30 protein-coding genes and 2 pseudogenes (1 of these 32 only partly in view) are annotated in these 57671 nt (G+C 43.1%); 30 read left to right on the top strand and 2 right to left on the bottom strand.

Annotated features, from left to right (window positions below):
- The first annotated feature begins 339 nt into the window (after nt 1-339).
- Nucleotides 340-1155 (top strand): DUF2785 domain-containing protein, encoded by an 816-nt coding sequence (locus tag AB4114_RS04390; protein WP_441987318.1) that lies wholly within the window; start codon nt 340-342, stop codon nt 1153-1155.
- A gap of 517 nt (nt 1156-1672) precedes the next feature.
- Nucleotides 1673-1924: a hypothetical protein gene (locus AB4114_RS04385; RefSeq protein ID WP_441987475.1), complete on the top strand. Its 252-nt coding sequence runs from the start codon at nt 1673-1675 to the stop codon at nt 1922-1924.
- Nucleotides 1925-2184: 260 nt separating this feature from the next.
- Here AB4114_RS04385 and AB4114_RS04380 read toward each other — a convergent pair whose 3' ends face one another.
- Nucleotides 2185-2295, bottom strand: a complete 111-nt coding sequence (locus AB4114_RS04380; protein ID WP_082595659.1) for a YjcZ family sporulation protein — start codon at nt 2293-2295, stop codon at nt 2185-2187.
- A gap of 197 nt (nt 2296-2492) precedes the next feature.
- Nucleotides 2493-3155 (bottom strand): cysteine hydrolase, encoded by a 663-nt coding sequence (locus tag AB4114_RS04375; protein WP_441987317.1) that lies wholly within the window; start codon nt 3153-3155, stop codon nt 2493-2495.
- 160 nt (nt 3156-3315) lie between these two features.
- Here AB4114_RS04375 and AB4114_RS04370 point away from each other — a divergent pair.
- The 28 genes and pseudogenes from AB4114_RS04370 to AB4114_RS04235 all read left to right on the top strand — a co-directional run.
- Nucleotides 3316-4729: pseudogene (locus AB4114_RS04370) on the top strand (multicopper oxidase family protein).
- A 276-nt stretch (nt 4730-5005) separates the two neighbouring features.
- Nucleotides 5006-5914, top strand: coding sequence for an SDR family oxidoreductase (locus AB4114_RS04365; RefSeq protein ID WP_441987316.1), 909 nt, complete (start codon nt 5006-5008; stop codon nt 5912-5914).
- Nucleotides 5915-6193: 279 nt separating this feature from the next.
- A complete protein-coding gene (locus AB4114_RS04360; RefSeq protein WP_441987315.1) occupies nt 6194-7060 on the top strand; it encodes an NAD-dependent epimerase/dehydratase family protein in 867 nt (288 codons plus the stop codon).
- A 231-nt stretch (nt 7061-7291) separates the two neighbouring features.
- A complete protein-coding gene (locus AB4114_RS04355; RefSeq protein WP_441987314.1) occupies nt 7292-8176 on the top strand; it encodes a carbohydrate ABC transporter permease in 885 nt (294 codons plus the stop codon).
- Nucleotides 8173-9054, top strand: coding sequence for a carbohydrate ABC transporter permease (locus AB4114_RS04350; protein WP_441987313.1), 882 nt, complete (start codon nt 8173-8175; stop codon nt 9052-9054). Before AB4114_RS04355 ends, AB4114_RS04350 begins: the two co-directional genes overlap by 4 nt.
- 169 nt (nt 9055-9223) lie before the next feature.
- Nucleotides 9224-11032, top strand: a complete 1809-nt coding sequence (locus tag AB4114_RS04345; protein ID WP_441987312.1) for a sensor histidine kinase — start codon at nt 9224-9226, stop codon at nt 11030-11032.
- A gap of 24 nt (nt 11033-11056) precedes the next feature.
- A complete protein-coding gene (locus AB4114_RS04340; protein WP_441987311.1) occupies nt 11057-11311 on the top strand; it encodes a hypothetical protein in 255 nt (84 codons plus the stop codon).
- 35 nt (nt 11312-11346) lie between these two features.
- Nucleotides 11347-12987 (top strand): helix-turn-helix domain-containing protein, encoded by a 1641-nt coding sequence (locus tag AB4114_RS04335; RefSeq protein ID WP_441987310.1) that lies wholly within the window; start codon nt 11347-11349, stop codon nt 12985-12987.
- 114 nt (nt 12988-13101) lie between these two features.
- Nucleotides 13102-14409: an ABC transporter substrate-binding protein gene (locus AB4114_RS04330; RefSeq protein ID WP_441987309.1), complete on the top strand. Its 1308-nt coding sequence runs from the start codon at nt 13102-13104 to the stop codon at nt 14407-14409.
- A gap of 147 nt (nt 14410-14556) precedes the next feature.
- Complete coding sequence (locus tag AB4114_RS04325) at nt 14557-20871, top strand: discoidin domain-containing protein (protein WP_441987308.1); 6315 nt, start codon at nt 14557-14559, stop codon at nt 20869-20871.
- Nucleotides 20872-20952: 81 nt separating this feature from the next.
- Nucleotides 20953-22737: an S-layer homology domain-containing protein gene (locus AB4114_RS04320; RefSeq protein WP_441987307.1), complete on the top strand. Its 1785-nt coding sequence runs from the start codon at nt 20953-20955 to the stop codon at nt 22735-22737.
- Between the two features lie 36 nt (nt 22738-22773).
- Entirely contained in the window at nt 22774-27237 is a 4464-nt protein-coding gene (locus AB4114_RS04315) for an NPCBM/NEW2 domain-containing protein (protein ID WP_441987306.1), read from the top strand.
- 269 nt (nt 27238-27506) lie between these two features.
- Nucleotides 27507-29300 carry a cache domain-containing sensor histidine kinase gene (locus AB4114_RS04310; protein ID WP_441987305.1) on the top strand — a complete coding sequence of 598 codons (1794 nt, stop codon included), beginning with the start codon at nt 27507-27509 and terminating at the stop codon, nt 29298-29300.
- A 17-nt stretch (nt 29301-29317) separates the two neighbouring features.
- Nucleotides 29318-30910, top strand: a complete 1593-nt coding sequence (locus tag AB4114_RS04305) for a response regulator (RefSeq protein ID WP_441987304.1) — start codon at nt 29318-29320, stop codon at nt 30908-30910.
- A 182-nt stretch (nt 30911-31092) separates the two neighbouring features.
- A complete protein-coding gene (locus tag AB4114_RS04300) occupies nt 31093-32475 on the top strand; it encodes an ABC transporter substrate-binding protein (RefSeq protein ID WP_441987474.1) in 1383 nt (460 codons plus the stop codon).
- A 66-nt stretch (nt 32476-32541) separates the two neighbouring features.
- The gene (locus AB4114_RS04295) at nt 32542-33456 is read left to right on the top strand and encodes a carbohydrate ABC transporter permease (RefSeq protein ID WP_441987303.1); all 915 of its coding nucleotides are present in this window, start codon (nt 32542-32544) and stop codon (nt 33454-33456) included.
- Complete coding sequence (locus AB4114_RS04290) at nt 33441-34316, top strand: carbohydrate ABC transporter permease (protein ID WP_441987302.1); 876 nt, start codon at nt 33441-33443, stop codon at nt 34314-34316. The genes AB4114_RS04295 and AB4114_RS04290 overlap by 16 nt, the downstream gene beginning before the upstream one ends.
- 363 nt (nt 34317-34679) lie before the next feature.
- Nucleotides 34680-36449: a sensor histidine kinase gene (locus AB4114_RS04285; protein WP_441987301.1), complete on the top strand. Its 1770-nt coding sequence runs from the start codon at nt 34680-34682 to the stop codon at nt 36447-36449.
- Entirely contained in the window at nt 36442-37947 is a 1506-nt protein-coding gene (locus tag AB4114_RS04280) for a response regulator (RefSeq protein WP_441987300.1), read from the top strand. Before AB4114_RS04285 ends, AB4114_RS04280 begins: the two co-directional genes overlap by 8 nt.
- A 142-nt stretch (nt 37948-38089) precedes the next feature.
- A complete protein-coding gene (locus AB4114_RS04275) occupies nt 38090-39439 on the top strand; it encodes an ABC transporter substrate-binding protein (protein WP_441987299.1) in 1350 nt (449 codons plus the stop codon).
- Nucleotides 39440-39522: 83 nt separating this feature from the next.
- Nucleotides 39523-40389: a carbohydrate ABC transporter permease gene (locus AB4114_RS04270; RefSeq protein WP_441987298.1), complete on the top strand. Its 867-nt coding sequence runs from the start codon at nt 39523-39525 to the stop codon at nt 40387-40389.
- Nucleotides 40386-41216 (top strand): carbohydrate ABC transporter permease, encoded by an 831-nt coding sequence (locus AB4114_RS04265; protein ID WP_441987297.1) that lies wholly within the window; start codon nt 40386-40388, stop codon nt 41214-41216. Before AB4114_RS04270 ends, AB4114_RS04265 begins: the two co-directional genes overlap by 4 nt.
- 29 nt (nt 41217-41245) lie before the next feature.
- Nucleotides 41246-44143, top strand: a pseudogene (locus AB4114_RS04260) (family 78 glycoside hydrolase catalytic domain).
- Between the two features lie 37 nt (nt 44144-44180).
- Nucleotides 44181-45725 carry an alpha-L-rhamnosidase-related protein gene (locus tag AB4114_RS04255; protein ID WP_441987296.1) on the top strand — a complete coding sequence of 515 codons (1545 nt, stop codon included), beginning with the start codon at nt 44181-44183 and terminating at the stop codon, nt 45723-45725.
- An 18-nt stretch (nt 45726-45743) separates the two neighbouring features.
- On the top strand, nt 45744-47408 hold the full coding sequence (locus AB4114_RS04250; RefSeq protein WP_441987295.1) for a glycoside hydrolase family 3 protein: 1665 nt from the start codon (nt 45744-45746) through the stop codon (nt 47406-47408).
- A gap of 572 nt (nt 47409-47980) precedes the next feature.
- Nucleotides 47981-49141, top strand: coding sequence for a HupE/UreJ family protein (locus AB4114_RS04245; RefSeq protein WP_441987294.1), 1161 nt, complete (start codon nt 47981-47983; stop codon nt 49139-49141).
- A 54-nt stretch (nt 49142-49195) separates the two neighbouring features.
- Nucleotides 49196-53902 (top strand): LamG-like jellyroll fold domain-containing protein, encoded by a 4707-nt coding sequence (locus AB4114_RS04240; protein ID WP_441987293.1) that lies wholly within the window; start codon nt 49196-49198, stop codon nt 53900-53902.
- A gap of 39 nt (nt 53903-53941) precedes the next feature.
- On the top strand, nt 53942-57671 hold the 5' portion of the coding sequence (locus AB4114_RS04235) for a DUF2341 domain-containing protein (protein WP_441987473.1). The gene runs 1430 nt beyond the window's last position; the window shows 3730 of its 5160 coding nt (coding positions 1-3730); it begins with the start codon at nt 53942-53944; its stop codon lies off the right edge, out of view.

The following is a 57671-nucleotide window of genomic DNA, read 5'->3' as shown; positions in this document are numbered from 1 at the left end:
GGATGGTAAACTTCTAGGGTATTCGTGGAATATGCGTGCAGTAGAGTAAGAAGTAGAGGAAGGCCGGTAGGGTTCCTCTGTTCCCGCGCGCTCAATAAAAGGATACCTCATCACAAAAGTTTATTTTCCAGGTAACCGTAATTTATCCAGGTGATGAAATCCTGCGAATGAGTGAGTAAACGAAAGATAAACCGTTAAAATCGAGGGACGGGCAGTAATGTTCAAAACATTTAAAGAGATTTTTGTAAAAATAAGGTACTATACTAGTAGAGTTTTTCTATATGGTAGTTATATAGTATTTATGTTTGGAAGAATGAATGGGAAATTGGAGTTGAGAAAGTGCTCAAAGAAGAATTAAGAATAATCGTGGGAAATAATTTTTCTCTACCACAAGGAATAGATGAATATTCAATGGTTCAGCAAGTAGTCGATTTACTTTCTTCTACAGATCCAGAGTTACGTGATAAGTTAGCGTATAGGATACTAAATAATTGGCTACTGGAAAAAAAGTTGCTTCCAGATGAACAATTAGTGAAATTGCTCGATAATGCTATTTCTCATAATATGTTATTCAATAGGATTGGAGAAGTAGGTACAGATAGTATCTTTTTGCGTTCCTTTTCCTCATTATTAATTGCATTGTTGCTAATCCGTGATAATAGGGATCAATACTTAACCGAAAATAACGTTCATAAAATAATGAATAAGCTAATCACCTATTGTAAGAGTGAAAAGGATTATCGTGGCTATGTAGAAGGAAAAGGTTGGGCACATGCAGCAGCCCATATTTCTGATGCCCTTGATGAATGTGTCCGCAACAGGTACGTAGGGTTAGAAGGGTGCAAGTTGGTGTGGAGTGGACTAAACTCAATACTTGAAAGTGCTCCAGAGGTGTTTAGTTCAGAAGAGGATGAGCGTATAGCTACTACTGTAACTGCAATGGTGGAGTTGGGGAAAGTACCTCTCTCGGTATTATGTGAGTGGCTTATGGATGTAAAATTACCTACAGTGAATGAATTAACTAGAAGACATAGTCGAATTAATTTCAAGCATTTTACACGATGTCTTATGATACGATTATCTGAAAAAGGATTGCTGGGTGCGGGAAATGATCTGATAAGGGTTGAGAGGAGATTTAATCCGTACATCGAATAAATTATTTCCGAAGCAACAATTGATAATCGACAGCGTCTATATTTTGACAACAATAAATGGAATTGAGTGAGGGAGATAATGCGTAAATTCAGTGTTTTTGTAATGGTCTCCAGTATACTTTTGGCAATTTACTTTATTGGTCTCACTGCACAAATAACTAGTGGCGACCGAATTTGGTGGGGATTATCTAAAGATAGTTCGGAGTATTTTTATTTACCATGTATTGTACTGGCATTCATTAGTTTGATTGTTTATTTAAAATCTAAAGATTAAATAAAAATCGCGTTTTTTTATCCCTTAATAGGAATATGGTTCGTGCGATGATCTTGGAATGCAGCACCTTATGACTGGAAAAGAGGCGTATTTTGTAGGTGAACGACTGTTTTTTACTCATGTGTGGACGTGTATCCAATCGATGTCATCAACACAGGAGTATATTGTATAGCAATGTATCTCTGGTGGCAGAAGGAGGTGGACGTTCGTGACATCCCAAATTCGGAAAGAGGACGTTCGTAAAATGGTCGGGAAACAAATTATGGCACTGAAAAAAGACGGAACAAGCGTATCAGGTAAATTGGTCAGAATTAGTGGGAACACGTTGATTGTAGCTCCACAAAAAGGCGAAAAAGTAAAGGTTAAAGCGATCATTCCTTTGGTATTGTTTGATCTCTTAGCCATCGGCACTGAACCTTTTGCATTCGGTGGTTTTGGTGGGTTCCCGTTTGGCGGCGGCTTTGGCGGCTTCGGTGGTCCAGGATTCTGGTGGTAAAATGAAATAACGGGGATGCACCGAAAGATTTATTTCGGCGCATCCCTTTCTCATTGAAATTTTTATATAAGGGCGGGGTTCCATTAAGCGCCCACAGCCCACTCATCTCATATTTCAACCTTCATTTACCATAAAAAGTCACCCTGATATAAAGATTATGGGTGACTTTTTTTATGATAAGAACAAGGAGAAAAACGGCCCGTGTTATATTTCGCGGCCGTTTTTTCTCCTTGTTTGTTTGTTTGTGTTAGATTAAGGAATTACCATACAAAAGCTGATGTGATGATAACCAAAAGAATAAAAAGAACCAAAATAGCTGCTGCGCTTGTGCCGTAACCTGCACAACTTCCACCATAGCCTACTGCTCCCATGTTTACTCATTCCCCTCTGGTGATTTGTCACTACGGTATAAAATATGTTCGTTAAATAGGTTTGATTGGACGTATGAACCAATTAGATTGTCGGAATAACCGGCATTCGAAAAAAAGAACTCGGATGGTACGTTCATTGTGGGGAAAACGTGAAGTATATGGAATTATGAGGGAATTAAGTAAATCCAGTCCTCGGATCACGGGGATGGATGACTAAAATGTATCAGATTTATTTTTGTTAAAGTGGCCCGGTTTCGGGTTCCAGGGCTATTTAACATATGCCAAGCGGTATACTGTTCAGCATAAGGATTGAGAGCTGACATTCCATCAACTGGAATAATGACATCGTATCCTCGGAATGCAGCACTAGTGGCTGTATGAAGGACTGCGCCATTAGCGGCATAACCGGTAATCAGAACGGTTTTAATGCCATGCTCATGCAATATTTGTTCTAATTCAGTTTTGTAGAACTTATCAACGTTTGACTTCACAACAGGATCATTTGGCAATGGGGCTATCTGCGCGGCAATATCCGAGAGGCTTCCCGTTCGTGTAAGGCTATAAACGACAAGCATGCGCCGTTCACGACTTTTCGCCAATAGTTGATTAATTTTAGAAATGGAGGCAATACAACGAGGATTATTACATATAGAGGTCTCCATATCCAATACTAGGAGTGCACTTGTTTTGGGGTCCACTGCAACGGATTGCAGCTGAGGGGGAGGAGGAGCAGGAACAGCGTTCCATTCATCTATGATAGTTGAATCCTTTCTTCCAGCGTAATTGTTCACATGAAGCCCATGACTACATGGCGTGCAGTATTCACACCAAACACCGTACTGGGGACAAAAATAGATCATCCAAATCCACCTCTGGGCCGCTTATTTGATAATAGATTATGTACGCAAATAGGAATAGGTGAGGCGGGGTTTCATGGAAAATTCCACAATTAAACATAGTGGGACATCTGTCGTTCATACGCTTTCTTAAGGTATTAACCGTGAGGAGGTCTCCACTCATATGCTCTTAAAAGTAAAACTTCAAAAATTCGTCGATAAACTGCCGATTCCCAAAACTATTTCCCCGATCAACCAATACAAGAAAGGTTCGTATTATGAAGTGACCATGAGGGAATTTACCCAAAAACTACATCGTGATCTTGGGCCTACCCGTCTATGGGGTTACAACGGAATGTACCCGGGCCCTACTTTCGACGTGATGAAGAATGAAACGACATAGGAATTTTGAACAAACAGGACCTATGTTTCAAAGGAAAGTATGCGAGTATCCCAACCTTGAAGCCACTACGTTATTTTATCATGACCATACAATGGGTATTACAAGATTAAACAATTATGCGGGTCTTGGAGGTTTTTTTATCATCCGTGATGAGCATGAGCAATCCTTAAATCTACCGAAGGGAAAATATGAGATACCGCTTATGATTCAGGATCGCTCGTTTAACCCGGACGGCTCTCTCTATTACCCCGCTACTCCAGATAAAAACAATTCTCGTCTTCCTTATCCCTCAATTGTCACACCTTTTGACGCAGATTACATTTTGGTTAACGGCAAAGTATCCCCCTATCTTGAAGTAGAACCAAGAAAATATCGATTTCGTATATTAAATTACTGTAATAGTCGAGCCATCACATTCAAACTGGACACTGGACAGCCATTTTATCAAATTGGAACTGATCGCGGATTACTGGAGAATCCAGTGAAAATGAATGAGATCCTCCTTCTAACAACCGAACGTGCGGATGTGATCGTCGATTTTTCTCGATTTTTCGGTAAGACGATCGTTCTTAAAAATGTCTTCAAGGGAGCCTCGCCCGAAACAACCGATGTGATGCAGTTCAGAGTAGCCACTCCTTTAAAAGGTAAAGATACCAGTTCTCTTCCAGATCATTTATTGAAAATCGATTTTCTTTCAAGAGAAATGGCAACAAGGACAAGAGATCTTACACTCATCAGGGTGGAGGATGAATATGGAAGATCGTTGAATTTACTGGACGGTAAAAGGTGGAGTGATCGTATATCTGAGAAAATGGAATTAGGAACTATTGAGATCTGGCGGTTAATCAATCTGTCAAATGATGACCACCCCATTCATCTACATGTTGTTGACATGCAAATTCTTGAGCGCCAGCCTTTTAACGTTGCTCATTTCCAAGCCACTGGAGAACTTACATTTACAGGGCCTGCAGTTCCTCCTGAACCTAACGAAAGGGGATTTAAGGATACGATTCGTGCTCCCGCTGGTACCGTTACTTCTTTTATTGCGAGTTTCGATCCTTTCGCAGGACTTTTTGTATGGCATTGTCACATGCTCGAACATGAAGATTACGATATGATGCGACCTTTTGAAATCCTGAAGAAAAAAAAGAGATTTAAAAATATACTAATGAGAATGATTAACTGGAAACGATAGTACTTGACACAGTTTGCCGGCGTGACAATGGCAGCCCGTTGAGTGATTTGACCCTAACATGTAAGGCAATAAGCCTATTTTACAACTAACTACGAACTTGTTATGACAGTAGCCCATACAATACATGGTTAAATGACTATATCATCATAAACGGAGGACAACACATATGGGCTTTCACGGAGGATTGGGAGGTTTTGAGCACGGAGGTTCTGAGCCAGGCACGGAGGTTTTGGGAGCCCATATAGCTTTGGCGGTTTTGAAAGGAGGTGGTAAACCATGCAATTCTCCTATCCAGTTTACCCCTTCCTGGGTTATCAAACCAAGTTAGTACAGGAGCCTATAGCTTTTCCACCACAACATCAGGATCAAGTCCCTGGTTTAGAGTATCTCATGGTACCTCGTCCTATTTTTGATTACCCTGGGTATGTCGGTAGCTGCAAGCTGAAAGGGAAGGTTGCGATCATTACTGGAGGCGATAGCGGATTTGGACGTGCAATTGCAGCCGCTTATGCTAAAGAAGGAGCCGACTTGGTTATTGTATATTTAAATGAACATATTGATGCGGAAGAAACCAAAAAGTATGTTGAGCAATTCGGAACTCGCTGTCTGTTATTAGCCCGAGATCTTCGCGATCCAGCGAGTTCGCCAGATATAATAGCTGAAACGCTCAATCATTATAATAGACTTGACATCTTAATCAATAATGCTGCTGTTCAACCTTTTACAAACAGTATAATGGACATTTCCAATGAACAACTCGAAAACACTTTTCGAACTAACATATTCCCCTTGTTTTATTTGACTAAAGCGGCTTTACCTTATTTGGATAAAGGCAGCGCCATCATCAATACAACTTCAAGGGTCGCCTACGAAGGAGATAAGGATGTCATTGATTACTCTACAACTAAAGGTGCAATAGTAAGTTTTACTCGCAGTATGGCGCTGTCTTTGGCAGAGAGAGGGATCCGTGTCAATGCGGTCGCACCTGGTCCGTCATGGACGCCGCTTAATGTGAGTACCTACTCCAAGGAACATGTAGCTACTCTAGGCACTGACAGCCCGTTCGGCCGTGCAGCACAACCTTTCGAGGTAGCACCAGCATTCGTATACCTTGCAGCAAATGAATCTATGTACGTAACAGGTCAAGTAATTCATGTAAATGGAGGTTTGATTCGTTACTCATAACAAGCGAATGTGTGGAGTTTCGGTGTGAAGCTAAGAACTAACAAAATATTTCAAGTTAAACGTTTGTTTGGTATCGCTTTTTTCACCTAGAACTCCCAATTTACCAATTGTTCCAAGCTACAGTTAACTTCAAGTAACTTAGTTTAAATTAATTCACTACTTCTCATAACAGGCGTTACTATCTATAATGGAAAATGCAAGTTGAAACAAATTTGGTGGTTTTATTAAAGGAGTCTAATGGAACACTAAAAACAAGAGATGAATTGGAGCGTGATATAGATGAAAAAGAGAATTATCGTGACAGGTGGAAGTGGAAAAGCCGGTAAATGGATTATAAAAGAGCTGGTTGAGCAAGGGTATGAGGTATTGAATTTGGATTGGAAGCTGCCAGAAGAACCCTTGTGCCGCACCCAAATCGTAGATTTGAACGATTTGGGTCAGGTTCACAATGCACTGTCGCTATTCAGTGTCAGGGATAGAAAACCCGTGGAAGCAGTGATTCACTTCGCCGCAATTCCGGAAGCATTTATTTATCCAAATGACGTGACTTTTCGTAATAATGTCATGAACACCTATAACATTTTGGAGGCTGCAGCTAATCTCGGTATCCGTAAAGTGGTACTCGCATCCAGCGAATCATCCTATGGAATTGTGTTTGCAAATCAATTTTTCACGCCGAATTTCCTTCCAATGGATGAAAGTCATCCGCAATTGTCGGAAGATAGCTATGGGTTATCCAAGATGGTTAATGAAATGACAGGGGAAGCTTTCCATCGTAGGACAGGCATGCAGGTTATTTCCTTCCGTCTGGGAAATATTTTGGAACCGAAGGATTATGCACGAGTAAGACTGACCTTCGCTGATCCCAAAGAACGAATTCGTATTCTTTGGAGCTATATCGATGTCAGGGATATGGCAGTAGCCTGTAGATTGGCTGTGGAGAAAGATGGGCTTGGCGCACAATCACTTATTTTAGCGGCTGACGATACTTCATCCGATCTGTCTAGTGAAGTACTGATCCATAGGTTTATGCCCGAACTTGCTAATTACGCTCAACATTTACCTGGACGAGCTAGCTTTCTATCGAATGCAAAGATCAAAGAAGTTCTTGGCTGGAAACAGCAGCATTACTTCATGGAACAATAATTCCAATCAGCAATTGATATATTTAGCGTTCGAAATAAGTAATGCCTTTCCATGTTAAATGGAAAGGCATTTTTTCGTGGCGGAGTAAACCAATCTCGATTTTAAAGGTCGAATCAGGAAACGGAGGAAGACACAAAATTTATCAATCGAAAGCACAAAAATTATCATGTGAAAGCGCGTCCAATCTCACTAAAATTAGCTTTACATTAGGTAGGAATGAGAGGGACACACATGAATGACATGATGCAAAAGAGAGTGCTTATTTTTTCTTTTCTGGCTTTGCCGATTGGGTTGCTGCTGTTATTCCTGATTTACCCGACTGTCAAACTGTTTCAATACAGTATGACGGATTGGAACGGGATCAGCAGAGATTTGCATTTTGTAGGTTGGGATAATTACTTGAAAGCGTTCAAAATGTCGCAAGTGTGGCAATCGCTTTCAAATAACTGGCTGTATTTTATTATCCATGCAGCACTCATTCCGTTTGAGATATTACTAGCTGTCATGCTCAATGCCAAAATGCGGGCAAGTGAATTTTTCCGCTCCATTGTTTTATTGCCTTATATTATCAATGGCGTAGCGGTCGCTTATATTTTCAGCTATTTATATAACCCAGTAAATGGTCCTGTGAATGAGCTGCTGACAGCTATCGGCTTAGAGGGTTGGATTCATAACTGGCTCAGCGATGTGAACATTGTGAACTATTCACTTGTCGCCATCTCCCTATGGCGGTTTGCAGGATTTCATATCATTTTATTTCTAGCAGGCGTACAGTCGATTCCGAATGACCTTTACGAAGCAGCAACCATTGATGGCGCGAACAAATTGCAGCAAATTCGCTATATCGTGCTGCCAGGCATCCGGCGAGTGATTGAAATTATTTTGTTCTTAAATATTCGAGGCGCACTTCAAGTGTTCGATATTCCTTTTCTGGTTACGCAAGGCGGTCCAGGCAATGCAAGTAGTACCTTTACCATTTTTACGATCAATACTGCGTTTAAATATAATAGCTACGGCTTGGCTTCAGCGATGGCCATTATTCTTATGTTGATGATCATCATATTTACTTTCATCCAAAACTTATTGATCCGTGAGAAGGGAGACAAAGCATCATGAGCAAGTCAACAATCCAATTGGCAACTAAATCGCAAAAGTTGGAATCATCTGTGTTTATCGCAAACCTTGGCAAAATCCTGTATTACTTGCTATTATCAATCATCACGCTAATTATTTTCGTTCCCCTGCTTGTCGTTGTATTTGCAGCATTCAAATCTGCGCCGGAGTTGGCATCCTCATCGCCATTCTCACTTCCGATCAGCTGGTCGTTCAAAAATTTCATCGTAGTGTTCGAGAAAACGAATATGCTCCTCGGATTTCTAAATTCAATCAGCATTACAGTCTCAAGTGTAGTCATTAATGCCATTCTGGGAGCAATGACAGCGTTTGTTCTTAATCGGTTTAATTTCAGATTCAAGAAAACGATTTTTCTATTATTCATCGTTGCATCCGTAGTGCCTACCTATACGACGGAAGTAGCTCGTTTTCAGACCATTAAATCGCTAGGCGTTTATAACACACTTTTTGCTCCGCTTATTATTTATGCAGGAACGGATCTCATGCAAATTTTCATCTACTTGCAATTTATTGAGAAAATCTCCAAACAGCTGGACGAAAGTGCGCTTCTAGACGGGGCCTCTTATTTCCGAATTTTTCGCTCCATTTTATTTCCGCTCATGCTTCCGGCAACGGCGACGCTAGCGATTATTAAAGCTGTAGATATTATGAATGACATGTACATTCCTTATTTATACATGCCATCTAAGAAGTTAAGCACGCTTTCAACTGCATTAATGACGTTTGTAGGCGAACGTGCAACCTACTGGAACGAACTGTCGGCAGCGATCATTTTGGTCATGTTGCCTACGATCCTCATGTATTTGATCTTACGTAAGTTTATCTTTGCTGGACTGATGGATGGAGCCATGAAGGAATAAGTGGTTTTGATACGCTGAGAGGAGGACATGACGTCTTCCTCTTGGGGTAGAAGGAGATAATTGGGATTTATTGTGGAATTGACGTCACCTAGGATCCAATCTAAAATTAAAATAATTAATTGTAGAATTTTGTCAAACAACAAGAGCTTTATTAGATGGGGGCGCTTACATGCGTATGTTCAAAAAAAGATGGCCAATCACATCGATTCTGTATGTCATGTTCTTTTGCGTTATTGTCATGCCGATCGCTTTGGTTACTTTTTTATCCTTACGTGCCTATACAGATATCTTGCTGACCAACATCACTTCACGCACGATGCAAACGTTGGAGCAAGTATCGTATTCCATCGATCAGGAACAAAGCAGATACATTAGGACAAGTGCCGCCATTGCCACGGATAAAAATCTCATCTCCCTTGCTACCTCTTACCATCGCAGCAACGAATCCAATGAACAATTCAGCTATTCCAGCCAAATCGAAAATCAAATAAAAAGCTATTTACACGATATGCCTGACTTCGTTTCTGCGATGTTTGTTTATCGAGATGGAGGTGCTTACTTCTTTGAAGGAACCCATTTTCACAACATTAACACGCGCATTAACGCAAATTATTTGAAAAGTACGTCTCTTTATAAGCAAGCGCTCCAGAATCAAGGGCGTGTCATGCTGTTTGGTTCTGAAGAGAACAAGTTGATCGAATCGGGCGATAAATATATCGTATCAGCTGCCATTTCGCCGCAATTCGAGAAATCTTTCAATGATGTTGAAATGATCTATTTTGTAATCCAAGCCAAAATGTTCGAAAATCTCGCTGAGTCCAGTTCCAACCAAAACGGCAGCTACATCATCCTCGATGGTAAGGGAAATATCATGTTGGATACGAGTAAAGATAAAAATAATATCGTTGAAAAGAAAACGATCGATGGGGCAAGCGGTAAGAAAAGCGGCCATTTTGAAACGGTAGAACAAGGTGGCAAGATGTTTGTAACCTTTATGACAATGGAACGAACGGACTGGAAGATTATCTACATTACACCGTATGATCAACTGACGGCACAAGTCAAACAGATCTATACCTTTATTATGAATGTATCCGCTGCTGGGTTAATCCTGTTTCTAATTGTCTCTTTTTTCCTTGTCCGGAGTATTGTCGGGCCTATCAAATCATTAATCTATCAAATGAATAAAATGAAGAGCGGTTCCTTTCAAGTTGATTTGGATCTTCAGGGCCCCTTAGAAATATATTCGCTAGGGAAAACATTTCAGAATATGGCGGTACGCATTCAAGAGCTCATTATCGAAAGGCAAGAACAGGAGAAGTTAAAGAACCGAGCAGAGATTGATGCGCTTCAATCTCAAATTAATCCGCACTTTCTTGTCAATACGCTCAATGCGATAAAAATTATGGGCATGCTGTCTAAGGCGACAAATTTGGTCGAAATGACCGATTCACTTATTAAGCTTTTATCCTCTACGTTTCATCGCGGCGGATCGTACATCCAAGTATCGGATGAAATGCAGAGTTTAGAGAAATATATTCATATTATGAAAGTTCGATATGGGGATCGTTTCAAAGTGGAGTATGACATGGATGCAAGTGTTACAAATACCTACATTCTCAAGCTTCTTTTGCAACCTATTGTTGAAAATGCCATTATTCACGGATTTTACGGCAAAGAATCGATGGGGATCGTCAAAATTACAGGTAAACAAGACAATAATCAACTTATTCTTACGGTTACTGACAATGGGAAGGGCATGGAGCAGCGGAAGACGGGAGCCTTGCTCCAAGAGAAGAAGGTGGAGTCGCTGTGTGGGATTGGGATTGCTAATGTGAAGGATCGCATTCGTTTAAATTACGGAGAAGCCTATGGACTGATCATCACAAGTGAGCTTGGACTTGGCACGGAAGTCGTCGTAACATTGCCGCTGCTGTCCAGCAATCCTGACCATCCTGATCGTTCTATAGAAAGTTAGAGAGATGTAAGGGGGGCAATTTGAATGAAATTTTGTTTATATGATACCAAGTATGAACGCATCATCCTTGTTGCGAAAAACTTGACGATGGCTTTTTCGCAGAAAGAAAAGTTCGCACTATCCAACGATGTATCTGTTCTTCCACTTTTATCAAAAGAGGAATACATGCTATATCCACATTCATTTCGTGGGATCGTTAACGGCCAAAGTTATTTGTTGTTTGAAGCACCAGGTTGCCTCGAGCATAAGTATGATCGTGTGATTGTTCAAGATGCGTAGAATCCGGATGACTTTCAAGAGGGGAAATGAAGCGTATGTTTAGGGTGATGATCGTCGATGATGAGCCGCTAGTGAGACTTGCTTTGAATGCCCTTATTCCCTGGTCTGAATTGGGATGTGTTGTGGTAGCTGAGGCTGTAGATGGACTTGGAGCTTGGGAGCGCATATCGGGTTATCAGGATATTGATCTCATGATTGTTGATATGAGCATGCCAATTATGGATGCGCTCACGCTGCTATCTAAGCTGCAGGAAGCTAATCTGGCTCACGCTCCGATGAGTATTGTACTGAGTGCCTACTCGGATTTTGAATTTGTACGAAAGGCATTTTTACTTGGCGCTGTTGATTACATCATGAAAGCAGATCTTGACCCTGAACATATTATACCGGTCATTCAAAAGACAACGAGCCTCCTGACCGAAAAGTCGGTATTTTCGGCAAATTTGGATAAGCAACATCATGAGTTAGATAGTAAACAGCGTGAAAGTTGGCTGCGAGGTTTGATCTGCGATAAAGACTATACATATAACCATAATGTAGCGCAAGATGATACGTTTCAACAGTGGGTGACGGCATATGCAAGCTATCAGGTTGTCCTAGTAGCTATATTGCCGGATAAACCATCGCCTGATATCTCATTGTCTGACGCTGTGGAGATCGGTAATTATGAACATTTGGCTAGAACTATTCAACAAAGGATCGAGATCGTCAAGCATCCATTCGAGCTTATTGCTGTTCAAGAGGATGAAATTTCACTCCTTCTCTGTTTCGAATCTTCGACTTCCTATTTAAATTTGCGAGGACAAGTGATGGAGCTCTTAGACTCCTTGCGAAATACGGTCAAAAATTTTCTGAACGTTTCGCTATCGATAGGTGTATCTGACGCATGTAAGGATTGGAAGAGCTGGCATCTCAAGTACAGCCAAGCAAGAAGCTTGGCTTGTCTGCGATTCTCAGAAGGTCCAGGGCGTGTCTATTATCCTGAAACGATCGTCATGAATGATCGACCCTATCTAATGCCATGGGATCATGATCTGATGATGCACCGTATGGAGAATGGCGATATGAACTGGCAGAAGCAGTTGTACGAAGGATTACACCAATTGAGCGAAGTGTCTAATGTGACCTTGGAAAGCGCTCTTCCTGTGTATGAAGAATTAATTTGGAATATTGGCGCCTTGCTGCATGCGAAGGGGATGAATTGGACGCATGTGATTGAGACACGGCGAAGGCCCTATGAAATTGTTGAGCAGTTTACATTCCGTGAGGATCTCCATGCGTGGATTGAGCAACTTGTGATCAGGTTCGCAGAGCTGCTTCATCCTGATAAAATGCGCGAAGAAAACCCACAGCGCTTAGTAGAAAAAGTTAAACGTTACATTGAGAAGCATTATTGTAGCAGCATCACCCTTGGTCAAGTGAGTGAATGGGCGCAAGTCACGGAGAGTCATCTCAGCAAGCAGTTTGTCAAAGAAACAGGAGAGCATTTTATTGAATATGTCACGAAACTACGTATCAATGAGGCGACAAGGTTAATTGAAGGTGATATGAAAATGTATGAGATTGCTGTGAAAGTGGGGTATGAGAACCCCGAACATTTCAGTCGAGTGTTCAAAAAATACCGGGGAATGAGCCCACAGAAATATCGGGATTGTTACGCTAAGAAGAAAGAATAAACCCCAAAATTTATCAAGGTAATCACTAAATATATCAATGAAAGCGTATTCTGGTTTTGTGTAAGATAGGGGTGTAAACAACTTAACGTAACTTCAAGGGGGTAAACAAAGATTATGAAAAGAAAATTAGTTACATCTGTACTTTCCATTGCCTTAACTTTCGGACTAGCAGGATGCGGAGACAAAACGACGCCGACGGGCAATAGTTCTTCGGTTACACCTACGATCGCAGATAGCAAGAAAGAGGATGCGATCACATTGAAACTTGCAATGTGGGATAGCGACAGTGGATTTCTAGACAGCTGGACAAAGAAAGTGAAAGAGTTCTCGAATGTGATGCCTAACGTGAAAATGGAAGTCGAAACGTTCAAAAGTGATGGCGACTATTTGCAAGCAATGAAAGTAAGACTAGCAGCGAATGAATTACCAGATATTATTGAGCTCAAGCCTAATTTCATCAATGACTTTAAAGCTGAACTCCTTCCACTAGATGATTTAAGCGTAACGTCCAAAAATACGAAAGCAAAGCAGTTCGCAGTAGATGGTAAAGTTCTTGCGTTGCCGATGATTTCTTTCCCTGAACTTGTTTACTATCATCCGAGTGTGTTTAAAGAGTTGAACTTGAGTGTACCTACAACGTGGGAACAGTTTGTAAGCGCATTAACGACGATTAAAAAAGCCGGAAAGTATCAACCTTATGCAATGGGCGGTAAAGACTCCTGGCCGAATTATCCGTTTAATGAGTTCATGCCAATGTTGGCATCAGGCGATGAGAACTATTATGACAAAATTGCCGCAATGGACAAACCTTTTGATAAAGGTACACCATTCTATCAAGCCTATAGTGATATTCAGAAGTTGTATGATGCCAAAGTCATGGGCGCAGATCCGTTAGGCTTAAGCAATGATCAAGCAACAGGATTGTTTGAAGCGAAAAAAGCAGCTGTGATCGCTGCCGGATTATGGTACTTACCGCAATATCAAGCGAAGGTAGGCAATATTGATGATTTGGCAGCATTCCCATTGCCTGCACGTCATTCGGAGACGGAGCCGTTGAAAGTGATGACGTTTACGGATAACTTCTTCGGAATTAACAATAAATCCAAGAATAAAGAAGCGGCTAAAAAGTTCCAAGAGTGGATGTTCGGCTCAGATGCTTACACATTCTATGTCAATAAAAAGCAATCGAATTCCGTGATGGATGGCGTTAAAGCGGATGTTCCATTCTTGAATGATTTCTACAAAACGAACAAATTTGAAGAATTCAACTATCGTCCAGGTGGAGAGAACTTCAATAAATATGTGAATGCCATTCAGTTGGATTGGAAGAAGCTTGGTCAAGAAATGATGGGCGGTACTGCGTTGGATAAGATATCTAATGACCTAAATAACAATTGGACGAAAGCAAGAGCAAGTAAGTAGGTTTTAAAAGGGAGAGGGATGTGTGTGTGGATAGACACCTCCTCTCCTATCATTTAGGGAATTAGTTCTCTTTTTTTTTGAATAAATCGGTAAGCGTTTCCAAATTATGGTTATAACATTTAGGCTATTTAAAAGGGGGTTGTATGGATGACTAGAAAAGTTGGAAAAAGAATATTTGCTTCTTGTCTTGCTTTTACTTTAGTTTCACCTGTGTTTTATGGATTAACTGCTCAGAAGGCCAGTGCTGCTACGACTGCTATCACGTTAGACCCTAGTAATATGCAACAAGCATGGGATGGGTGGGGAACTGCATTAGCTTGGTTTGGGAATGTAACAGGAGGTTGGCCAGACGCCAAGCGAAATGCATTGGCGGATGCCCTCTATTCGCCTCAAGGTTTGAATTTTAATATTGCCAGATACAACATTGGCGGCGGTGAAAATCCAGCTTACGAGACGATGCGTCAAGGTGGAGAAGTGCCTGGGTTCTCGCCATCCGCAGGCGTGTACGATTGGACGCAAGATGCGAATCAACGCTGGTGGCTCCAAGCTGCAAAAGCAAGAGGAGCAAATAAATTGGAAGCGTTCTCCAATTCTGCTCCCTACTATATGACGGTCAGTGGCAGTACGACTGGTCATACAGATGCTTGGAAAGATAACTTGAAATCGACAGAGTATGACAATTTTGCTGAATATTTGGCGAAAGTTGTCGAACATTTCGATGCGGAGGGGACACATTTCAACACACTCTCCCCGGTGAATGAGCCGAACACGAATTATTGGGGATTTGGCGGGGGACAAGAAGGTTCTCATTGGGATACGGCTTCTCAAGCCAAAATTATTAATGCCACTCGCGCCAAGCTCAATGACAAAGGGCTGCAATCTGTTCAGATTTCGGCCATGGACGAGACAAGTGTAGATACATTTATGACCAATTGGAACTCTTATGATGCTACAACTAAGGCTAACATTGGACAAATGAATACCCACACGTATAGTGGATCAAATCGAACTGCTGTGAGAGATGCCGCTAAATCTGCTGGCAAGCCGTTATGGATGTCTGAAGTGGATTTGGGTCCTTCTGGCGTTGCTCACAATCACGATGATTTTGAACCGGCATTGGCATTAGCCGAAAGAATAATGACGGATATTACTTGGCTTGAACCTAAGGCTTGGGTCCTTTGGCAAGCTATTGAGAGCGAGAAAAATATGCAGAAGGAAAACATGAACTGGGGTCTCCTTCACGCAGATTTTGATACACAAGATTGGTATTACGGGAAAAAATATTACGCGATGGCGCAATTCAGCAAATTTATCCCGCAAGGTTCGAGATTTATTGCTGATAACAATGACAACACATTATCGGCCTATGACCCTATACAGAATAAAATCTATGTTGTATATCGAAATTCGAATACGAGCAGCCAAGACATCTCCTTAAACATGTCAAAGTTTGATTCGATCACCGGGAATGCCACACCTTATGTTTCTTCCGCTACGGAAAACGTGGTCCAGCAGGGAAGTCTTCCGGTTATGAATAACACATTGCGCGCAACTGTTGGAGCGAAATCAATTACAACGTTCGTTATTGACGGCGCCTCGTATACGAGCAGCACCGTTATTCCTCAAAGCCAGATGAGTGTAACGGCAACCAGCGCTGCCTCAGGGGAAGGACCAGAAAAAACGTTAGATGGCAATACGGGATCCAATTGGCACTCTGCTTGGTCAGGCACGCCAGCTCCAGCTCCCCACTCTGTCATTTATAAATTGGATAAAACGAATGGAACAACTTATAACGATATTTACCAGTTGAAATACTTGCCTAGACAGGATAGTAGTTTCAACGGTGTTGCAACCAAATATGAAGTCGCTGTCAGCACAGACGGCACGAATTTCACGAAAGTTGCCGAAGGCACATGGAGTAACGACAAGTCAGAAAAAACGGCCACTTTCTCGGCAGTAAGCGCTTCCTATGTGAAGTTCACAGTCATTCAGTCCAATAACGGATCTGGTACACAGTTCGGATCGGCTGCTGAAATCAATATCGTGAGAAAGCCAGGGTTTACCGTAGATAAAGCCATGCTAAACAGAGCAATTACTAGTGCAGAGGCGCTGCTTACTACAAATCCAGAGTTGACTGCTTTGCAAGCGTTAGTGAACCAAGCTAAGACAGTTCGTGATACGGTCAACGTAACACAGGAAGATATTTCGAAGATGGCAGGCAGTCTGGCTACGGAATATAACCTCCGTTACAGCCCGATTGGACGAATCCCGCAAAGCCAAATGACGTCATCGTCAACAAGTTCAGCCTCCGGTGAATCATCAAGTAAGACGTTGGATGGAGACACCGGAACGAAATGGCATACGGCCTATGATGGAACGTATACACCACTTCCGCACGCGATTACTTATAATCTTGGCAAGGCTTATGACGGTGTATACAAGCTGAGCTATGTGCCTAGACAAGATTCAGATTGGAATGGTGTAGTGACCAAGTATGAAATTTCCGTTAGCACGGATGGCGTCGCTTATACGAAGGTCGCAGAAGGGGCATGGGATGCGGACAGATTGGAAAAGACAGCAACCTTCAGCCCGCATGGTGCTACTTATTTAAAATTTACGGCACTTGAATCGAAAAGTGATACTGGCAAGCAGTATGCATCAGCGGCAGAAATCAATATCTTTAGCATGGCTGGTTTTACAATGGATAAGTCCAGCCTCATAGGAGCGATGGCAACTGCAACTACTTTTATGAATGGCTTTACGAAAGATCCTTCCTATTTGGTTAATTTGCAATCACTTCTTACGCAGGGTACTGCACTGCTGAGTAGCGCAACCGCTACGCAGGAAGGAATTGTGAAACAGGCTGGAAAAATTACAGCGGAGATCGCAAATCTCCAAGTCGATGAACAAAAAATCACTGGTATTAAGGTTTTTTATGCGCCAGAAGCTTATTCCTCGAATCCTGCCAGTCTCATGCTGGATAACAACAATTCGACTTATTATGAGACAAATTGGGCATCGAATGGAAGAAAATACACATCAGGAGATTATTTGATCATAGATCTGGGTCAGAGCAAAGCTGATGTTGGCAAGATCACGATTACACCAAGGCAAGATAAAGCAAACGGTAGATTTAAACAATTCAAGGTTTACTACAGCGATGAAGATTTAACGAATGTATCGGTTAGCGGCACGCAAGCTTACTTGAATGAGCACTTCACTTTTGTGGCGAATGGGGTTTGGGATGCTTCAAGCGGAAGTGTTCAGACAGCTACGTTCAATTCGAACAAGGCGAGGTATATTGCTATTCAGGCGATAACCACTGGCGGAGACGGGAATACGTTGAGTGCAGCAGAAATCTCAGTTAGTCAGAAGCAAAGAGCGGCTTTTGATACAAGCAGTTTGACAAATGCGATTACTCAATTGCGGACAGCTTCGAGTATTAGTCAGAAAGTAGCATCCACGATTGAAAATCAAATTGGAGCGATCGGTACGATTAGCGATTTGACGAAGGAAAGTATTGCTTACTACACCAAGGTTCTGCAAGATATGTACAATTTATACGCGACGATAGGTCAAACAGATTCCATTAAGAGCGGTGAAGTGTGGCTGGATGGAGACGGTGTCCCAATTCAGGCTCATGGCGGTGGCATTCTGTACAACGAGAAGAACAAAACGTATTACTGGTATGGCGAAGACAAAACGGAAAATAATGTTGGCTCGGGTTATGTACCGGTAACAGGCGTTCACGCGTACTCTTCGAAAGATCTGTACAATTGGAAAAATGAAGGGGTTGTATTGCCGGTATTCAACAACCCGCAACTAGGCGAAGATGTATTGTCTGGCGGAAACCTGCCACTGTACTTGGATGAGAATTCTGAGACTTACAAGAACAGCGGAGTTCCATTCGATCCTAATCGAGTTGTCAATATCACGGATCGAAATGGCGATTACACACGTTCGATGAAATCGCCGGTCAATTCGTTAAGCAAACATAATTCACCTGAACGCATAGCTGAGCTTAATGCCTTGTATGCGGACAAAACAAATGCAGTGAAGCAAGAGATGTATAAAGATTTCAACTGGGATAAAGTTGTTGAACGTCCAAAAGTCGTTTACAACAAGAAAACGGATAAATATGTGATGTGGTGGCATCAAGACGGGCCGATCGCCGGTAAGTATTGGACGGCGGCAGGCGGCGTTGCAATCAGTGATTCGCCAGCGGGTCCATTCAAGTATCTCGGCACGTTCCGATTGCCGAATAATGGATGGGGTGGCAGCGAAGGAGAAGGCATGCTTCGCGACATGACGCTGTTTGTAGACGATGACGGCAATGATGCGACGGATGACAAGGCTTATCTGATTTATGCATCCGAAGGGAACGAGCGGACTGTCATCACGATGCTGAATGATGACTACACGGGTCCGGCTACGAATGCGAACGGCCAGTCTGTGGAAGGTACTCATTATGTGAGAGCTTTCCCGTGGTACAGAGAAGCGCCGGCGATGTTCAAGCAGGATGGTGTCTATTACATGATTACATCCGGACAGTCAGGTTGGGACCCGAACCAAGCGGAATATCATGTGGCGACAAATGGCATATTCGGCCCATGGGAACATAAAGGCGATCCGTTTGTGGATGACTGGAAACACACGACACATGAAAGCCAAAGCACGCATGTTCTGCCTTTCCGGGATGGCAATGGCGATCTTGTGCCGAACAAATTTATTTTTATGGCCGATCGCTGGTATCCAAGTGATCTGAAGGATTCCAGATACGTATGGCTTCCGATCGATCTGAATGCTCAGAACCGGACCATTAGTGCAAGATGGTATGCGGAGTGGGATTATTCCTTCTTTAAAACAGGTACGACAGTGAGTTTCAACACTAACGGCGGCAGTGAAGTTCGTTCTGTATACGGAGCCGTTTCCGGTTCTACTATTACTGCACCAGAGGCTCCAACGAAAAATGGATTTACGTTCGGTGGTTGGTACCAAAATGCAGCATTGACAACAGCATGGGATTTCACAGTTAATACCATCCCAGCGACAGATATCACCCTATATGCGAAATGGGAAGCCATTGCAGCACCAGTAATTACAGGAGTTATGCCTGTAAGCGTGGCTACGGCTACCTATACACCGCCAGTACTTCCTGCGAATGTGACTGTCGTTTATAACAATGATACAACGGCTACTAAATCGGTCCAGTGGAATCCGATTAACGCTTCTGCGTATGCAGTAGCTGGTACTTTTAGTGTGAACGGAACTGTAAATGGCACAGCCATACCTGCTGTAGCTAATGTTACGGTTACGGATAACGTGTATAACGTACTATCGATAGCAGTCACAAGTTCGACGTCGACGATTACCGTGAAGGATGGAAGCCTTCAATTGCAAGCTTCGGTGCTCCCTGCCAATGCGACGAACAAGTCAGTGGCATGGTCCGTCTATGAAACAGATGGCGTATCCATAACGGATAAAGCCATCATCGATGCCAATGGATTGCTTACGGCGAAGAAGAACGGAATTGTGAAAGTGGTAGCAACAGCTACAGACGGCAGTGGTATACAAGGCTCTAATTATATAATCATTAGCGGCCAGACACCATTGCCGACCAATGTGCCGCAGGCAACGCTTACGGGTCCAGATCAGGTTCAAGCCGGCGCATCATTCTCTACGAATTTTGGCTTAAACAACGTGTCTGCTAACGAATCTTCTTCGGTATACGCGATTGATATGAAACTGAAATTTGATGTGAATGCCGTTAATTATGTATCTGTGGACTTGTTAAGCTCTGATTATGAATTGATTCCGACCATCACAAACGTACCAGGAGAAATTCGGATTATAGCTGCAAGCAAAGGAGCAGCGGGGGCTATAACAACAAGCGGAGATGTATTCAAGATCAATTGGACAGCGAAACCGAATATGCCATCATTGCCGCTGAACTTTGAACTGACGAAGGTAGCTGTTTCTAATGGACTAGGTCAAAAAGTGGATTCCCAGTTAACTACTTTAATGGTTTCCGTTGGAACTGTGAATAAGACAACGCTTCAGACACTTATCGACATAGCGCAAAACATCTATGATAAAGCGGTAGAAGGATCCGATGTCGGACAATATCCAATTGGTAAGAAGGCAGAGCTAGCCCAAGCTATTGCCATCGCCAAAACGATCAAATCGAATTCTGCGTCTACGCAGCAAGAGATCGATAATGCAGCTAATGTGTTAAATCAAGCGGTGCAAGTCTTTAACGAACAAATGATTACAGTCTTCGCACTAGGAGATGCCAATGAAGACAATTTAATCAATATTGGAGACTTAGGCACAGTAGCTTTATATTTCGGAATGCATACAGGAAGTGCGGATTGGAATAAGGCTAAAGCAGCAGACGTCGTTCATGACGGAAAGATCGACATTCTCGATTTAACGAAAATTGCTAGTTTGATCTTAGAATAATAAATGACATGAATTGGAAAGAGAAAGGAGAATCCTTTCTCTTTCCAGTTTCCTATGCTACTAAAGAAGGAGTGTGCCAAAATGCGCAAAGTTGGTTTATTACTAATGACCTGGATGCTTTTATTGACGGTATTACCGATCGGAATGGCCCTAGGGGCAGGGACTCCGTCATTCACAGCAGAGCCAAATGTTTCTCAAGTGAAGGTAGGAGAGAACGTAACCATTACAATTCAAGGTCACAATGTAACGGATTTGTACGGATATGAAGTTGTATTAACGTATGACGCAGCGCGACTGGAATTCAACAAAGATCAATCGAATGGCTCATTTGAGGGTTATAAGGTTGTTCAAAATGCTGGTAATCAAATTACTTTCGCTTTGACTAAAGTGGGTAAAGTAGCAGGTGAGAGTGGCGACCTTCGTATGTGTACGTTGTCATTCAAAGCTATTCAAAGTGGATCGGCAAACGTAAGTCTGCAAAAAATGACGACAGTGACTTCACAATTATTGCCTACTGTTTGGCAGCTAAGCAATCAAGCTTCGATTCAGATTGACGCAAAGACCACCGGATCAGGGCCAGGAGCAGGAGCAGGAGCAGGAGCAGGACCAGGACCAGGGCCGACAAAAGAAGATCCGACTCTATATGTACCCAAAGAATCAGAAATGCGGACTGAGGGAGGCGGGACATCGGTAACCGCAGTTATCGATCGTGAGAGACTGACTCAAAAACTAGCAGATCTTCACACATCAACCAGTATGGATCATCCAGTTCTTAATTTTGATATTCCAGGGACTAGTGCATCGAACGCTGTAGAACTGCCACTGGATATCTTACGCAACAGTCTGAAAGATAATCAAGGAACCATTTTGACCATACACACTCATTTAGGCACGTATAATTTGCCAATTTCGATACTAGACCAAGCTCGTACGAATACCGGTTCAGATGCTAGCGCAACACTCATCATTCGCATTGATAAAGCGAAAAGCCAGCATGAACTGCAATTTGATCAATCCATCACAGAGAATGGTATGAAGCGAGTAAGCGATGTCATCGATTACAAAATCATTCTGAAATCCAAGGATAAAGAAGAAGAGTTCCACAATTTTGGCAACACTTTTGTAACACGTGTTGTTCAATTAGATAGTGTCATTCAGGATCCTTCGAAGGCTACTGCAGTTGTGTACGACCCGATCACGGGGGAAATGCAATTCGTACCATCTGTGTTCACAACGAAGAACGGTAAGACAGAAGCAACCATCATCCGTAACACGAACAGTATGTATGCTATCGTTCAGAATAAGAAATCATTTGACGATATGATTGGTCATTGGGCACAGAAGGATGTTGAGGATTTAGCTTCCAAAATGATTATCAACGGGACAACGGATCACACGTATACACCGGAGATGCAAGTGACGCGGGCTCAGTTTGCAGCACTTCTTGTAAGAGGACTGGGGCTACAGGCAGAAACGACACCATCCGGATTTACAGATGTTGCTGCTACACAGTGGTATGCGTCGGAGGTAGGTACAGCAGCGAAGTACGGTCTAGTTGAAGGGGTAGGCGAAGGCAGATTCAATCCGGATCAACTGATTACGAGAGAGCAGATGGTCGTGATGATGATGAAAGCGACTGGGCTCGTTCAAGGAACATCAGCATCTAATGCGGCTTCGACGAATACTTCGTTCGCTGATCAAGACCTAGTGTCGGATTATGCTCGCAGCGCGGTAGCAAATGCCGTGGGCAAAGGATTGGTTCAAGGCAAAACAGAAACGACGTTTGCACCTCAAAATGTAGCCACTCGCGCTGAAGCGGCTGTCATCATCAAACGAGTGCTTCAATATGTGAATTTGATCAATTAGCCCATAAGTAATAATCCTCAAAAGGAGGGGAATTAATTGTGTAAGAAGATTTCAACATGCGTAGGACTTATATTTATGCTTCTTTTTGTCTCAGTGGCCCCCGTGTTTGCGACTACAAATAATCAAAATATAGCAAGTCCAGTGGTAAATGATAGTTACACGAATCAGAAAAACTATGTGGACCTCAGGTTTGGCATGTTTATCCACTATAACATGGGAACCTATCATGATCAGGAATGGGTAACGCCAGGACAAGATCCACTTTCTTTTAATCCTGAGCATGTGAATACGGACCAATGGGCGACAGCCGCCAAATCCGCAGGCATCAAATATACGGTTCTAACGACCAAGCACCATGACGGGTTTGCCCTGTGGCCAACCAAATATGGCAATTACAACGTGATGAACAGTTCCTACAAGAAAGATATTGTAAGGCAATATGTAGATTCCATGCGTGCGCAAGGAATTTTGCCGGGGCTATACTTCTCTATCTGGGATCGTCAGCAAGGTATCGCAAAAGGTTCCGTCAGCAGAGCGGATATGGAATTCATAAAAGGTCAATTAACGGAATTGTTAACGAATTATGGCGAAATTCCTGTTCTAATTATCGATGGCTGGGCTTGGGCGATGGGGCATAATGAAGTTCCCTACCAAGAAATTCGCGAATTGATCAAGCGCCTACAGCCCAATATTCTTATTGTGGATCACAATGGACAAACGCAGCCATGGGATGAGGACATCATTTATTTCGAAGAACCTAAGGGCGTTTGGGCACCTTCCAACAATACGTTTGCCGCTAACCAGGGCATGCCGCTCGTCTCCAATCAATGGTTCTGGCACAATTGGATGACGAATACAGAGCCGGCAAGCGTGCAGAATATTGTGCAGGATCATCTCGGTTATTTGGAACCGAGGTATACAAACTTCTTGCTCAACATTTCACCGAACCCGAATGGGGAGTTGGATAATAACGTAGTCAATCGATTAGCGCAGATCGGACAAGCTTGGACACCGAATCAATCACGTCCTCCACTGCCGCAACAGCCAATCGTGATGGAGCATCCGATTACCGCTAATTCAGCAACGGCTACTAGCGGGAATGCGAGCAATGTGATTGATGGTCTTATGGATTATGTAGGCACTTACTCTGAGACTGTTTGGCAAACCAGCGGATCTCTGCCTCAATCCATTACACTGGATTTGGGATACACGTACAGCAACATTAATATGTTAAATTACTTGCCTTCGCAAAATTTAGCACAAGGCATGATTACTTCGTACACGTTATATGTGAGTGAAGACGGTATGAACTTCACTTCGGTTAAAAGTGGCACATGGGATGGGGACAAGACCATGAAACGTGTGACCTTCCCATCCCAAACAGCACGCTATGTCAAAATGGAAGTGAATTCGGCCGTAGGCGGCTTCGCTGCTGCAGGCGAGTTGGAAGTCGGATCTTACACCAATGCAACTCCAACTCGGACGGGGATTGACTCCTTTGATGCCAACACGTTGTATCGCATCGTCAATAAAGCGACAGGCAAAGCATTGGGCGTTGGCAATTCCTTGACGAATGGAGCGGCTGTTGCCGGGCGAACCCAATCGGGTGCGCTGGATCAGCAATGGGTGATTGACGATCTGGGTCTGGGCAAATATAAGATTGCCAATAAGCTAAGCGGGCAAGTTATGGATGTTCCAGGCGCCAGTAAATCGCCTGCGAAGGCAATCATTCAATGGACAGATTCTGAAACGGCTGCAGATCCTTCCGCCATCAACCAGCAGTGGGCCATCTCCAATGTGGGCAATGGCTACTTCAGAATCACCAATGTAAACAGCCTGTTGGCATTGGAAAACAGCAACGGTTCTGCAGCTGACGGAAATCCGGTTGTTCAAAACACGTTTACCGGAAGCGACAGTCAATTATGGAGAGTGGAAAGACTGCCTTCTCTGATTAAAAATGTGAAAGTGAACGGAGTGCCAGTCAAAGGCCTTCATGCTGAGAATCGCGTAGCGACACTGGCTGTTTTGAGAGAAAAAAACCTGGAAGTTCCAACCGTTACAGTGGACAAAGCGTCTGAAGACGTCCAATTGGTCATCACCCCAGCTAATAGCTTGCCAGGCGCGACGACCATCACAGCTACAGCTGACGGCGGTGCGACGCAAGAAGTATATACGTTGAACTTTGAGCTGGTGGATCGTTATGCGAGTGATCTGAACTGGTTAAGCGCATCCTCAGGCTGGTTAACCGTTAAGAAGGATAAAAGCCTGGATGGAATCGCGATAAAGTTAATGGGCAGCAACGGCGCTGTAACGTACGAGAAAGGCTTTGGCGTACATGCCGAGTCGAGAATTATGTTTGACATTTCCGATAAAAATTATAAGTCCTTTACCGCTCTTGTCGGGGTCGACCAAGAAATGGCCAAATCGCCGTCTTACGCTGACGTGGAATTCAAGGTGCTTGTAGACGGCGTAGAGAAATTTGCGAGCGGTGTAATGAAGGTTACCGACGTGGCTAAACCGGTCGATGTCAGTGTAGCTGGCGCAAGCATCGTGGAGCTGGTTGTTAATAAGAGCGATAGCGATAATAGCGAGGATCATGCAAGCTGGGCCAATGCGACGTTTAGAGTTGCGGAAGGTAAATCTGAATTGAAGGAAGAATTGCCTGAAGTTGACTATTTGAGCGACTTGGCTTGGATAAGTGCACAATCCGGATGGAGTACAGTTAAGCGCGACAAGAGCATCGACGGCAATGCGATCGTATTGAAGAATGGAGATCAGAATCTTTCCTTTGCCAAAGGCCTTGGGACCCATGCCAATTCAACAGTCAAGTATGATCTTACTGGCGCTAATTATGGAACTTTCTCCGCCTTTATCGGCGTAGATAAGGAAGTTTACGGAGGAAGCAACAACGGTTCGATACAGTTTAAAGTGTCAGGAGTGAAGAACGATGACACGATTGAATCGCTTTACTCCGGAAGTTTGTTGAAAGAAACGGATGATGCCAAGTTTGTAAAGGTAAACGTTAAAGGTTTTAAAACGCTTATATTAGAAGTTACTGATGCCGGCAACGGAAACAGCGAGGATCACAGCGATTGGGCGGATGCGAAGTTAACTGTTGAAGCAGCAACACCAGTGATTTCTGGCGTTATGCCAGTTAGCGTGGCTACGGCTACTTATGCGCCACCAGTACTCCCTACGAGTGTAACAGTTGTATATAACAATGCGACAACGGCCACTAAATCGGTCCAGTGGAATCCGATTAACGCTTCTGCGTATGCAGCAGCTGGTACCTTTCGTGTAAACGGAACTGTAGATGGCACAGCCATACCTGCTGTAGCTAACGTTACAGTTACGGACAACACATATAATGTACTATCTATCGCAGTCATAAGTTCGACGTCGACGATTATCGTGAAGGACGGAAGCCTTCAATTACAAGCTTCGGTGCTCCCTGCTAATGCGACGAACAAGTCTGTGAAATGGGCGGTCTATGAAGCAGATGGCGTAGCCCTAACAGATAAAGCAATCATCAATACAAATGGTCTGCTTACGGCCAAGAAGAACGGGATAGTAAAAGTGGTAGCGACGGCTACTGACGGCAGTGGTGTACAAGGTTCCACGACGATTACAATTAGCGGTCAAATACCGCAGCAGAGCAATGTACTGGAAGCTGCCCTTACGGGGCCGACAACCGTTCAAGCAGGGTCGTCCTTCACAACCAATTTTGGCTTAAGCAATGTGTCAGACAGTGTACATTCCGCGGTATATGCGGCAGATTTCATAGTAAGCTATGATGTCAGTTTGATGGACTATGTTTCCGTAGATTCGCTGAAATCTGGATTCGAAATGCAACAAATCCAAACGGATGTACCAGGCCTAATACGAATTACGGCTGCGAGCCAAGGAGCAGCAGGGGCTTTAACAACGAGCGGAGATGTATTCAAGATCAATTGGCATGCGAAATCGATTCATCAACCCGTAACAGCCAATTTCCAATTAACTGATGTTACTCTTTCTAATGAGCTAGATCAAACCATGGCGTCTACAACAGTTAATTTGTTGGTTTCTATTCTTACCGTTGATCAGACAAAGCTTTTGGCTGTCATGAATACAGCGCAGTCCGTATATGATAGCGCCGTTGTGGGAGCCCATGTCGGGCAATTTCCGGCAGACGCTAAGGCAGCGTTATTACTCGTTATCAACGCTGCGAATAGTATGAACTTGAATTCTGCGTCTACTCAGGAGCAGCTGGATGAGATGGCCAATGTATTAAACCAAGCCATTCAACATTTTAACCAACAAATGATTACAGTCTTCTCGACAGGAGATGTCAATAAAGACACTTTCATCGATATTGGTGACTTGGGCACAGTAGCTTTATATTACGGAAAGGATACAACGAGTGCGGATTGGAATGAGATTAAAGCTGCCGACTACAATCGCGACGGCAAGATCGATATTATCGACTTAGTAGGCATTGCACAGTTGATTATCCAATAACTTAGAAGTCTTTTATTCTACGCAAGTAAGCGCGAGTTACGAGGAAGTTATCCCCTCCAAACTCGCGCTTTTTTATATAACCCCCAAAAAATATCAATGCAAGCACAAAAATTATCATGTGAGTATGTAGTCATTTTAAATAAAATGAGCTTTGACTAGATAGATAACGTAATTAATTTTGGTTCTTCTCTTGACACAACAACTAAATGTAAGCGCAAACAAAAGAGCTGTAGTGACTTGGTGAACAAGCTAAGTAAGGGGGAGTGCGAGTGAATCCAATTCGCTTTTTTAAAAAGAGTATCTTAAATAAACTAATGATTTCATTTCTATTAGTCCTGTTATTACCTACCTCAGTGATTAGTATAAGTTCGTATTTGGTATCCGTGAAAATATTGAAAGAGAAAGTAAGTGATTCATTTCATGAGAATCTCTTATATATTGGCAACTCTATCGAAAAGGAATTATCGGGAATAGAAAAAATCACAGAATTAATTTATATAAATGAGGATATTCAGCAGGCAATTAGCTCAGATAATCATAACCAATTAGATTACTATGCTAATTATAAGAAAGTGGATCAGGTTATCAATAATGTGGAATTTTATTCAAATTATTATAAATACGTCACTTCTCTGTTTATTTTTGGTGTGAACGGAAGTGAATTTAGATATGGGAACGGGAGCGATGCTTATGCGATTGATACGAAATTGCTTCAATCCTCGGAATGGTATAAACATTCGGAGGAGTTAGGCGGGAATGTACTATGGATAGGTGTGCATGACAACGACAATAAATCCGGAATGACACAATTTAAGCAAGTATTCTCGCTCTCTAGATTTATCAGGGATTTTAACAGTAGGAATATTGGAAGCTTATATGTGAGTTTAAATACGGATGTATTTACGGATATTTTAAGTAAGGCATCTCCAAATACACAAAGTCAACTATATATTGTAGATCAGCTGGGAAAGATCGTATACCCGCAAGAAAAGCTTGCTATGAGTCTGGCGTCGGATGGTATTATTCTGCCCAAAGAACAAAAGCTTTCTAATTTCGAGATAAAGAAAAACGGCAAAGCCTATTTAGTATCTAACTATGATTTGAATAAGTATGGCTGGCGAATTGTTCAAATGGTTCCTATTGAAATGCTAACGAAGGATAATAAAAATATTTTTATAATTACGACGGTTGTATTTTTTCTTTCCTTGCTTTTCTCAGGCGTTCTTTGGTTTTTTATTTCAACTGGGATTGTAAAACCTATACAAAAATTAACGTTGACGATGAAAGATGTGAGGGGGTCTAATTTGCTAGTAAAATCCAACATCTCCAATATTGATGAAATTGGTCTGCTCAGTGTCAACTTCAACTACATGATTGAGCGTATTAATTCACTTTTTAACCTTGTTATTGAGGAAGAAGCCCAAAAAAGAAAAGCAGAAATTAAGGCGCTGCAAGGGCAAATCACACCTCATTTTCTGTACAATACCTTGAATACAATCCGATGGATGGCTATCATTCAAAAGTCGGATGGCATTAAAGAGGTCGTAGATGCATTGGGAAGACTATTGAGAAATACATTCAAAGAGAGAAGCACATTGACTACATTGCATGATGAATTGGGTATGATTAAGGATTATATCTATATTCAACAAACGCGATATCGTGAAAAATTTCAGGTTTTCTATGACGTAGATGAGCATTTACTTTCCTTAAAATGCGTCAAATTCATCTTACAACCGATTGTTGAGAATGCCATCTTTCATGGTCTCGAACCAAAAGAAGAACCTGGATGCATACGAATTAACATATTCACGGATCAGTCAAATCTCCAAATCGTTGTTGAAGATAGCGGTGTGGGTATGTCGGATACTCAGATATCCAAAATTTTGAATGAGAACATGAATGAAGAAGATTACGCGGGCGGGATTGGTGTAATGAATGTCAATCTTCGTATCAAAATGATCTGTGGTGAACGATACGGCATTCAGGTGGATAGTGAACTTGGTGTGTATACAAGGGTTCGTATCGTGCTTCCTATGGACTTAATGGGAGAATCCGTATAGAGAATAGGTGGATGAACATGATGTTGAAAATACTAATTGTTGATGATGAAGCCCTTGTAAGAATAGGAATAAAATCGATCATACCATGGGAAGAATTGGGGTTTGAGTTGGTGGGTGAAGCTGAGAATGGGAAGAAAGCATTAGAGATGGCGAGAACGCATTCACCTGATATTATTTTGACAGATATTAAAATGCCTGTTATGACGGGGATTGAATTAATTAAGCAATTAAAGCATGAGAATCATCCTGCAAAATTCATCGTGTTAAGTGCCTATGATGATTTGGCCTATGTGAAGGAAGCCATGAAGCACGGTGCTGAGGATTATATTTTGAAATTAGAACTGGAGCCTGAGCAATTGATGAAGATGATGGAGGAGCTTAGAGTTGCCGTACTATCATCCCAAAAAAGGGATTTGAATAGATCGATATCTCAAGAGTATCCGCTTATACATACAGCACTTCATAAAGAAAAATTTATCAAAGACTTGCTGTTAGGTGTTATTCAGAATAAAGAAGAAATTCAGAAACAATTACATGTGCTCAATGTAAATTATTTGGAAAAAAATCTGAGTTGTTTAATCGTCGAGGTCGATGATTTAACTATTTATGATAAATATGGCGAATCCCCGCATTTACTTGATTATTCTATTCTTAATATTGTAGAAGAAGTTTTATCCAGCTATGCCGAAGGACAGGTTGTAAGCCTATATCCGAAACAATTTATAGCCATTTTCTCATTGAGGAAGAACGAGAGAGTTGATCGTGGAGAAAGGTTAACTGAGTTGACAAACAATATGAGAACTTCCTTGCGTAAATATTTAAGCACGTCGGTTTGCATCGGGATTAGCGATGACCATCAGGAGGAAATGCCAATCAAGCAAGCCTTCAAGGAAGCGAAAGAGGCTATCCGATTTAAATTTATTTTCCCAAGAGGTAGCAGTATTCATTATCGTGAAATAAAGCAAATGTCCCTACAAGAAAACGAGGATATTTCGGTAGAAATGAAAAAGGTTGAATCAGCCCTACTTGATGGAGAAGTCAAGTCGATTCATGATGCGCTACAGCTGTTAGTCCAGAAAATGAGCCAATCCAATAACTTAACGAAGGAATTATTAACGGGGTTATGTTATGCCATTTATTATTTATTTCAAACCTTTGTAGAAAAATATCAATTAACAGGAAAAAATATCATTCATAAAGAGATGTACAGTGAGATAACGAATATGAATTTAAAGGTTGATTTTATCGATTGGATTAACCAATTAAAGCAACGAATTACAGATCAATTGCTAAATAACAATGAGAATATGCGGGTATTTATAACGAAGCAATTTATTAATAAGCATTACAAAGAAGACCTTTCTTTAGAAAAGGTTGCCGAACATTTGCAGCTCTCTACAGCTTACCTAAGCAATCTCTATAAAAAAGAAACAGGTCAAAATTTTATTGAGTATATTACAGAGGTTAGGATCAGTCAAGCCAAGTTTTTATTAAAAACGACGGATTTAAGAATCGCAGAAATAGCCAGAGAAGTCGGATATTCGGATGAATATTATTTCAGTAAAGTATTCAAAAAAAATGTAGGAGAGTCGCCTCTCAAGTATAGATAATTGGTATGATCTCAAAAAAAACCATTTTTTCTTTATTTATTACAAATTGAAATGATGAACAATTTATGGGAAGTAGAGAAAGGTGAAAAACTCGAAAGATATTACATTTGAATGGAAGGTGTTAAGAATTATAGTAAAGAAGTAGCAGAAACAAACGAAAAGGGGTATGAAAAGTGGGGGAAATGAACGGTAGAAACGCAAGTGTTACCTTATTAATCGGCGGTATGATCGTATTGTCTCTAGCCGGTTGTAGTACGAAGAATGATGAAATTGCTGCCAGCGTCGCTCCAACAGTTTCACCATCAAGCAGTGCAGTGACTACACCAGCTGCCAAAGAACCAGTAACCCTCAAATGGTATTCCACTTCTGGAAATGCTAACTTACCAGCAACTAAGACCCTATTAGAGGATTATAAAAAGGTTTCTGGTAACACAGTCGAGTTAGAGACAGTTGCTGGCGATGGAGATGTGATCTATAAAAAGATCGATATTGATCTTTCGACGTCTGGGAATGTCGATGTGATCCCACTTCAAAATCCAATTATTCACGCTAAATATGCAAACAGTGGGTTTCTCCTCCCCTTGAATGACATTTACAAGCAGGCGGGAGTTGATTATGAGAAGAAATATGGCAAATACTTGACCAAATTTAACGATAAAGTTTACATGCTGCCAACGGGCGCAGGAACATGGGCCGTATTCTATAATAAAAAGATTTTTGATGACGCTAAAGTAGCATATCCGAAGGGGGAATGGACATGGGATCAATATGTGGAGACCGCTAAGAAATTAACGGATCCAAGCAAGGGGATTTACGGATCAAACTTCCCAGATTACGATAATACATTCTATTTATTAGCTGCACAGAGAGGTATTAGTGGTTATAAAGCGGATGGTACATCGAATTATGATGATCCTTCGTTCAAAGAATCTTTACAATGGTTAGGGGATCTAGGGAATAAATTGAAAATTCAGCCGAGCTGGCTTGAAACAAAGTCCAAGAAAATCCCCTATGATGTCTTTATGAACGGAAAATATGCCATGCAATTCACGGGAACTTGGTTTGCCTTTGCACCAATTGACTTGAAGACCTATCCACGCGATTGGAAGGTCGGGATTACGCAACCGCCAGTTGATCCAAGTGGCAAGAACATGATCGGTATTACTTCTGGTAATGGTATTAACAAATTTTCTAAACATCCGAAGGAAGCAGCTGATTTTGTGAATTGGCTTGCAGACAATCAATATAAGTATGGCGGATCCGGCACGCCAGCACGTGTCGATTTAGCCAAAGACGATACGGATAAAATATTTAATGAAATGGCATCCAAATTCCCTGCTGCAGATAGTATTACTTCGGAAGATCTGAAGGATGTATTTTTGACACCTAACTTAGGTCTCAAACCAGAAAAAATTACAGGTTCGATTGCTGCGGAATATGGAAAAATTATTTTACAAGAAGGCGAGTCGTATCTTGTAGGACAAAAACCGCTGGATGACGCGATTAAAGCGATCAAATCACGTGCAGACGAAGCCATTGACAAAGCCAAAACCTTGAAGAATTAATTCAATCAATTCGGAAGGAGCACTTAGGAAGATAGGGTGCTCCTTTGTTGTAGGAGGAAGTCGGAGATGTCTAAGCTGAGAATAAAGAGAACTATCGGAAGCCTAGAGAAACAAGAGGCACGAGCTGCATGTGTATTCGTTTTACCTTTCTTTATTGGATTTATCATTTTTCAATTTGCACCTTTATTTTATGCCTTTTTTATTAGTTTTGTGGACTTGAATAATTTTAAACCATTGAACGCAGTTACATGGGTGGGCTTAGCTAATTACACAGCCATTTGGAAGGATCCCATTGCAGTCTCATCGTATCTAAAAAGCTTTTATTATACGATCCTCTATGTGCCATTCCTTACGGCGGTTGGGTTTATCGCTGCTGTGCTCCTGAATAAGTATTTCTATTGGAAAAGCTTTAGCCGATCACTATTTCTAATGCCTTATGTGGCAAACATTGTTGCAATCTCAATTGTGTTTTCATTGCTGTTCGATCCATTCGGCGGGTTTGTGAATGCTCTGCTTAAAGTATTCGGTATTTCCAATCCACCCTTATGGTTTGCCAGTGCGAAGATGGCGATTCCCACTACAGCGATGGTAGCCATTTGGTTGAATTTTCCGTTCCAAATGATTGTTTATTTGGCGGCACTGCAGGGTGTATCCAAGGAATTATATGAAGCTGCTGAGATAGATGGGGCATCCAAACTTAAAAAATTGGTTCGTATTACATTGCCAATCATCTCGCCGACAAGCTTCTTTTTAATAATAACAGCCACGATTGGTTCGTTTCAGAATTTCACCATTTTCAACGCGCTGACCAAAGGTGGGCCAGGAACAGCATCCCGTGTGAGTTCTCTTAATATCTACGAAGAGGCATTTTCATTCAATCACTACAGCTATGCTGCTGCACAAGCCATTGTCCTATTTCTAATTATTATGATTATTTCAGTTATTCAATGGGGAGGGCAGAAGAAATGGGTGCATTATTAATTGCCAAACAATCGACTAGGCCATTCATCGCTAAAAATAGACTATCGATCGCTACACTTGCTTACTCATTCTTCGTATTCATTGTAGCGTTGATGATGTTATTTCCTTTTCTATTTATGATATCTGCTTCACTTAAAACGACGGTTCAAGCGTTTAATGAACCGCTGAAACATATGATTCCCGAACAGATCTATTGGGGTAACTATCAAACGTTGCTAACCTCACCGAATTACTTTCGTTGGATAGGGAATTCGCTGAAAGTAGTAGCGCTATCGATTTTATTACGTGGTATCGTCGTAACAATGGCTGCATACGCCTTTGCTAGATTGAATTTTAAAGGAAGAAATGTACTGCTTTTTATATCCTTATCCACATTGGCCATTCCTCCCGATACAACAATCGTAGCTAGATTTTTAATCTATAAGTACATGCATCTGATAAACACACATTGGGTGCTCATTATTCCTGCTGTTTTTGATGTATTTTTTCTATTTCTCTTAAGGCAATTTTTTATGGGTATTCCAAAAGAACTTACGGAAGCAGCAATTATTGACGGATGCTCCCATTATCGTGTTTATTTTCGAATCATCCTCCCGCTTGCTGTTCCTGCTTTAATGACCATGATTGTTTTTTCTTTCGTTTATATTTGGAATGACTATGCAAGTCCATTTATCTTTATTTCAAGCGAGAAGAAACAAATGGTAACCGTCGGACTTCAATATTTTTCAACACAATATGGGTCCAATTATTCACTTCAAATGGCTGGGGCTTCTATTGTTATCTTATTGCCTGTACTACTTTTTGTTTTTGCACAAAAATTTTTCGTTGAGGGCATTACTTCAAGCGGTATCAAGGGATAAGCATAGAAATGAGGTACATTCATGAAGGTCTATCGAGAATTGATCAATAAGCGAAACGGATTTAGGCGGTGGGACGGAGCATAGACCACGGAGCCAGCGTATTGTCGATTTTAAGTCCTTTTTGCTTGAAATAATAGGCCGTGAATAATATATGTATCGCCTAACGATTATAAAAACGAAAATTGACCCGGTTATCCATACATGAATGGACCTCCGGGTCTTTGCGTTCTGCTCACCCAAAAAAAACGGACACTCACCCAAAAAATAAGCACATTATGTTACTAGGGGTGATCTAGTTATAATACCTATATAGCTTTCATTTTATCTTAAGATATATACGACAATGGATGGGGGATGCACAATATGAAAAACAGATTGCGGTATCTCAAATCAAGATTCCGTTTACAGCGGCTTCGAAGCCGGTTTCTCGTGGCTATGATCATCATCTCTTTACCTCCAATTATGATTGTAGGTTATATGTCTTTCGATATTGCCAAGAACACATTGATGGAAACGAATGCGCAAACCTATGAAAACCATTTGGAAACATCCAGTGAAGTGGCGGATTTATTATTTCGCAACATTATTAATATGAATCGTTCCATCGTGGTGAACAATGAGGTGAGGGAGGTTTTGTCGAACAGCAACACTGCACAGAGCACGGAACCTGAATTGACAAGTGAATGGACCTCCAATAGGCTGCAAAAAGCGATTAATAACAACCAGTTTGATACCAAGTTTGTAAACTCCATCTGTGTATTTAATTTGGAATTCAAGACTTTCTGTGCTGGACGCTCTGATGACGCAGGAGTTTATGAGAAGCCAGATAAAATCAAGCTCATCCAGCAAACGGATTGGTATACAAGTGCTTTACAAGATCAAGGAAAGGTTGTTTTTCTTGGCTATGATGTCCTCGATCATTCGAAGAATTCATTTTCCACAGTCAAATTATTTCGGGATGCATCAAGTCCAAGCGGACAAACGATTGGTCTACTAGTTGTGAATATCTCAACGGATATTTTCACCAATATTTTTAATGAAAACAGCAATGCCGGTGGTTTCATGGCGTTGGATAATTCTCCTGAAAGAAGTAAAGTCGTGTTTAATAACGGGTTAACCGATAATTCCACTCTCAAAGAAGGGGACAGTGAATCCCTTATTCACCAATTGATGCAAAGTGGTTATCTTGTTAGCCAATATAAGAACCAAACGACGGATTGGACATTTATTCATCTTATTAAAGTGAATGAGCTGCTTAAGCAATCGAATCAAATTCGGACAATCACAACACTCATTGCCGGTTCTATGGGCGTAATTGCGCTGTTGTATTCCATTTTTATATCTGGCAGTATTACCCGTCCGCTTCTACAGATCAAAAAAATGATGGTAGATTGGACGAAGGGAGCTAGAGAATTCGAAGAGACGTTTGAACAGGACGAGGTAGGGACGATCGGGGAAACCTTTAAACGCGTAGTCTCTGAAAATAAAGAATTAAATGAGCGGCTGATACATGCCCAATTAAAGGAGCGAGAGGCGGAGCTGCGGGCGCTGCAGGCGCAAATTAAGCCGCATTTTTTATATAACACCTTAGATTCGATCTATTGGATGGCGGCTTTGCAAAAGAATCATGATGTCGCTCAGATGGCGATTTCCTTATCGGAAAGCTTTAAATTAAGCCTAAATAAAGGAAAAGATACCATATCTGTTTATAAGGAACTAAAGCATATTGAGCATTACATGACCATTCAGAATATTCGTTATCATAATCGGTTTCAATATATAGAAGAGGTTGAGCCTGCCTTGATGGGGATGGAGATTATGAAGCTGCTGCTTCAACCTCTTGTTGAAAATGCCATTTATCATGGCCTAGAACCTAAAGTAGGCGAGGGTACAATTCGACTTACTGGGAAAAGGGATGATGGATATCTTGTTTTTACAGTGGAAGATAACGGAGTAGGAATAGCCGATTTGGCTGCAACGGAACAAGGTTATGGTTTGAAGAATGTTCGTGAACGATTGACCTTGTACTATGGAACGACCAGTTCATTAACAATTTCGAGTGTAGTCAATCAAGGTACTCAGATCCAAATTCGTTTTCAACTATTCGGTGAAAAGAGGGATACAGATGCTTAAGGCCGCGGTGTTTGATGATGAATATATTGTGCTTCAAGGCCTTCGTGAAATGATAGACTGGCCAAGCTTTGGCATTGAGCTCATTGGCACGGCTGATAATGGCCTATCTGCACTCGAATTATTTCGAGAGCATCAACCTCAGCTTATTTTCACGGATATACGGATGCCCGGTATGGATGGACTTCAGCTGATCGAAGAGATTATGCGAGAAGCGCCTGAAACGCTATGTATTGTGTTTAGTGGATTCAATGAGTTTGAATACGTGAAGAGAGCCATCAATCTAGGTGTTGCCGATTATTTAGAAAAGCCAATTACGATCCCAACGATTGAGAAAGCGATCCGCAAGGTGATGGATAAGATCAGCCAACAACAAGAAGTACTGGAGCTTAAGACGAAAGTAAGCAGCAGCCATCGCGAGCTTTTGGAGAAAGCGACATTCGATTTATTATTTATCGGCGCAGAAGCGGAAGCGAAGTGGCTAGACATTTATGGAGCGGTGGCGGAGTCTCTCGCAGGCGTGACCGTTCTTGCTACGGAATCCATTCAGTTGCACATGCCGGAGCATACGGACTATACGGTGATTCCGCTTCGGCATGGTGTTGAGAGATTACATGTATGTGTACATGCCCAGCAGCCAACCCCCGAGTTCTGGGAGCAGCTGCAATTGGAGTCCGAGCTAGCTGGCATCTCTGTGGGGAGCGGACGGACATATGCGGAGCTGAAAGATGCCGCGCAAAGCTTTAAAGAAGCGCTGCGTGCGTTGCGATCCGCTCATTTTCTGGGAGAAAAGGGGATCGTACGTTTTGAGGATTTGGGTGATTTGATTACCCGGCCCGAGGGTTTAAACGAACGAGAGGAAGCGATTATTCTGAGTTTGCGTTCTGGTAATAAGGCGGGCATGCTCGAGCAGATTGATCGTTTTATAGCTTGGATCCAAATGGAAAAACTGGATAGCGAAGTGGCTGAACATGAAATGCTTAAGCTGCTTTATTTGGCTCTGGAAGAAGCGAGAAAGTCAGTTGGCGACAAAACAAGTCATATACCTGAGGATTACCGTCCACATGTTGAATTTCGGGAAATGGCAGCAAGAGGGAAAATGACGGAATGGTTTCGCAGTCAACTTGAGATGATTGTTGGCAGTACGATGGATGCCCGTGAGCATTCAAGACATGCGTCCGTCACACGTGCTCGTACTTATATGGAGCAAAACTATACGCGAGATGTCACACTTCAAGAGGTAGCCGAGCATGTTGGCATGAATCCCACCTATTTCAGCGTGTTATTTAAGGAGGAAGTTGGCGAGTCCTACATTAAATATGTCACCCGCATGCGCATGGAGCTTGCTAAGACGCTGCTTAGCCGCGGTTTGAAAGTGAATGATGTGAGTGAGAAAGTTGGGTATCATACCTATAGACACTTCTCTGATGTATTTAAAAAATATACGGGACATACACCTGGACAATATAAAGATCAGTTAACCAATCCCTCGGGCATCTAAAAAATACGGACACGAATCAGAAGAATGACGCACTGCCTGAGGTTAGGAAAAGCGATTAAGATAAAAGCACGGGGAAAACGAACTCGTGCCTGAACATAGGAATCGATTGATCCTAACCAAGATGACTAAGGGGGATTTGAAGATGAGTACAAAGATAACAAAATGGGTTGCCGCAATGTCCACTTCGGTATTATTGGCTAGTGTGGTAGCAGGCTGTGGAACGACATCCACATCATCTGACGATACGAAAGGGAAAGCAACAGATGCGGGAACTAAAAAAACTGATGAAAAGGTAACCATTTCACTTCTAATTGATAATACTCAGGATTCTGTCAATGTTGCAAAAGGGATTGTCGCGGCATTCGAAAAAAAGTATCCGAACATTCATGTTGAAACAGAGACTCGCCCTGGCGGCGGAGAAGGCGATAATATCGTCAAAACCCGTCTAGCTACTGGAGATATGACCGACGTGTTTTTCTATAACAGTGGATCACTTATGCAAGCGCTTAATCCCGAACAAAATCTGCTTGATCTAACCAATGAACCTTTTCAAGCGAATGTGATTGATTCCTTTAAACCAACGGTTTCTTCTAAAGGGAAAGTTTATGCGGGCCCGATTGGCTCGACGATGGCTGGCGGCTGGTTCTACAACAAAAAGATTTATGCTGATCTCGGTCTCTCCGTGCCGAAAACATGGGCTGAATTGATGGCGAACAGTGAGAAAATTAAAGCAGCTGGTATCACGGCTGTCATCGGTTCTTACAAAGATGATTGGACATCACAATTGGTCGTACTAGCGGATTATTACAATGTCCAAGCCGCCAATCCGAAGTTTGCGGAAGATTATACAGCGAATAAAACCAAATATGCGAAGGATGCAGCGGCACTGAAAAGCTTCGAAAAGCTGGAAGAAATCGCGAAAAAGGGTTACATGAACAAAGATTTCTTAGCAACAACCTATGATGCGGGGTTGAAAATGCTAGCGGAAGGCAAAGGCGCTCAATATCCGATGCTATCTTTTGCAACACCAGCACTCCAGCAGAATTTCCCAGACAAAATGAAGGATATCGGTTTCTTTGCACAACCAGGGGATAGTGCAGCTACGAATGGTTTGACGGTGTGGATGCCAAGTGGTGCTTATATTTATAAAGCAACGAAACATGCGGAGCAGGCGAAGAAATTCGTTGAATTCATCGCTTCTATGGATGGTGTTGCTGCTCAGTCGGCTGCTTCTATGCCATCAGGTCCTTATGCGATTAAAGGTGCAAAGCTGCCGGATGACGTCGCGCAAGCGGTGAAAGATATGACGCCATACTTTGATGGCAACAAAACAGCACCAGCCTTGGAATTTGTATCTCCAATTAAAGGCGCAAGCTTGCCGCAAATTACTACTGAAGTCGGCGCAGCTATCAAAACAGGTAAACAAGGCGCAGAGGTTTATGATAAAGATGTTGAAAAACAAGCCAAGCAATTAGGTCTGCAAGGCTGGTAATAGTTAAAGATTAATCAGAAGGGAGTCGGCGATGCGAAATTCATGCAGGACCGGCTCTTTTCTCAAACTTAGGGGTGATTTCGGTGGCCAAGGTGTTCAAACGTACGTACTCATATGCTTTCCTTATTCCTGCAGCCATTATCTATGTATTGATTTTTATTTTTCCGACCATTATGTCTTTTTTCTTCAGTTTGACAAGATGGAATTTAACGAGTTGGACGTTTATCGGTTTGGATAACTTTAAAATGTTTTTCCAAGAAGCGTCGTTACTGATCGGATTTAAGAATACCCTCATTTATGCGGTAGTTACTTGTGTATTAAAGGTAGTTTTGGGATTGTTGCTTGGTGTTTTTCTAACTTCAAAAATAAGAGCCAAGGGATATCTGCGGTCTGTTATATTTTTCCCTACTTTGCTAAGTACCATTGCAGTCGGAATTACGTTCAGTATGATGATGCATCCGACACAAGGTTTAATTAATACAGCACTAGCAGCAATTGGGATTGTTGGTCCTGACTGGTTAGGCGATACCCGTATAGCGCTGCTGTCTGTTGCACTTGTAGATGTATGGAAAGGCGTGGGCTTTGCGACTGTTATTTATATCGCAGGAATTCTCTCCATTCCTCAGGAATACTATGAAGCACTCGAAATGGATGGTGGAGGCGCATTCCATAAGTTCTGGAATATTATTCTCCCGTTAAGCCGTCCGGCAACGAATTCGGTCATTATTTTATCCTTTATTGGTGGCTTGCGTTCCTTCGATCTCGTTTGGGCGATGACCAAAGGTGGACCTGGATTTACGACTGACCTTATCGCTTCCATTATTTACAAGCAGTACCAAGGTGGTTATTATGGGCTGGCTACGGCAGGAAACGTAATCTTATTCATCGTGGTAACGGCGTTAGCCCTTCCGCTGTATTCGTACCTGAATAGAAAAGAGGCGGAACTATGAGCAGAAAAATAAAAGGTTTAAGCATTGAAGTCATTGCCATTCTTCTGACCATTGTGATCTTCTGGATTCCGTTCTACTTTGTTGTCGTTAATGCGCTCAAGGATAAGAAAGAATCCTCCCTATTAAACTTAGCTTGGCCTTCTACCATTCATCTTTGGGATAATTTGAAAGAAGTCATTACAGCTCGGGATTACATGCTATTGCGAGCTTTTTATAACAGCACCTTGCTAACCGTTTTATCCATTATCGTGTTGATTCTTGTCTGTGCGATGGCAGGCTTTGTGATGCAGCGTAGAAGCGATCGTGCCACGCCATGGCTCAATTTCCTTGTCCTGTCTGGATTAATTATACCGCCAGCCATCGTACCCACGATCTGGGTATTGAATGGTCTTGGTTTGTTCAAAACGCTGCCAGGACTCGTTCTTGTCGAGGTTGCACTAGGATTTCCTTTCGGGGTTCTGTTGTACAAAGGCTTTATGTCAGGCATTCCACGTGAAGTCGATGAAGCTGCTGTGGTGGATGGAAGCAGTGGATTTGGGTTGTTCTACAGAATCATTCTGCCGCTTCTGCAGCCCGTAACGGCAACGATTATTGTCACGTCATCTGTCGGGATTTTTAACGACTTTACGAACCCTCTGTATTTCTTCCCGGGAGCTAAGAATGCGACTGTACAACTAACGTTGTACAACTTCCAAAGTCAATTTGTCACGCAATGGAATTTGCTATTTATGAATATTTTACTGATCACATTACCGCCTCTCGTCTTATTCATTTTCTTTAACAAAAAGATTGTAGCAGGTATGACAGCAGGTTCAGTTAAAGGCTAATCATGGGATCGTCAAAGAGGAGGACAACAATGGGGAATTTACAGGTTACGACGTTGAAATGTGAATATAGAACGAATCCGCTTGGTATTGGAGCGGGGAGTCCTCAGTTAAGCTGGCAAATTGAATCCGATCGCCGCGGCACACTGCAGCGTGGTTATCAGATCATCGTAGCTAAAGAAGATGCTGATTTTACAAAGCCAGTATGGGACACAGGCTATACGGAATCCGATCAATCGATTCAAATAGTTTATGGGGGACAGCAGCTACAGTCAAGAACTCGTTACCTATATAAAGTGAAAGTCTGGGATAACTTTGGTCGAGAATCCGCATGGAGTGAGGTCGCTTGGTGGGAGATGGGCTTGTTAGATCGAGCCGAATGGTCAGCCGATTGGGTCACACCTAACGAGAGTGAGATCGATTCACAGTCCGAGGCTGCCTTTCTACTCCGCAAGCAATTTGAGGTTAAGGGAACCATCCAATCTGCACGTATATATGCAACGGCGGCTGGCGTCTACGAGCTGTATCTAAATGGAACGCGTGTTTCTGATGAGTTATTGGCGCCAGGATGGACGAGTTATCCAACTCGTTTGCAAGTTCAAACCTATGATGTTACGGATTTGCTTCATCCAGAGGGCAATGGGATCGGGATTCTACTCGGTGACGGCTGGTACAAAAGCGGGATGGGCTTTGAGAATAAAAACTTTAAATACGGCGAACGTCGGGCTGTCCTCGCACAGCTGCATATTCGATATCAAGACGGTACAGAGACTGTTGTAGCCACGGATACGACATGGAAAGCTTCAACAGGTGCGATTCAGTATGCAACGATTTACCATGGTGAAACGTATGATGCACGTTTGGAGCAAGCTGGCTGGAGCTCGGCACGCTTCCGAGATGATGAGTGGAGATCCACGGAGATTTATTCAGATATCAGCTTTGATAGGCTGATACCACAAGAAAATGCACCGACACGTGTAACGGAAACGATACGTCCTATCGCTTATTTCATAACGCCTGCGGGCGATCATGTGCTCGATATGGGTCAAAATATGGTAGGCCGCATGCGCTTTACCGTAACCGCTCCTGCGGGTACGCGAATTGAGTTAAAGCATGCTGAAGTATTGGATAAAGAAGGCAATATTTATTTCGGCAACCTGCGGCCAGCGAAGCAGGTCGTGACCTATATTGCCAAGGGGAACGGCCCTGAAACCTATGCACCTCATTTCAGTTTCATGGGCTTTCGCTATGTGAAGGTTGAGGGCTTCCCAGGCCAAGAAAACGGCTTGCCGCTGGATGCTTTTGTCGGTGAAGTCATGCATACCGATATGGAGTCGACAGGCGAGTTCGAATGCTCGGATGCTAGAGTGAATCAGTTGCAACGCAACATTCGTTGGGGTCAACGAGGTAATTTCTTAGACGTACCGACGGATTGTCCGCAGCGTGACGAACGCTTAGGGTGGACGGGGGATGCACAGGTTTTCATCTCCACGGCGCTATTTAATTACCAAGGCGGTCCCTTCTTCACGAAATGGCTGCATGATGTGAAGGCTGAACAAAGACCCAATGGTGGGATTCCTTTTGTGGTCCCCGATGTTGTAGGCGGCGAGAATTCGGCTGCTTGGGGAGACGCTGCTGTGATCTGCCCTTGGACGGTTTATCAATATTATGGGGATAAACGTCTGCTTGCTGAACAATATGAAAGCATGAAAGGATGGATTTCTTACATCCGATCGCAAGGTGAGCAAGAATATTTATGGAACACAGGTTTCCATTTTGGCGATTGGCTTGCGCTGGATGCGAAAGAAAATAGCTACATCGGTGCGACTCCCGTAGCGCTAGTTGCAACGGCTTATTATGCCTATTCGACACGTATTGTTCGGGATGCGGCAAGAGCTCTAGGACATGAGGAAGAGGCACAATCCTTCGATGAGCTTTATCAAGGTATCATTCAAGCCTTCCAGGATGAATTTATAACGTAAAATGGACGCGTTGCAGCTCCGACGCAAACTGCGCATATCCTTGCACTCGTTTTCGATTTGGTCGAGGATGAGGTGAGCGCAAGAGTCGCGAAGGATCTCAATGAACTCATTCTAGATAATGATTATCATTTATCAACGGGCTTCGTGGGCACACCGTACTTGTGCTTCGCGCTTTCGAATAACGGCTATCATGAAACAGCGGTTAAACTGCTGTTGCAAGAAAGCTATCCAGGGTGGCTGTATTCCGTTTCCAAGGGAGCGACAACCATCTGGGAGCATTGGGACAGCATGAAATCTGACGGTTCCTTCTGGAGCGATGATATGAACTCTTTTAACCACTATGCTTATGGCGCCATCGGAGACTGGATGTACCGCAAAATAGCCGGCTTGGATATGGACGTTACCGTACCAGCCTTCAAACGAATTCATATCGAGCCATTATTTGGACGGAATAGTCTCTCTTATGCCAAAGCAGCGCATACTTCGCTTTATGGACGAATTGAATCCGGTTGGCAGGTTGATCAGGGGCAAATTCAACTGATGGTTCGTGTTCCTGCTAATACAACTGCAGAAGTTATTCTTACGGGAGCTGCGCTTGGCAGCGTGCTAGAAGGGGGACTTTCCCTCGATACCTCGATCCCTGGCATTCAATCCATAAGTGAAGTCGAGCAAGGGGTTTGTGTCGTTCTTGGATCTGGAGATTATACGTTCAACTATACGAATCATGATTTATTCCGCGTAAAATTTAATGAACATTCGAGAATCAATGATGTGCTGGATCATGAAGCGGCAACGTCAATTTTCCGAAAACATATGTCAGCCTTATTCGAAGGTCCCTTTCTTAATTTCGTTCGCAAGTCGACGATCAAGCAGTTGGGGGAAAACACGATGACAGGCATAACGAAGCAACAAATGGATGCGATGCTCGCTGAACTAGTTCTCATATAAGTTATCCAGCCGCACAGATAGGAGTGTTTTAAGCGTAATGGGAATATATCAAAAATTTGTAGAAATAGCAGAAAAGCTAACTCCTGACTTGCACGAGTCTATGGTTAAGCCTAAATCAGTCATCGAGGTCGTAGCGGATGAAGAAGCTTTTCAAGGGTGGAGAACACAAGAAACGGAGAGTGTGGAAGCGTTAGAAGCAAAATCCTTCGGGAAGGATGATAGCTTCATTCTGGATTTTGGCGATCATCAGGTAGGTTATCTCTCCTTTGCGATTAAGTCTGTGGGCAGTCCTCAAGATGCCCCGCTCGGGCTGAAGCTCATCTTTGGCGAGATGCCATGTGAGGTGGCGGAATCTTTTGACAGTTATGAAGGTTGGTTGAGTAAATCCTGGCTGCAGGAAGAGACGATTTATATCGATGTTTTACCTACCGTTCTAAAACTGCCTCGTAGATATTGTTTCCGGTATGTGAAAATGATGATTATCGATACCTCCCGTAAGTTTACGGTCCAGTTTACCGATATTCATTGCACAGCGGTTACTTCTGCTGATGTGAGGGAATTAACTCCGCTGCCCGCCAATGTTCCGGCTGACTTACAAGTCATCGATGCGATTAGCATGAAGACGCTTCAAGACTGCATGCAAACGGTATTCGAGGACGGACCGAAGCGGGACCGCAGGTTGTGGATCGGGGATTTAAGACTACAAGCTTTGGCGAACTATCAAACCTTCCATCATTATGATCTGGTGAAGCGATGCTTGTACTTGTTTGGCGGTATGACACTTGATGACGGTGCTGTTGGGGCTTGTGTCTTTGAAAAGCCCAAACCGTTAGTCGATGATACGCGACTTTATGATTATTCGCTCTTTTTCGTAGCTACCTTATTCGATTATTATGAAGCATCCAAGGATAGAGAAGCACTAGTAGATTTATGGCCAGTTGCCTTCGAACAAATAGAGATCGGATTAGGTCGATTAGATGCTTACGGAGTGGTGCGTGATGATGAAACCTGGTGGTGCTTCACGGATTGGCATCCGGAGCTAAATAAACAAGCATCTGCGCAAGCTATTTTGCTGTATTGTCTCAAACGGGGCCTTGGACTGGCGAAAGAGCTGGGCAAAAGTCAAGAAGCAGCATTCATTTCAGAACAAATTGATCATGTGACAAACAGCGCACTGCAGTATTTATGGGACGAGAAAACTGGATTCTTTGTAAGTGGAGCAGGTAAGCAGGTTTCATGGGCATCTCAGGTGTGGATGGCTCTGGCGGGCGTGTTGAACGAGGTAGAAAATGGTCATTTGATGGATCGACTATTGGAGTCTCCGCCAGAAATCGGAATGACAACGCCTTATATGTATCATCATTTCATTGAAGCTTTATTTGAAAGCGGTAGACCTGAACAAGCGATTGAGCAAATCAGAGCGTATTGGGGCGAAATGGTCAAAGACGGAGCGGATTGCTTCTGGGAAATCTATAACCCCAACGATAAAAAGCTATCACCCTATGGCAGTAATTTAATTAATAGCTATTGCCATGCATGGAGCTGTACACCGACGTACTTTATTCGCAAGTATTTACTGTAACGGGAGGCTGCACGCGAAATGAAAGATGATCAACTTCGTCAAAAACCTTTTTATTTATCAGATTCTGACATTTCTTGGGTAAAGGAAACGAGTGAGGGGCTCAGCTTGGAAGAAAAAGTTGGGCAGTTGTTCGTTGTGGTTCAAAAGCCATTTTCACCGGAGCCTGAGGATTTACTAAGCATTAAACCAGGTGGCGTGCATCTCTTTGCTTTTAGTCCTGATGCGACAAAGGTCAATCAACAATTGAAAATAGCGGATATGCAAAGCCGAAGCAAGCTGCCTTTGCTGGTGACAGGAGATTTAGAGTCTGGCGGATTTGGCGGAGCTGTTGACGGAACGAATCTTGGCATGAACATGCAGGTTGCAGCTACGGGCAAGCCAGAACTGGCGGAAGCTTTTGGTAAAGGTATAGAAGCTGAAGGCTCGGCAATCGGCTTTAACTGGGTACTCGGGCCGGTGCTGGATATTAACTATAATCATCAAAATCCGATCGTCAATACACGTGCCTTCGGAGATACACTTGAGGTGGTAGAAACGTACGCAATGCCAGTTGTAGAGGGTGTACAGGAAAGCGGGAGAATGGCAGCTTGCGTGAAACATTGGCCAGGTGACGGGATGGATGACCGCGATCAGCATAAAGTGCTGACGGTTAATTCCATGCCGATGCAGCAGTGGCGCGAAACCTATGGTCGTGTATATCGTTCAGCTTTTTATGCCGGTGTCAAAAGTGTAATGAGCGCGCATATTGCACTTCCCGCTTACTATGAGGAGCTTGGCATTCACGATGTTAGAAAGCAGCATACGCCAGGTTCGCTTTCCTATGAACTAAACGTGAAGCTGCTTAGAGAAGAACTAGGTTTTAACGGGTTAATCATTTCCGACGCGACAGCGATGGTCGGCATGACGAGTTGGGGACCGCGACATGAAATCGTTCCTGGCTGTATCGCTTCTGGTGTGGATATGTTTCTATTCACAGCAGATCTCCAATATGACTTTGAAGCCATGCTTCAGGGGGTCAAAGATGGCGTTATTACAGAGGAACGTTTGAATGATGCGGTGACGAGGGTACTGGCTCTAAAAGCTTCGTTGGGTCTGCATCTGGAAAGACCAGCGCAGCAAGATTTAGCTTGTGTAGGATCTGACAAGCATATGAAATTAGCCCAAGAATTAGCTCGAACCTCAGTGACGCTAGTGAAGGACACGCAAAACTTACTGCCCATTTCCACTGAAAAACATAAGAGAGTTCTTCTCATTGCTTCTGGGAGTGAAGGCTCCTTATTCACAGAGAATGGTGCAGGAGGTAGTCTCTTTGAACAGATGTTGGTGAATGAAGGGTTTGAAGTGGTTAGAAATTACCATCTCAAACAGGACAATAATGACATCGATTTGGTCATCTACGTGACGCAGCGCTCGCCGGGCTTTATGCAGAATTCCCTGCGTATGTCACCGGAAGAGGCGGGAGGTATCTTTACATGGTATCCTACCTACGTTCCAACCTTATTCATTTCACTTGGTAACCCGTATACTTTATATGAGATGCCCACAATGCCGACAATGATTAATGGCTATAATGCTTCAGCGATTGTTCAAAGGGAAATTCTGAATTGTTTGCTGGGCAAACAACCCTTTTTAGGTACATCGCCTGTTGATGCATTTTGTGGCTCGGCATGGGCTCGGTTTTAAATGGTGTAGTGGGCACCGTTCTTCTTGTACTTAGTATTCAAACGCAAGCCGATGCATTGACGTGTAGATCCAATCAAGTCCGCCTAACTAGCGGGCTTTTTTGTTTTGGGGATGCAGGAAACCTCTCCAAGTGTTTTGTTCAAAAAGTGCTTAGAAAGCATTTTTATGCTTTGTTTTGCTGTTTTACTTCTGAATTGGCAGTGTGTACTAGCAGTCTTTCCATGCAAATATTAGCGTTTTCGTTTGTGGAAGGAATATGTGTAGGGTATACGCAGATTAGAATATAGATATGCTGAACGACAGATGAGTCTCGTTGATATCCTGTATATTCCTTTATTTTAAAAGGTTTTCTGGCTACAAATTTATTTCGCAATAAATGGAAATTCACTCTTTTTAGCGTGCATGTTTAATAAAACAGGGAGAGATTTGTAATCATTTTATCTGTATTAAAAGAGCAAAAAGTATAGATGATTTGTAAACTAATAAAAAGCATAATAAATAAATATATTGTAAAAAACAGCATTATATATTGCTTGATATTGCTGTTATTACTATACTGAACAAGGAGAAACATGAATAAGTGGGAGGAGAAAATGATTGTTATTTTAAACGGTATGTTAGGTAAACGGCTGGTTAAATGTCTTCTGTCACTATGGTTGCTAGTTGTCATTTGGCCTGTACATTCAGCTAGCGCACATATGGCGACGACAGGATATTCGGATGTAACTATTGACAATTCTACCATTCGCTATCAGTTATATCTGGACCCGGAAGAGTATGCTCAATGGCTTGATAGCAAATCCAACAAGTCAACGTACGTTTTCGATCCTGCTGCGCCACAACAGTCTGCCTGGAAAATTGATGATGTGCAGCGAATGATTACGGAGGGGCTTTTTGTAAATAGCGCGAATGTGACCGAATCAGCTACTTTACAGGGAGTAACACTTAAGCAGAGGGAAAATCGTTCCTATATGATGATCGATTTGGTTTATGATTTCCCTGATGCAATCCAGGATTATGCCATTAACTATGAGTTGTTTTTTGATGATTTGGATCCTCAACATCAAAATTTCACGAAAATCCACTACAAGGGCAGCTCGGTAGATATGATTTTTAACAAAGATCACCGACTTGTGGCGGAAGAAGCTGAGGGGATGAAATCTGGGAACAGGAGCCTAATGCTGCCCGATTGGTTGGTGTCGATAGTTGAATATATCGGAATTGGTGTCCACCACATTTGGACCGGAATTGATCATTTACTCTTCGTTACCGCTCTTATCATACTTCCGCAACGCAAGCGAGACTATTTGAAGACTTTGACGGCATTTACGATTGGTCACAGCATTACGCTTATTCTAGCTTCTCTCAAGATTGTTAATATCCCGTCATCTGTAGTTGAACCTTTAATTGCACTGAGCATCGTGTATGTGGCAGTAGAAAATATATGGTTAAGGAAGATCAATAAGCGTTGGGCATTGTCTCTTGGTTTTGGACTTATCCATGGTTTAGGATTCGCTGAGGTGCTGCGAGATGCATTTCTGAATCATTTTATCTTATCTATATTCTCCTTCAATGTGGGGGTCGAGATCGGACAGATCGGTGTATGGCTTGTCTTGCTGCCGATTGTCGTCTTTGCATCAAAATGGCGCAACTATCGCTATGCCCTAGGCATTGCATCAGGGTTGATTGCGCTGATGGGAGCAATATGGGTCGTGGAGCGAACTCTGCTTTAAATTTGCTAGTATGTGGTTACAAGAAACGAAATATGAACAAGGGAGTGAATATGTATGTGGCATGATAGCAATCAAACATTGGTCAGACTGAAGAAGGGAATAGCTCTACTTAGCACGATGACGATGTTGTTGGCGAGTATCGGGGGAATGACACAGCCTGTTGCAGCAGCAGCGGATTACGAACTTCAATTGAACCTTAATTTTGATAACAGTACGATAGCAGACAGTTCAGGAAAGAATCTTGCAGGGACGCTAACCGGTACGCCTAGTTATGTGGACGGTGTTTCTGGAAAAGCCATGTATTTTAAAGGTAATTCCTTTATTGACATGGGTAAACCGGCTGAGCTGCAATTCGGCACCAGTACCAATTTCTCCATCGCTTTCTGGATAGATAATAAAGATACATCGAATACCAACATTGTATCCAACAAAAATTGGTCGAGTGGCGCCAATACGGGGTTTGCGATCACGCCATGGTGGAATACGGTCAATACCGATAAAGTGAATTTTACGGCGGCGGGCAAAACAAGGCTGGATTTATTTGCAGCTCCTACCTTCGCCAACAAAGGCTGGACGTTCATGGCCTACACCTATGACAGAAACGGTATGCTGACGGTATATCAGAACAACGTGAAAATCGGTGAACTTAACATCAGTTCCCATAAGAATGCAACCATTGATTCTCTAAACTTCGTTATTGGTGCTGATGGAAATAAAAATCTAACTTTCTCCTTGAAAGACGCCAAACTTGATGAGTTCCGGGTCTATAAGGGGCTAATCGATCAGGCTGAGATGGATAAGTTGTATATGGATGGTGTTCCGAAATTAACGATTACCAAAGTTGAAACGGCAATTAGCGATGCAAGAGCGAGTGATTTGGTATATCCAGAAAGTGCCTATGACAAGCTCGGACAGGATCTTGCTGCTTTCAAAAGCGGAATTGATGCAGCAGCATCCACTTCTGAGAAGGTCGCCATGGTAGCTGCGCTTGAGCGATCGTTGGCTGCTTTCCAGGCTGCAGGACTTTCCAATGTCGTGTATTTGGATTTTGATGACGAGACAGCGACAGACCGTTCCGGAAAAGGGAATAACGGAGTGCTGAACGGGGCGCCGACTTTTACAGAAGGTGTCCTCGGGAAAGCCATGTATTTTAAAGGGAATAGTTATATTGATATGGGGAAGCCGGCTGCCCTGCAATTTGGCGCTAACATGAACTTCTCTATAGCCTATTGGATCGATAATAAAGATACAACGAATACGGCTGTTGTATCTAACAAAAACTGGTCAACTGGCGCGAATACCGGTTTTACGATCTCGACATGGTGGGAGCAAGCCAATAAGGATAAAGTGAATTTTACGGCAGCAGGCAAAACGAGAATTGATACCTGGGCAACAACCGTAGCTGGCAAAGGCTGGACGTTCATGGTGTATACCTATGACAGAAACGGCATGCTGACGGTGTACCAAAACAACGTTAAAGTTAGTGAGGTTGATATCTCCGGTGTTAAGGGGGCATCAATCGACTCGCTAAATTTCGTCATTGGGACTGACGGAGCTAAAAACGTGAGCTTTAACTTGAAGGATGCCAAGTTGGACGAGTTTCGCGTATACCGTGGCATCATTAACCAGAACGAGCGGGAAAGTCTGCAGAGAGATGTGTTCGCCAAGCAGTTAGCCGAAAAGGTAGAAAAGTCGATAGATGATGCTAACGCAAGCGGTATAATTTTTCCGCAAACTGCTTATGATCAGATCGGGCAAGCACTTGCTCGGTATAAAACGAATTTGGATACAACGTCCGCTGAGAGCACGAAGACGCTGATGGACGAACTGAGCGCTTCACTACAAGCGTTCGAGGATTCACCAGGCGTTATCTCAGGTCCAGACTTGCTCCATATGGATTTTACGCAATCCGTTGGCAGTGATAGCAGTCCTGGCCAGCATGTAGGCAGTGCGGTCGGAGCGCCAGTGATGTACGATCATCCCCTTTTTGCCAAACCAGTATTGGCGCTTGATGGAATTGATTCGTATGTCCGCATACCAAATGAGACTAAACTAAGTCCGAAGCAAATGTCGATGGCTGCTTCATTCTCACTCGATACACTCAGTCGTACGCAAACGATAATAGGGAAAACGCATGAATCGGATTATTCAATGGCTTTCAATCCAATTTCCAAGAAACTCGAAGCCATGTTTTATGTGAAAGAGGATGCTGGCACAGAAGGTTATGTTACTGTCGATAGCGGTAAACCGTTGGAGGCGAATAAAATCTATTATGCGTTGGCGACATATGATGGAGCGACTGCAAAGCTTTATATCAATGGCGAAGAAACGATGTCCAGATCCAGAGTAGGTGAGATCGGAGGCGCAACGAAAGTTGATTTGGCCATCGGGGCCAGCGCGAATCCGGTTGGAGCTCAAGACTACATGCAAGGCAAGATCGGTCTGGTGCAGTTGTACAGCCAAGCTGTAAATGCGTTTAAAGCCAAATTCTTGTATAAGCAGTATGTACGCGATTATGCATCAACGGTCACGTCCATTCGCTTGGATGTTCCCACCAACTGGGTCGTTGGACAATCAGGACAAGCTGTCCTCCAACTGATCGACAACTCGGCCAATGAAGTTAAGGCCAAGCAGCAAGCCATTGTCTATCAAAGTCAACATCCAGAAGTAGCGACCGTCAATGCTCAGGGCATCATCGTACCGATAGCTCCAGGCAAGTCTCTGATTACGGCACAGTTAGGCACATTCAGTGCTTCAGTCGAGATTACAGTGAGAGCAAAAGTACGGCAGTATCTTCAGATTGATGGTCCGCAAACGATGCAACCAGGGGACGTTGCCAATCTGCAAGCCAAATTTATTAATAATGATGGCAGTATGGATTCCGTTACGTTGGCAACTTATTCATCGGATAATCCAAACGTTATCCAAGTTGATGCGAGTGGAAAGGTCAGAGCGATAGCTCCTGGTACTGCACTCATTCATGTTGAAGCAAATGGATTAACAGCGGACCTGATGATCGTCGTAGCATTTACGCCACCTGTCGGTGAGCCAGGCAAGTCTCACATCATCTCACTTCAATTTGCCGGTCCACACACACTTAAAGTGGGGGATACAGCATCAACCGTTATTCAAGCTGTATATGATGATAATTCACTCTTCCCTGTAAACCAGTATGTTAGTTATCGAAGCGACAACCCAAGCGTCGTTCAAATCGATGCTGTAACGGGAGAGTTAACAGCTTTAACGTCAGGAGTAGCACGACTTTATGCCACCTACCAAGGGTTTGCTGCCAATTATGCGATAGCTGTGGTCCCAAATCAAGGACCTCTTCTGCAGGGTGTTAATCTTACTGCTCCTGCGAGCATGAAAGTTGGCGAGCAAGTTTCCTTACAAGCGCAAGCCATCTACGATCATGCAGATCCAATCGAAATTGCTTCAATGGCAGAATGGACTGTGGAGGATTCTTCCATTCTAAGCATAGATTCACAAGGCAGGTTGACTGGACTAAAGCAAGGAACGACGGTAGTCACCGTAGTTTATCAGGATAAAGCTGCACAGTCGTCCATTCGTGTGCTCGATGTAGATAATGGAAGTGGCGGCGGTGGAGGAGATTCTTCTTATGAAGGTAACTCTTCAGGCTCGTCCAATCCTACGGATCATAAGCCGGGTTCAACGCTTGTAACAGATGAACAACTCCAAGGGCTGTCAGGGAATATCCGTGTTGATATCGCGTCAGATATTACACAAGTTTTGTTCCCGGCTTTGGCAAGCAAATTGTCGGGCAGCCAAGTGGTTTCAATTGGGCAAGATGACCTTTCCCTTCATGTGAGCGGAAAACTGTTGCAATCGGCAGCAAAGGAAATGGTACTTAAAACTGCGGGCGAAGGCAAACTTGCCGTATCGTTTCCGGCCATGTCTGAGCAAGACCAACAGAAATGGGAGAATACATTGAAACAAGATGCAGGAGCGATGTCACTAGTCTCCCGCATATATGATTTCTCAGCTGAACTGCAAATGGCTAACGGACAGAAGATCGCTACGGAATTGCCTCAAGGCTCTGTGCAAATTGAGTTCGTTGTACCTCAAGGCGCGGACAAGGAATTGCTTGGTGTGTATCAACTATTCCAAGATGGAAGCACGAAATACGTGGGAGGTCATCTGACAGATCGAGGCATTGAGTCTAATTTAGATAATAATGGTAAATATGCTGTGTTATCGTATAAAAAAACGTATAGCGATGTCCCTGTCGAGCACTGGGCATTCCGGACCATTCAGGTCATGAGCGCTAATCATACGGTTAAGGGGGTAAGTGATCAATATTTCCAACCTGAGCGAAGTATCACAAGAGCGGAATTTGTTGCGCTGTTGGTTAACTCGCTAGAACTTAAGCCGAGCAAAGCTGAGAAGTTTACGGATGTGCCAAGCAGCGCTTGGTATGCAGCATATATAGATTCGGCGGCGGGGGCAGGGTTGATTGACGGCAAGGGAGACAGCTTATTCAAGCCGGATGCGGAGATCAGCCGAGAAGAAATGGCGGTTCTACTTGTACGAGCTTATGAGCGTAAGTATGGCAAGGTGGAGCTTAAGCAAGCTTCCATTTTCCTAGACATGGATCAGACTTCAACATGGGCGCGCGATTCCGTTCAGATGGCAGCACAATTAGGCCTGTTGAATGGTCGAGGTAATGGTGCATTTGTTCCTGAGGAGCCATCCAAACGGGCAGAAGCGGTACAAGTCATGATGAAATTGCAAGCGAAATAGGCATTCATATTAAAGATAAAGGAGTGACCAGCTTTGAAAATGGGTTTATGGAAAAAACGAATAATGGTCATACTGCTGCTCGCGCTATTCCTCCAAATCCTACAGCCTGTCGGCGTATTGCCTACTAGCACTGCGACTGCAGCGGTTACCGCCAATTGGGCGGATACGGATCGGAATTACCGAATCATGATAAGTTTCGACAATCAAGCGGCATTGGAAGATTTGCAGGATTTCCCAGTTCCTGTGAAGCTTGATGCTTCCAAAATCAATTACACGGTCACCAATCAAGATGACTTGCATTTCTTCAATGACGATCAATCGGTACAATTGCTGTATGAAGTTGAGAAATGGGATCCGCAAGGCGAAAGCATCGTATGGGTGACAGTGCCAAAGATTCGCTCGGCATCCAGCACGGATCATATGTGGCTTTATTACGGCGGAAGCTCTCTCAAGACGAACGATCAGTTGCAAGCTTGGAATTCGGACTTCTTGTTAGTCTATCACTTCGGTCAACGGATTGTGGACAATTATGCTAACCCGAGTCAAGTGGAGCAGTTCAAGGATTCTACGTCAAATGCCAACATCGGCTTGCGCCAAGCGAAAAGTGCCACAACAAGCGGCACGGCCTACACACTGGAGGGTGAAGATCCTAAATATCATAGGGTTGGACGCTATTTTGAGAATAGCTTGGGGACAATCTATCCAGCCAATACAACCAACAATGGGAATATAGGCGACGGAGAGCCGCAAATCACGATTTCCGGTTGGGCGCGATTAGCTCAGGGGAAAGTAGCGGGCAGTATGTTGGTTCGGGAAAATGCGTATTGGTTAAAAGCGGTGGCCGGCAAATGGATGGCTAACGTCTTTACCGATGCAACGGATAATAACTTAAATGGTCAAACAGCAAGCCTGCAATTAAATGGAGGGGCTACTGATTACAATTGGACGTACCTCTCGCTGACCTATAATAGCTCACTTGCAGGCAATAACCTGATTTTGTATCGCGATGGAGTCAAGGTTGCCGAGGGTCGGCGCACAGGAAATATTAAGGCGGGCAGCGCCTTAACGATAGGAGGCAGTTCATTCAAAGGAGGGATCGATGAAGCACGAATATCCCGAACGGCTAGAAGCGCTTCATGGGTACAAGCTGAATATTTGAGTATGATGGATACCTTTCTTATTTACGGAGAAGCGGAATCCCAGAATGCCGCTTTACAGATGACGGTTTTTCAACCCAAAGAAGGGGCTACATATTATTCACCTGATCTTACGTTCAGTGGATTTATTAGTCAGTCTGCTGTCATTACCTACAGGTTAGACGGCGGTGCGCCAGTTACGATCAGCTCCCAATCAACAGCATTCCAAACGACGTTATTATCGTTGAAAAGCGGCCAGCATACGCTTGCAATTGACGCTGTCGCTACTTCCAACTCCCAGTTGGTAGTCAGTAAGCGTATTGCATTCCAGATTGATGGAAGCAAGTTGAAGCCGATTGTTACACTGAAAGGTGCTGACGGTGAGATTGTCGATGCCAACGGGAAAGTGTCATTGAAAGCTGATGTAATCGAACCGACGGACGATACGATGGATCTCGCATTTTACGAGAAAAATGTACAATTTGTAAGCGATTTTCAAACGAATTCGTCGACGAACAAAGCGTATGATTTCACAAATTCCATGGATCCGCCGAAAACTGACGCGATTACCGTGGAACAGCCGTTGCCGGATAACGCTTTAAAGTCGATACAGGCTTCTGATAGTTCTTACTATAGTACGCAATCTTTGAAAAATTATCCATATCAACGGTTCGATATGACCGTTGAAGGTGATCTATCCCAGATAGATGAGTTGGAAGTAACTTGGCAAGGACATTCCAAGCAACAAGTAATGATCTATGCATGGGACTTTATCGCTAGTAAATGGAAACAAGTTGCGATGAAGGTGGGAAATGCGAACAACAGCGATTTCGAACTCACAGCTATTTTAGATACAGCAACGATGGTGGATGCGAATAAGAAAGTGAAACTGTATGTTGCAGCTACACAGCAGAATACCATGCTCCCAGGGCAGAAGCCGGAACGTGACCAGTATGATTTCTCCTTCGCGTGGATGACGGATACGCAAATGGAAGCACAGGACTTTCCGGATGTTTACGACAAAATGACCCAGTGGGTTGCAGACAATAAAGATAGTAAAAACATTCAATATGTCGTCCATACCGGAGATATTGTCAATGTTGCTACGTCTGATCCTCAATGGGTAAATGCGGATCGCAGTATGAAAATATTGGATGACGCTAATGTGCGATATGGTGTACTTGCCGGTAATCATGACGTAAATTCACCTTATACGAATACAAGCTCAAGTCAGTTATATTATAAATATTTCGGTGAGGATCGATTTAAGAACAAACCTTATTACGGAGGAACTGATCGTAATAATAAAAACCATTATGATTTAATTTCTGCTGGCGGCATGGATTTTATTATCGTCTATCTGAGCTGGGGTGTTGATCAAGCTTCCATCGACTGGGCGAATGATGTGCTCAGCCGGTACAAGGATCGCAAAGCCATCGTTACTACGCATTCGTACTTGTTATATGATACAGGCAACTATGATACGCAAGATTTTGGCGGACAAAAAATTATGGAAAAAGTCATTGCACCGAACAGCAATGTCTTCATGGTGCTATGCGGACATCGTCAAGCTGCCTTCTATAATGTGAAGCGTATTGACGGGAAAGTCGTCTATGAATTGCTGCATGATTATCAGGATACGTCGTTAGGCGGAGCAGCTTACTTGCGAATGCTTTATTTTGATGTTAAAAAACAGTTGGTTTATATGGTTCCTTACTCGACGATAACGAATGATAACTATGGCTTTTTTCAAGAGCAATATGAAACGTATACGTTGCCGCTTAACACGGATATTGGCGATATCGAGTTGGCGACAGGTTATATCGGTCTCAAAGGAAGCAAAATACAGCAACTTGCAGCAGCTCAGCCTATCGTGAGCGGTGGACAATCAGCGTGGGAATGGTCAGGGCTGACTACAAACTCGACCTATTCCTGGTACGCGGAAGCGACGGATTCGTATGGGAATACGACGAAATCGGTGGAGAAGACGTTTACTTTGAAGGATTCACCGGTGACGTCGATCCGTTTGAAGGGACTTGCGCCAATGAAGATTGGTGAGCAGAGAAGCACGGTTGTCGAGGCGACTTACCAGAATGGTAAAGTGGTGGAAACTACGGAGGGATACTCGTTTACCAGCAGCAATTCGGCTGTTGCTTCCATTACGGGAGCGGGAGTGGTAACCGCTCATTCGCGAGGTGAGACCATCATCACAGCGACGAATGGGGATGTATCAGGTTCTTATAAGTTGATTGTGCAAGACCCGTCAACGGCAGGGGCTGTTATGCAATCACTGCAGATTGATGGCTTGAAGCAGGCGATGGTTGGGGATCATCTGCAAACGGTTGTCACAGCCGTATATAGCGACAGCAGCAGCTCGGTGCTGCTCGATGCTAATCTCCTAGCACCGTCTGGATTAAACTTGTTCATTTCGGATGAAACGGTAGCGGCGCTAGATCGAAGGTCAGGTGCGGTTACTGCGCTGAAAGCAGGCCAGACGGTTATCACGGCTACGTATCAGCAGTTGAGCACCAACTATACGATTAACGTTCGAGACGATTCGATCCTGACTCCTCCAGAGCTAATAAAGTTGGAGATTACTGGGTTGAATCCATTGAAAATCGGAGAAAAAGCGA

Source organism: Paenibacillus sp. 2RAB27 (assembly GCF_052115445.1).
Taxonomy (GTDB): domain Bacteria; phylum Bacillota; class Bacilli; order Paenibacillales; family NBRC-103111; genus Paenibacillus_E.
The sequence above is the reverse complement of the archived record's forward strand: the minus strand, read 5'-3'. Positions and strand labels throughout refer to the sequence as shown.

What these genes read in the sequence shown, in the direction of transcription:
- AB4114_RS04285 (WP_441987301.1), top strand. Translation starts at nt 34,680, where the DNA reads ATGAAAAACAGATTGCGGTATCTCAAATCAAGATTCCGTTTACAGCGG.
- AB4114_RS04250 (WP_441987295.1), top strand. Translation starts at nt 45,744, where the DNA reads ATGAAAGATGATCAACTTCGTCAAAAACCTTTTTATTTATCAGATTCT.
- AB4114_RS04275 (WP_441987299.1), top strand. Translation starts at nt 38,090, where the DNA reads ATGAGTACAAAGATAACAAAATGGGTTGCCGCAATGTCCACTTCGGTA.
- AB4114_RS04330 (WP_441987309.1), top strand. Translation starts at nt 13,102, where the DNA reads ATGAAAAGAAAATTAGTTACATCTGTACTTTCCATTGCCTTAACTTTC.
- AB4114_RS04385 (WP_441987475.1), top strand. Translation starts at nt 1,673, where the DNA reads ATGGTCGGGAAACAAATTATGGCACTGAAAAAAGACGGAACAAGCGTA.
- AB4114_RS04265 (WP_441987297.1), top strand. Translation starts at nt 40,386, where the DNA reads ATGAGCAGAAAAATAAAAGGTTTAAGCATTGAAGTCATTGCCATTCTT.
- AB4114_RS04300 (WP_441987474.1), top strand. Translation starts at nt 31,093, where the DNA reads ATGAACGGTAGAAACGCAAGTGTTACCTTATTAATCGGCGGTATGATC.
- AB4114_RS04240 (WP_441987293.1), top strand. Translation starts at nt 49,196, where the DNA reads ATGTGGCATGATAGCAATCAAACATTGGTCAGACTGAAGAAGGGAATA.
- AB4114_RS04325 (WP_441987308.1), top strand. Translation starts at nt 14,557, where the DNA reads ATGACTAGAAAAGTTGGAAAAAGAATATTTGCTTCTTGTCTTGCTTTT.
- AB4114_RS04340 (WP_441987311.1), top strand. Translation starts at nt 11,057, where the DNA reads ATGAAATTTTGTTTATATGATACCAAGTATGAACGCATCATCCTTGTT.
- AB4114_RS04345 (WP_441987312.1), top strand. Translation starts at nt 9,224, where the DNA reads ATGCGTATGTTCAAAAAAAGATGGCCAATCACATCGATTCTGTATGTC.
- AB4114_RS04350 (WP_441987313.1), top strand. Translation starts at nt 8,173, where the DNA reads ATGAGCAAGTCAACAATCCAATTGGCAACTAAATCGCAAAAGTTGGAA.
- AB4114_RS04290 (WP_441987302.1), top strand. Translation starts at nt 33,441, where the DNA reads ATGGGTGCATTATTAATTGCCAAACAATCGACTAGGCCATTCATCGCT.
- AB4114_RS04245 (WP_441987294.1), top strand. Translation starts at nt 47,981, where the DNA reads ATGAATAAGTGGGAGGAGAAAATGATTGTTATTTTAAACGGTATGTTA.
- AB4114_RS04365 (WP_441987316.1), top strand. Translation starts at nt 5,006, where the DNA reads ATGCAATTCTCCTATCCAGTTTACCCCTTCCTGGGTTATCAAACCAAG.
- AB4114_RS04335 (WP_441987310.1), top strand. Translation starts at nt 11,347, where the DNA reads ATGTTTAGGGTGATGATCGTCGATGATGAGCCGCTAGTGAGACTTGCT.
- AB4114_RS04375 (WP_441987317.1), bottom strand. Translation starts at nt 3,155, where the DNA reads ATGATCTATTTTTGTCCCCAGTACGGTGTTTGGTGTGAATACTGCACG.
- AB4114_RS04305 (WP_441987304.1), top strand. Translation starts at nt 29,318, where the DNA reads ATGATGTTGAAAATACTAATTGTTGATGATGAAGCCCTTGTAAGAATA.
- AB4114_RS04360 (WP_441987315.1), top strand. Translation starts at nt 6,194, where the DNA reads ATGAAAAAGAGAATTATCGTGACAGGTGGAAGTGGAAAAGCCGGTAAA.
- AB4114_RS04295 (WP_441987303.1), top strand. Translation starts at nt 32,542, where the DNA reads ATGTCTAAGCTGAGAATAAAGAGAACTATCGGAAGCCTAGAGAAACAA.
- AB4114_RS04355 (WP_441987314.1), top strand. Translation starts at nt 7,292, where the DNA reads ATGAATGACATGATGCAAAAGAGAGTGCTTATTTTTTCTTTTCTGGCT.
- AB4114_RS04320 (WP_441987307.1), top strand. Translation starts at nt 20,953, where the DNA reads ATGCGCAAAGTTGGTTTATTACTAATGACCTGGATGCTTTTATTGACG.
- AB4114_RS04255 (WP_441987296.1), top strand. Translation starts at nt 44,181, where the DNA reads ATGGGAATATATCAAAAATTTGTAGAAATAGCAGAAAAGCTAACTCCT.
- AB4114_RS04380 (WP_082595659.1), bottom strand. Translation starts at nt 2,295, where the DNA reads ATGGGAGCAGTAGGCTATGGTGGAAGTTGTGCAGGTTACGGCACAAGC.
- AB4114_RS04280 (WP_441987300.1), top strand. Translation starts at nt 36,442, where the DNA reads ATGCTTAAGGCCGCGGTGTTTGATGATGAATATATTGTGCTTCAAGGC.